Here is a 55,065-nt window from a genome sequence, read left to right on the forward strand (position 1 = left end):
GCCGCCAACGCCGACCGCAGCCCGTTCGTCGTGTCCTCCACGGCCGCGCACTCCGCCGGCGCCACGCCCAGCAGCTCCGCCGCCCGCAGGTACACGTCCGGCGCCGGCTTGCCCGCGCCGACCTGCTCGGACGACACCGCCGCGCCCACCGGCAGGCCCGTGACGTCCAGGAAGCCCTTGATCAGGATCACCGGCGACGAGCTGGCGATCGCCACCGGCCACTTCTTCGCCACCGCCCGCACGACGTCGACCGCGCCGTCGATCAGCGGCGGCTGCTCGGCGTACCGCGCGGCCATGCGCTTGACGACGATCGTCGCGATCTCGGGTGGCGTGAGCCGCGCGCCCAGCTCTTCGACCAGGTAGCGGGCCCATTCCGGGGTGCTCATCCCCTGCTGCGCGCGCGTCGCCTCCTCGCGCCAGGTGCCGCCGTTCTCGGCGACGACCGCGCGGCGGACCTCGTCCCAGATCCGCTCGGAGTCCACGAGTACGCCGTCGAGGTCGAAGATCACCGCGTCCATGCCCCGAGCGTAGCTTGTGAGCCGACTTACTTAGCTACCCTTACTAATATTTGTTAGCATGGCTAAGTGACTTCCCCGATCGCCGATCTCGCCCACCGGCTGCGGCCGCTGGTCTTCCGGCTGTACCACCAGGTGCGCCGCCAGACCCCGCAGCTGACGCTGACCCTCACCCAGGGGTCGGTGCTGAGCGAGCTGGTCAACGGCGGACCGCGGCGGATGAGCGCCCTGGCCGAGTTCGAGAAGGTTCCTGAAGGGCGACAAGCACGAGAAGCGTGATCCGATCAAGCTGCTCGACCCGCTTCGCGCGTTGAAGCACACCGGCCTGCTGCGCACTTCGGTCGCTTCGGCGCTTTACACCGCCGCGTTCTTCACGGTGCTGGCCTGGTCGCCGTTCGTCCTCGGCTGGAGCGCCATCGCCGTCGGCCTGATCTTCTGCGGCTGGGGCCTGTGCGTCGCCGTCGCGGGTGTGGCGTTGGCGCCTCGCCTGGCCGCAAAGCTCGGTGAGCGGCACGCCGCCGCGGCCGCCGTCTTCGGGTACGCCGTGCTGATGCTGGTGCTGGCCGTGCCCAGCAAGCCGGTGCTGGTCGTCGGGATCATCGTCTCGGGCCTCGTGTCCGGGCTGCTGAACACGCTGTTCACCGGCACCGCGATGTCCATCAGCGCCGCGCCGCGCCCGGTCGCCAGCGCGGGGTACAACTTCTGCCGCTGGCTCGGCGGTGCCGTCGCGGCGACGCTGGTCGGGCACGTGGCCGAGTGGTTCGGTTCGCCGCAGGCGCCGTTCGTGGCCGCCGCCGTGCTGTGCGTCGTCGCCGGTGGCCTGCTCTCGCTGCGGGGAGAAGAAGGCGGACGCGCACGCCGTGCCGCAGGAAGCCGCGCTCGTCGGCGAAGAGTTCTGACGGATACCGCGCAGCCGCGGCCGTCACTCGTCTCGGTGCGGAACAAGGCCCGGCCCGGCCGCATCGGCGAGCGCTGACGCGGCGGGTCCGCGCCGGCCGAGGTTCACCCTGAAGGGGACCGCTCTCGGCCGGTGCGGGCCCGAGCCCCGCGCCATAGTCGGTGGGTGATCTTCTCGGCGCGCGCGATGGCAGTGGCGATGGCGGTCTCGGGCGCGGCGGTGCCCGTCGCCGCGGCTTCCCCCGCGGACCCGCCTCCGGCCTGCGGCGGCGTCGCGGCGAACCCGAGCGTCGAACAGACGGCGGCGAACGGTGCGCCGGACGGTTACGTCTTCACCCCGGCCGCACCGGTGCCACCCGGGACGCCGGCCGCGAAGCAGCCGAAGCTGCTGACCGACCAGGCGTACGCCGTCGACGGCCGGCGGTCCGCGGTGATCCAGACGCCGGACGGCAAGGCGAGCACCGCCTACCAGACCGAGAAGTTCGTGCCGGGCGGCGTTTACACGCTCGGCGTGTCGACCGGCGCCGCGCTGCCGAGCGCGAACCCGGCCACCGGCCTGCGGTTCTACGACGCGTCCGGCGTCCAGGTGCTGGAGAACAAGCTCGTCGCCGACCACAACGCGAGCGACGGGCACCTGGCCAAGCAGGACTTCCCGGCGTCGACCGCGCCGGCCAAGGCGTCGGCGGTGAAGTTCTTCGCCACGACCAGCGCGGAACGGCTCCGCTGGGACTGCGTCGTCGTGCAGCTCGCGGCGTACTCGGTGAAGAAGGAAGTGCAGAACCCGGCGACCGGCGCGTGGGGCCCGTTCGCGACGGTCACGGCGGGCGAGACCGCGCACTACCGCGTCACCGTGACGAACGACGGCACGCAGGACCTGACCGGGATCACCGTCCAGGACCCGTGGTGCGCCACGCCGTTCGCGCCGTTCCCGCTCGCCGCGGCCGCGAACCGGCAGCTGACCTGCGACCACCCGAACCTGACGGTGGCCGACACCGGGCACGTCAACACGGCGAAGGTCACCGGCGTCCACTACCCCGGCGGCACGCTGGGCGACAAGACGTCGTCGGCGACGATCACCGTGGTCCCGCCGCCGGCGATCGCCAAGATCGGCGACTTCGCCTGGAACGACCGCAACCGCGACGGGCTGCAGGACCCGGGCGAGCCCGGCGTCGCGGGCGTGAAGGTGACGCTGAAGGACGGCGCGGGCGGCACGGTCGGCACCGCGACCACGGATGCGAACGGCAAGTACGGCTTCGAGAAGCTGAAGGACGGCACCTACCAGGTCTGCTTCGCCGTCCCGGCGGACTTCACAGTGACGCGCAAGGACGCCGGCAACGACGACCAGGACTCCGACGCGGACCCGGACGGCTGCACCGCGCCACGCACCTTGGGCGGCCCGACGCGCGAGGACTTCTCGGTGGACCTCGGCCTGGCCCCGCCGACGAACCGGATCGGCGACTTCGCCTGGACCGACACCGACGGCAACGGTCTCCAGGACGCGGGCGAGCCGGGGCTGGCCGGGGTGAAGGCGGTGCTGAAGGACGGCACGAGCGTCGTCACCGGTCCGGACGGCGCCTACGCCTTCACCGGCCTCGAGGACGGCACATACGAGGTGTGCTTCACGGCCGAGGGGCACACGCCGACGAAGAAGGACGCCGGTGACGACACTCGCGACTCGGACGTGGACCCCTCGGGCTGCGCCTCCCGGACGCTCGGTCCGGGCAACCGCGACGACCGCACGGTGGACGCCGGGTTCGTCGTTACGGTGGGGGCATGACGGATCTTCCCCTCGCCCTCGTGACCGGCGCCTCACGCGGAATCGGCGCGGCGGTCGCCCACCAGCTCGCCCCGACGCACCGCCTCCTCCTCGGCGGCCGCGACGCGGACGCGCTGGACGCACTGGCGAAGGAGCTGCCGGGCGCGACACCGTGGCCGGTGGACCTGACCGACCAGGCCTCCCTGGAACGGGCGGCCGCGGACATCGCTTCCCTGGACGTCCTGATCCACTCGGCCGGAGTGGCTCGCCTGGGCCGGGTCGAGGCCACGCCCGCCGACGCGTGGCGGGAGAACTTCGAGGTCAACACCGTGGCGGTGGTCGAGCTGACCCGCCTCCTGCTCCCGGCCCTGCGGGCGGCCCACGGCCACGTCGTGGTGATCAACTCGGGAGCGGGCCTGAACGCCCGCCCGGGCTGGTCCCCGTACGCGGCGAGCAAGTTCGCCGTCCGCGCCTTCGCCGACGCCCTGCGCGAGGAGGAACCGGACCTGCGCGTGACGTCGGTCTACCCGGGCCGCACGGACACGGAGATGCAGCAGAAGATCTTCAAGGGCGAAGGCCGCGAGTACGACACGTCACACCTGCTGAAGGCCGACTCGGTGGCCACGGCGGTGGTGACGGCGGTGTCGGCCACCCCGGACGCCCACGTGACCGAGGTCATCCTCCGCTCCCGCTGACCACGCGGCCCCCCGCCCTCCCAGGGGGGCTGCCCCGTGTCCAGTCTATCGGTGGTGGCCGACAGACCAGGCGTTTCGCGGCCTCACGCCCCGAGTTGTCCACATCCGCCAGGGGCTGTGGACAACCGCGCGTCAGGCCCGCGACGCGCGTGCGTCAGGCCCGCAGCCGGGCCGCGGTTTCGGCCACGCCGGCCTGAACCTTCGAGCGGTCCACCCGCAGCGACTCACCGTCGGCCACCACCTGCTCGCCCGCGACCCACACGTCCCGGACCCGGCGCGAGCCCGCCGCCCAGACGAGGTTCGACAGCAGCTGGACGTCCGGGACGTCCAAGCCGCACGCGAACGCCGGGTCGTCCAGGTCGATGTGGACCAAGTCGGCCCAGCGGCCCGGCTCCAGCGCGCCGATGTCGTCACGGCCCAACGCGGCAGCCCCGCCGCGGGTGGCCAGGAGGAACGCGTCCGCCGCCGTCAGTACCGTCGAGTCGCCCGTCGCGAGGCGGGCGAACATCGCCGAGAGCTGCAGTTCTTCCCACAGGTCGATGTCGTCGTTCGACGCCGGGCCGTCGGTGCCGAGGCCGACCGCGACGCCCGCCGCGCGCAGCTCGGCGATCCGCGCGATGCCTGAAGCCAGCTTCGCGTTGGAGCCCGGGCAATGCGCCATGCCCACCCCGGACGCGGCGAACAGCGCGATATCCGCGTCCGAGAGGTGGATCGCGTGCGCCGCCAGCACCCGGCCGTCCAGCATGCCGAGCTTGGCCAGGAACGCGGGCACCGAGCCGTGCGCTTCGCGAACCGCGAGATCCTCCGCAGCCGCCTCGGCGATGTGGATCTGGATCAGCGCGCCACGGGAAGCAGCCGACTCGGCCGTTGCGCGCAGGCCGTCCTCGGACAGCATGTACGCCGAGTGCGGGCCGTAGCCGAGCTCGACGCGGTCGCCCGGGCCGAAGCGCAGGCCGTCCGTGTCGATCCAGCGCTCGATCGCGTCCAGCTGGGCGCGCCAGTCGAGGCCCGGCAGCTCCATCACCGGCGGCGCGACCAGCACGCGGCCGCCCGTCGTGAGGACGGCGTCGACCAGCTGCTCGCCTTCGAAGTACATCTCGGCGCTGGTGGTGACGCCGTGGCGCAGCATCTCGACCGAGCCCAGCAGCATGCCGGTGCGGACGTCTTCGGGCCGCAGCTTCGCCTCGGCGGGCCAGATGATCTCGTTGAGCCACGGAAGCAGCGGCAGGTCGCCGCCCATGCCGCGCAGCAGCGTCATCGGGCTGTGCGCGTGCGTGTTGATCAAGCCGGGCAGCAGGATGCCGGTCAGGGTGGTGACCGGAGCGGCGGACTCGGGGGCGGTGGCCACCGGTCCGCAGTACGAAATTCGCCCATCGGTGTCGACATCGACGACCGCGTCGCGCAGGAGTGAACAGGACGGGTCGGCGGGGAGAACGACAGGAGCGTGGAAACGGCGTTGCATGTCGGGATACTACGCACCCGGAATTACGAGACGACTCCGCTCCGCCACGCCCAGGCCGCGATTTCGACGCGGTTCCGCGCGCCGATCTTGCCCTGCACCGACGCGAGGTGCGTCTTCACCGTCGAAAGCGACAGGTAGAGCTCCGTGCCGATCTCGGTGTTCGTCAGCCCGCGCGCGGCGGCCTTCACGACGTCCATCTCGCGTGCGGTCAACGGCTCGGAAGGCGGCTTGACCTGCGGTTTCGCCGGGCCGCTGCCGTCGAAGTGCTTGAGCAGCCGGACGGTGATCTGCGGCGACACCAGCGCGTCGCCGCGGTCGGCCGCGCGGACCGCTTCGATCAGCAGCGCCGGGCCGGCGTCCTTCAGCAGGAAGCCGGACGCGCCGTTGCGCAACGCCGTGTGCACGTACTCGTCGAGGTCGAAGGTGGTGACCACCACTACCTTCAGCGGGTCGGTGACGTCCGGGCCGGCCAGCTGCCGGGTGACTTCGAGGCCGTCGAGGCCGGGCATGCGGATGTCGAGCAGGCAGACGTCCGGGCGCAGTTCGCGGGCCTTCGAGACCGCCGAGACGCCGTCCGCGACGTCGGCGACGACCTCGATGTCGTCGTGGGAGTCCAGGATCATGCGGAACCCCATCCGCACCATCTCCTGGTCGTCGGCGATCAGTACCCGGATCACTCGTCCCCTTCCGCTTCTTCCATAGCCGCCAGCGGCAGCCAAGCTTCGACGCGCCAGCCGCCGTCCGGGCCGCGCCCGGCCGAGAGCCGGCCCTTCAGCAGCGCGACGCGTTCGCGCATGCCGACCAGACCGTAGCCGCCCGAGCCGCCGGCGGGCCGGTGCGTGCGCTCGCGCCCGTTGTCCGTCACCCGCAGGTGCAGTTCCGTGCCGTTCGCCTCGGCGAGCACGAACGCGTCGGTCGCGTCCGCGGCGTGCTTGCCGACGTTCGTCAGCGACTCCTGCACCAGCCGCAGCGCCGAGCGGCCGACCTCGTGCGGCAGGTCCGGCGGCAGGTCGAGGTGCATCGACGTCGGCACGCCGTGGTTGGCGCCTTCGACCAGCTTCCGCAGGTCGGCGCCGAGATCGGTGGTGGCCTGCTCGCTGAACTCGCTCGACCCGGCCGGGGCGTCCCCGCGCATCGAGCGGACCAGCCGCCGCATCGCCGCCAGCGCCTCGACGCCGGCGTTCTCGATCCGGCCCATCGCCTCGACGGCGATCTGCGGGTTCTTCTCGGCCATCATCCGCGCGGCCTGCGCCTGCACCACGATCCCGGTGACGTGGTGGGCGACGACGTCGTGCAGCTCGCGGGCCAGCGCCATCCGCTCGGCGGTCTGCGCCTCGGACACCGCCGACTGGACGACCGTGGTGCGCTCGGAGTCCCGCGATCGCAGCATCAGGCCGACGGCGATCGAGATGCCCAGCATCAGCGCCGCGGCGAAGGCCAGGATCGACAGCGTTTGCGGGTCGGTCTGCAGGTTGCCGGCGGGCTGGTTCGAGTTGACGATCGCCCCGAGCGCGACGACGGCCGACAGCACGGCCACCCGAGCCCACGAGGCGCTCAGGCCCCGGGCGCGGGTCAGGTTCACCACCACGCCCATCCCGGCGATGACCTGCACGAACGGCACCCCGCCGGGCATCGGGTAAGAACTGCGCAGCTGCAGCAACGGCGTGATGACCGCGGAGAGCAGCAGAACCCCGGCGAGGGCGAGGACCGCGTCCGCGGGCCGCCGCGGCGACAGCACCGCGATGACGGCCGCGACGAGCGAGCAGAACAGGATCGGGAAGCCGCGTGCGGTGCTGGAGTACGTGTAGCCGAACTCGAAGATGAGCGCGAACCCGAGCAGCCCGATCAGCGGCCACTGTCCCATCGCCAACTCGTTCACCCGGCGCAGCTTGCGCGTCCGCGGATCGGCCTTCGGGCCGCGGTCGCGGATCGCGATGGCGGGCACCACCGCCCCGGCGAGCAGCAGCACGCCGAACAGCAGGGCCTGGTAGAGCGCGCCGCCGTCCAGGTCGCCGACGCCCCGGTAGCGGCCGAAGACCGCGACCAGGCACCCGACGACCAGGGCGCTGACCACGCAGAACACCACGCCCGCCCGCGCCCGGCGAGTCACGTAGTAGAGCATCAGCTCCCCCGCCACGACCTCGGTGATCGTCACCTTCGGCAGCACGGACGAGTACGGCGGGATGTGGAACGCGTGGATGAAGAGCGTCGAGAACACCAGCACGGCGGCGCCGGTCGCACCGGCGACGGCGGCCCGCTTCTGAGCCCACAGTGCGCAGGCCACCATCGCGAAGATGCCGGGCAGCAGCCCGAAGTCGACGAAGCGCGAGCCGTGTTCGTCGAGTGCGGCCTGTGTTGTGTAGACGACGTCGAAGAGCAGCGCGGCGAACAGGACGGCGGCGGGCACACCGATGCGCCGCACCAGGGTCGTGGTGCGGGTGTAGAGCGTGTTCTGCGGAGGCGCGGCGGGCACAACGTGACGTTAGAGGATCCGCGGGCGTCCGCACCTTGGCCGAGTGGCTCGCGCTCCCTCGGCCGATCGGCCGATGCGGGCGGGCCCGTGACTGGCCGTCTGCCCGAAGTGGACATCCCTTGCTCTCGGCGAAGCTCAGCGGCATCAAGATCCGACCGACAGGGAGAACCTCGTGGACCCGAACACTCCACAGTGGACCGATGGCCCGGTGTTGTCCGGCCGTGGGCTCGTCAAGCGCTACGGCGCGCAGTACGCCCTGGCCGGCATCGACATCGACATCCAGTCGCGGGACGCCGTCGCCATCGTCGGGCCGTCCGGCTCGGGCAAGACGTCGCTGCTGCACGTGCTGGCCGGCATCCTCCGGGCCGACGACGGGCAGATCTTCCTGGCGGGGCAGCGGATCGACCACCTCGGCGAGAAGAAGCGCAGCGAGCTGCGCCGCACCGAGTTCGGTTTCGTCTTCCAGTCCGGGATGCTCGTCGCCGAGCTGTCGGCCGAGGAGAACGTCGCGCTGCCGTCGCTGCTGGCCGGCCTCGGCCGCAAGGAGGCCATCGAGGCCGGGCGCCAGTGGCTTTCGCGGCTCGGCCTGGCCGGCAAGGAGCGCCGCCGTCCTGGTGAGCTGTCCGGTGGCGAGGCCCAGCGCGTCGCCATCGCCCGGGCGCTCACCCACCGGCCGAAGGTGATCTTCGCCGACGAGCCGACCGGCGCCCTCGACACGCGCACCGGCCGCGACACGATGGACGCCCTGCTCGGCGCCGCCCACGAGACGGGCGCCGCGGTGATCGTCGTGACGCACGACCGTGAGCTGGCCGAGTCGATGCCGAAGACCGTCGCCATCCGGGACGGCCTGATCGCCACGAGGCTCGCGGCATGAACTCGCTGCAGATCGCCCTGCGGGTGCTGAAGGTCGACCGGCGGACCCGGACGTCGGCGATCCTCACCGCGGCCGGGGTGGCCGTCGCGACCGGGCTGGTGCTGCTGCTGGCGACGCTGCCGTTCGCCACGGTGCACCGCGAGCAACGCGCCCTCTGGCAGGGCGACCAGTTCTACAGCCGCAACAGCGACGGCCCGGCGAAGCTGGTGTACTCCGCCTCGAAGGACTACTTCGACGGCAAGCAGATCATCCGCGTCGACGTCGCGCCGGCGCCCGGCGCCACCGCGGCCGGGCTCGAGCTGCCGCCGGGGGTGCCGCAGTTGCCCGGCCCGGGCGAGACCGTCGTGTCGCCCGCGCTCGGGCGACTGCTGCAGAGCAACTCCGCCGCGCAGCTCGGTGACCGGTTCGGCAAGCCCGTCGGCGCGCTCGGCGAGGACGGCCTGCGGTTCCCTGAGCAGCTCGTCGCGCTCACCGGGCACACGGCGGACCAGATGCCGGAGACCTCTTCGCAGGTCGCCGGGTTCCCGAAGGGCGAAGCGCGTCCGGACGGCCTGCTGATGCTGCTCTCCTGGGTCGGCATCATCGTGCTGCTGGTGCCGAGCCTGGTGCTGGTCGCGTCGTCGGCGCGGCTGACCGCGGCCCGGCGCGAGCGGCGGCTGGCCGCGCTCCGGCTGGCCGGCGCGACGCCGGGGCAGGTCACGAACATGGTGGCCGCCGAGACGACGTTGTCCGCGGGCATCGGTGCGCTGCTCGGCCTGCTGCTCAGCCCGGCACTGCGCGGCCTCGCGTCGTTCGTGCCCTGGGCGGGCGGCACCTGGCAGGCGGCCGACTTCGCGCTGCCGGTCGGCCTGACGGTGTTCATCGTCGTGGCGATCCCGGTGCTCGTGGTGCTGGCCGGCGTCCTGGGCCTGCGGCGGGTGCTGAAGAACCCGCTGTTCGCCGCGGGCGGTCACACGAAGAAGCCGTTGCGCTGGTGGCGGCTGCTGGCGCTGCCCGCGGCCGGGCTGTTCTTCCTCTACGCGGTGTCGACTTCGGGTGATTCCGGCGGCATCGGCATGGTCATGGCGGGGCTGTTCCTGCTGGTCGGCTCAGCCGCGATCGTCGGGCCGTGGGTGACGTCGGCGGTGGGCGGCACGTTCGTCCGGATCTGGCGGCGGCCGTCGTCGCTGCTGGCCGGCCGTCGCCTGCGTGACGACCCGAAGAGCGCCTACCGCGCGTCCGCCGGGATCGTGCTCGCGGTGTTCGCCGGGTCGATGGCGCTGACGCTGCTGCCGACGTTCGAGTCGATGGCGGGCGGCGGCCGGTCCTTCCAGGACTCCGTGCTCTACGTCGACACCGACGGTCAGCACGCGAGCAAGATCGTCGAGCAGGCCAACGGCTCGCTGCAGAAGTACGGCCAGTCCGAGAGAGCCACCGCGGTCGGGCAGGTCTACCTGGTCCAGGGCGAGGGCTCGCACCGCACCGGCCACCGGGCGCTGGTGATGAGCTGCGCGGACGCGGTCAAGCTGACCCGCTTCGGGCTCACCGCGGAGAACTGCACGGGCGGTCCGGCCGTCTTCGGCGACTCGGCGCTCGACCTGGCGCAGTACAAGATCGCCGACAACTGGGACGGGGCGGCCGTGGCCGTCAAGTCGGGCACGCGGGCGGAAGCCGTCCACCTGCCGGACTCCGACCTGGCCGGCACGTCGATCATCGACCCGGCCGCGCTGCCGGACGGCCTGGCGCCGACGTACGTCACCGTGGTCGCGCCGACCACCGACGCCAACCGCGAGATCGTCCGCACGGCGCTGGCCGCGCCGGCCGCCGGCGAGGAGATCGGCAGCCGCGACCAGTACCTGTTCAACCAGCAGACCGAGCTCGGTGACCTGCGCCGGGTGACCGTGATCGGGCTGCTCGCGGCCGGTGTCCTGGCCGGGTGCAGTGCCGCGGTCGCGACCGCCGGCTCGGTGATGGACCGCCGCCGCACCTTCGGCGCGTTGATGGCCGCCGGCACGCCGGTGCGGGTGCTGTCGAGGGCGTTGCGGATGGAAGCCGCGCTGCCCGCGCTGGTCGCCACCATCGGCGCGGGAATCGTCGGGGTACTCGTCGGTGTTGGGCTCTACAGCATGGTCGATCCACGCGGAATCGTGCTGAGTCCGTGGCTCCTGGCGCCGGTGGTGCTGGGGGTCGGTGTGGCCCTGCTCGGCGCGTCGGTCTGCACGCCCGCCCTCAAGCGGGTCCAGGCCGAGCCGCTGGCCGAGGAATAAACGCTCGCCGCTGGAGTCGGGGGAGGGGCGAGCACCGGGGGTAGTGAGCTGAAGGGGACCTTTCTCCGCGGGGATCCGGGGAGAGGTCCCCTTCAGCGTTTCTGGCGCTTCTCGAAGATGAGGTCGTGCGAGACGCGGCCGTCGACGTCGGCGCGCTGCTCGAACTTGGTCACCGGCCGCCACTCCGGCCGCGGTGCCCAGCCGTCGTACCGGTTCTTCAACGCCGGCTCGGCGGAGCAGACCTCGAGCATCTGCTCGGCGTAGTTCTCCCAGTCGGTCGCCATGTGGAACGTCCCGCCGGGCGCGAGCCGCGACGCCACGAGCGCGGCGAACGACGGCGACACGATCCGCCGCTTGTGGTGCTTCTTCTTCGGCCACGGGTCCGGGAAGAACAGCCGGACGCCGTGCAGCGTCCCGGGCTCGACGTGCTCGGTGAGCAGCACGACGGCGTCACCGTGCAGCAGCCGCAGGTTCTCGACGCCCAGCTTTTCGGCGCGCAGCATCAGCTGGCCGAGGCCCGGGTCGTAGACCTCGACGGCGACGTAGTTCAGCTCCGGCGCCGCGGCGGCCAGCTGCGACGTCGTCTCGCCCATGCCGGAGCCGATCTCGACGAGCACCGGCGCCTCGCGGCCGAACCACGCGCCGAAGTCCAGCGTCCCGGCGGGCAGCTCGCCCACCGTGCGGCCGACATCCGGCCACAGCTCGTCCCACGCGCGTTGCTGCCCGACGGTCATCCGGCCACCGCGCTTGACGTAGCTGACGACGCTGCGCAGCCGTCGACTGTCCTCGTTCTCCACGCACTGAATGTAGCCGGGCGCGGAGCGCCTCCGTTGAGGGTGGTGGCGGGGGCATGGATGGACTAACCGGTGGTCACCGAGCGGCTTCGAACTCCCCGAGCCGGGACCGCAGGCCGGCCAGTCCGGCGACCGGGATCGGGTCCGGCGTCGGCCCGGTGTGCGCCGGGAGGACGTCGATCCAACCGCTGTGCCGATCGGTGTTCATCACCGTCGTGGGAATCGCGTGTCCCGATTTCCCGCGTTCGGACGGCATGAACTCCCAGTAGCCCGATTCGCCGTCCGCGGCCCAGGGGACGAATTCCCAGCCCGGCCGCCGGCCGAGCAGTTGCGCGATGCGGTCCTCGACGCGGAAACCCTGTTCCCGGGAATCGAGCTTGCCGTCCGCGACCGCGCGCAGCCACCACGGCGCGGGGATCGGTCCGGCCATCCCGGCCGACGCGCGGAACAGCCCGAGGACGCTGTCCTCGGGCGCGCGATGCACCCAAGCACGGCGAAGTTCCGCGGGCGTGCCCGCCGCCATGGCGTTCTGCGGGAGTTCGATGGCCCGCGACCATTCAAGATCCAACATGGGTTCGAGCCGCGGTGCGTCGTCTTCGACGCGGGCCCGGGGAATCGTGCTGCCCAATTCTTGACCGGTGTCCACCGCCAAGGATCACCTCCAGGGGAGCTCAGACGGGTCCGGTTCACTCACTTACGAATATTGCCTGGTCATAGCATTATGTCCGGCGCCTGTGAGAGAAGCCACAACGTTTTCATCTTCTCTTAACACAGTTTTGTGGAGTAGTAAGACGGCGATCACGCTCAGGCGTCACGCTTCGCCGTCACGACCACGCCGGCCACGAACAGGGCAACGCTGATGGCCGCGAAGTAACCGAGGTAGCCCCACGGGCTCAGCGGCGCGGCCGACAGCTGCAGCGGCCCGGCGGCGAAGCCACCCGCGCCGACGAACTCGTCCGCGGCGTGGAACGGCATCCACTGGTAGATGTGCTTGCCCGCGCCCGGGATGAAGACGACCAGGCCCTCCAGCAGCTGCGTCCACACGAGCACCGCGGCCAGCGCGAAAGCGACGTTGCGCAGCAGCAGCGCGACCCCGACGCCGGCCACCGCGGTGAACAGGAAGACCAGGCTCTGGCCGAGCACCGAGCGCCATTCCGCGCCCGAGTGCAGCGCGAGATCGGCGTCCGGCTGCACCAGCGTCCCGACGCCCCAGGCGCCGAAGCCGACGACCAGCCCGAGCACGGCGCCCACCGCGCCGATGATCGTCACCTTCGCCAGCAGCGCGGGCACCCGGCGCGGGACGGCCTGGAAGGTCAGCCGCATCGTGCCCCAGCCGAACTCCGACGCCGTCGCGAGCACGGCGAGCACGAGCAGCACGGTCCGGCCGTTGCCGCTCGCGAGCTGCGTGTTGCCGACGGTCGCCGGGATCTCCGGGCCGGCCAGCGCGAAGAACAGCGCGGTGAAGCCGAGCGGCGCGACGAAGGCGAGGGTCAGGCACCACCACGGCGCGCGGGTGCTGAAGAGCTTGATGCGCTCGGCGCGGAGCAGGTTCAAGGTCGTCACTTCGCGGCCTCCGGAGCGGCAGAGAACTCGACGGCCTCGCGGGTGAGATCGAGGTAGGACTGCTCGAGCGAGCCGGCGATCGGGCTCAGCTCGTGCAGCGTCGCGCCGGCGTCGAAGGCGAGCTGCCCGATCCGGTCACTGTCCACTCCGGACACCACGAAGGCGCCGTCGGCTTCGGTGAACTCCACCTGCCCGGTGAGCGCGGCGCGCAGCTCGTCGGCGTGCGGGGTGCGCACGCGCACGCCGTGGTGGCTCGTGCGGGCGACGAACTCGTCCATCGTGCCCTGGTAGATCAGCCGGCCCCGGCCGATGACAACCAGGTCCTGGGCGGTCTGCGCCATCTCCGGCAGCAGGTGGCTCGACACGAACACGGTCCGGCCCTCGGCGGCCAGCGAGTGCAGCAGCTGCCGGATCCAGGCCATGCCCTCGGGGTCGAGGCCGTTGACCGGCTCGTCGAACAGCAGCACGCGCGGGTCGCCGAGCAGCGCGGCGGCGATCCCCAGCCGCTGCAGCATGCCGAGCGAGTACCGCCCGGCCCGCGTCTTCCCGACGCTCGTCAGCCCGACCAGCGCCAGCACCTGGTCGACGCGCTTGTCGGGGATGCCGTTGGTCGCGGCCAGCCAGCGCAGGTGGTCTCGCCCGCCGCGGCCGGGGTGGCGCCAGCCGGCGTCCAGCATCGTGCCGACCGTCGCCAGCGGGTCCGTCAGTTCGCGGTACGGAACGCCGTCGATGAGCACGGTCCCGGCGTCCGGGGTGTCGAGGCCGACGATGAGCCGCATCGTCGTGGACTTGCCGGCGCCGTTGGGGCCCAGGAACCCGGTGACGCGGCCGGAGCGCGCGGTGAAGGTCAGCTGGTCCACGGCGGTCGTGTCGCCGTACGCCTTGGTCAGTGCCGTCGCTTCGATCATCCGCCCACCCGTCCCGTCGCGGTGAGCCTAGCGAGAAACGAAAAATCCGGGTCGCCCCCCGACAGCGCGACCCGGATTTCCCGTTTTCCCCTGTTTCCCCTCAGGCGTCCCGCTTCTTCGCCACCCCGAGGGCGATGAGCAGGAACACGATCGAAATCCCGGCGAAGTAGGCCAGCGCCCAGCCCGGGCTCAGCGGCGAATCCGACGGTGCCGGGCCGTTCCCGGCCGGCGTCGAGCCGACGAGGAACTTGTTGGCCACGTTGAACGGCATCCATTCGTGGATGTGGTTGCCGATCTTCGGGATCAGCTGCACCAGGCTCTCGACGGCCAGTGCGTAGATGAGCAGCAGGGCGATCGCGCCGGCGCTGTGCCGGATCATGATGCCGATGGCGACGGCGAGCACCGCGCTGAAGGCGAAGACCAGGCCGAGCCCGGCGACGTTCGCCCAGTCCTGGCCGGTGGTCAGCGCGAGGTTGTCGTTCGGGCGCATCAGCTTGGCGAGGCCCCACGCGCCGAACCCGGCGATCTCGCCGAGGATCAGCGCCATCAGCCCGACGACGACGGCCTTGGCGACCAGTGCCGGCGAGCGGTGCGGCACCGCCTGGAACGTGGTGCGGATGGTGTTGAAGCGGTATTCGGTGGTCACCGCGAGGGCGGCGAGCACCATGACGACGGCGATGCCGAACTGCGAGCCACCGAACTGGGTGGCCGAGACGGTCAGCGAGTCGCCGGCCTCGGTCGCGCCGGCCAGGATGGCGGCGAAACCGACGGACAGGACGAGGGTGATGAGCGCGCACCACCACGGCGAGCGGGTGGTGAACAGCTTGATGCGTTCGACCGCGAGCAGGTTCATGATCTTTGGTTTCCCCGTGGAGGTTTCGGTTACTTGGCGGACTCGAGCACTTGGTGCGCCTCGGCTTCGAGACCGGTGTGGTACTCGACGGAGTCGCCGGTGATCTGCATGAAGGCCTGCTCGAGCGAGCCGGTCTGCGGGCTCAGCTCGTGCAGCACGATCCGGTGCTCGGCGGCGATCTCGCCGATCTTGTCGCTGTCCATCCCGGACACGACGAGCGCCTTCTCGTCGCCGGTGACGCCGGCGCTCGCGCGCCGCAGGACGTCACGCAGCTCGGTCAGCTGCGGCGAGCGGACCTTGACCGTGTTCTCCGCGGCGCGGGAGACGAAGTCTTCGGTCGACGACTGCGAGATCAGCTGCCCGCGCCCGATCACCACGAGGTTGCTGGCGGTCAGCGCCATCTCCGAGAGCAGGTGGCTCGACACGAAGACCGTGCGGCCTTCCTCGGCCAGCCGGTGCATGAACTTCCGGATCCAGAGGATGCCCTCCGGGTCGAGGCCGTTCACCGGCTCGTCGAACAGCAGCACCTCGGGGTCGCCCAGCAGGGCGGCCGCGATGCCGAGCCGCTGCGACATACCGAGGGAGAACCCGCCGGCGCGCTTGCCCGCGACGTTGCTCAGCCCGACGGTGTCGAGCACCTCGTCGACGCGGGCGGCCGGGATCTTGTTGGACTTCGCCATCCACTGCAAGTGGGCGCGCGCCGAGCGGTTGGGGTGCACCCACTTCGCGTCGAGCAGCGCGCCGACGGTCCGCAGTGGCTGCTTGAGGTCGTGGTACTTCTTGCCCCCGATGGTGACCTGGCCGCCCGTGGGGTTGTCCAGGCCGAGGATCATGCGCATGGTGGTCGACTTGCCGGCCCCGTTGGGACCGAGGAAGCCGGTGACCTGCCCCGCGGCCACGGAGAACGACAGGTTGTTCACCGCCAGCGTCTTTCCGTACCGTTTGGTGAGGCCCGTTGCCTCGATCATGGCTTGCTCCTCTTCGCCCCTCGCTTACGACGTACCTATCGTCGCGGGTGAGGGCCTGTTCGCGCGTCACCCTGTAGACCGAACCGGGCCCCCTACCTGAGTAGTACCTTCCTGGCTTTTCGGCCGATGCGCGATCGGTGATGACCCTGACCCGACCCTGATGCGGACCCGGGTGACACCATTAATGAACTGTGGTTCAATAATGCCGTGGCCCGGCCGAGGAGCATCACCGACGAGCGACTGCTGGCCGCCGCGGAGACCGTGATCGGCCGGTGCGGACCGGGCTTCACCCTGGCCCAGGTGGCCGCCGAGGCCGGGGTCGCGGTCGGCACGGCCGGGCAGCGCTTCGGGTCGAAGGCCGGTCTGCTGCAGGCGCTGAGCCGGCGCGCGACGACCCGCGCGGTCGAGCAGATGCGGGCGTGCGCGGATTCCTGGGATGACCCGATCGTGGGACTACGCGAGGCGGCCGTGACGGTCTACGCGGTGCTCGGCGACGCCGAAGAGGCGGCCAACCACCTCGGCCAGCTCGGCGTGGACATCGGCGACCCGGTGCTGCGGGCGCTGCTGGGCGAGCACTACGCGGCGGTGGAGGCGGAGCTGGGCCGCCTCGTCCGCGCGGCGGCGGACGAGCTGCCGCACGCGCCGAGCGTGCCCCGCGCCGCGCGGGCGTTGCTGGCGGTGATCAACGGGGTGTCGCTGGACTGGTCGATCCGGCCGGTGGGGCGGCTGGCCGACCGGCTGGCCGAAGACGTCGACGCGGTGCTGACCGCGTGGCGGGGACGGGAGAAGACATGAGTTTGCTGGGCAAGGTCGCGGTGGTCACGGGGGCGACCCGGGGCTGCGGCCGCGCGATCGCGGTGGAGCTGGGCCGCGCGGGGGCGACGGTGTACGTCACCGGCCGGTCGACGCGCGAAACGGCGTCACCGTTGAAGCGCCCGGAGACGATCGAAGAGACGGCGGAACTGGTCGAGGCGGCGGGCGGCAAAGCCGTCCCGGTCCGCTGCGACTTCACGTCGGTGTCCGATGTGGACGCGTTGAAGGCGCGCATCGAGTCCGAAGTGGACGGAGTCGACATCCTGGTCGACGACGTCTGGGGCGGCGACATGTACTTCCACTTCGACGCGCCCTTCTGGGAGACGCCGCTGGAAGACGCGCTGAGCCTGACGCACAACGCGCTCGACACGCACCTCATCGCGCTGCACAAGCTGCTGCCGCTGGTCGTCGCCCGCCGCGGCTTGGTGCTGGAGGTGACCGACGGCGACAACGACGACTACGTCGGCGCGGGCTTGCCGTACTACCTGGCCAAGTGCGGCATCCGCGCGCTCGGCCGCGCGCTGGGCGTCGAGCTGAAGAAGAACGACTGCGTCGGCCTCGCCGTCACGCCGGGCTTCCTGCGCTCGGAGTCGATGCTGGACACCTTCGAAGTCACCGAAGCCACCTGGCGCGACGCGGTCGGCAAGCTCGCCCCGGTCGACTTCAAGATCTCCGAGACGCCGTACCTGCTGGCCCGCGGCGTAGCGGCCCTGGCCCAAGACGCCGACGTCGCCCGCTTCGCCGGCCAAACGCTGGCGTCCTGGACCCTGATGCACGAATACGGCTACACCGACATCGACGGCGACCGCCCGGACTTCGGCCGCTGGCTCACCGAAGTCCGCAACACAGGCAAAGACCCGGCAACGACCCCGCCGGACAACTACCGCTAACCCAACCCCGCCACTTTCGTCATGAAAGTGGCGCCTCCGGAGTCCTGAAGCGGCACTTTCCCTATGAAAGATGCGGGGTTGTGGAGGGATTTCGGGGGATGTGGACAAGGAGGTCGTAGTTGATCTTCGTCGGGGCCGGTTGTCGGCGGTGTGACGCAGGTTTGGTGGGTGTTCCAACGTCGCAGCAGAGACCTGATCGACTTCGCCGAGCCCTTCATCGGGAGCCACGCCGTGGCCGAAGACGCGTTGACGTTGTGCGACTTGAGGTCTCCGTCGTTCACCCGGTTGTTCCGGAACGTCTACGTCGCCTCGACGACTGAAGTTACGCACTCGATGCGGTGCCGGGCCGCCGCTCTGCTGGCGCCGGGTGGTGCCGTTCTGTCCGGCTGCTCGGCAGCGGCCGTCAGGGGCCTCGAACTGGTCGGTCCGCATGACCTGGTCGAATTCGTGGTGCCGGAAGACGTGGTGTTCGATCGGCAGGCCGGGTTGCACATCCGGCGGACCAGCCGGCTGATGATCGACAGTGAGCCGTGGGGTGGCATCCGGCTCGCCACGCCTCTGCGGCTCGCTTTGGACGCCCTCACGAACACCAAGCTTCATCGTTCGCTTCCCCGGACCGTCGGTTACCTCGATGCCTTCCTCAGCAGCGGGCTGCTGACCTTGGCCGAACTGCGCCGTTATCTCGGACCGCGCCGCGACAACGGGATGGTGCGAGCCAGGAAAGCGGTCGCGCTGGCGAATGCGCGTTCGGAGAGCGTTCCCGAGTCCGAGCTGCGGGTGTGGCTGACCGTCGCCGGGCTCAGACCCGAGGTCCAGGTCGACGTCGTAACGGCAACAGGCGACTTTCTCGGCCGCCTTGACCTGGCCTTCCCCAAGCGGAAGCTGGCTGTTGAGTACGACGGCCAATGGCATCTCGACGGCATCCAGCCACGCCTCGACGCGCAGCGTCGCACCGCGATCGAGGCCGAGGGATGGCGCTTCGTGATCGTCACCAAAGCCGACTTGTACGACGAGCCGAAGCGAGTGGTCACGACCATCCGAGCGGCACTTTCATAGGGAAAGATGCGTCCAGGGGGCCTTTGAGCGCATCTTTCCCTATGAAAGTGCAGCCTCCCTCAGGCAAGGCCGGGGCGGGCGAGGCCGGTTTCGTAGGCCAGCACCACCGCCTGCACCCGGTCGCGCAGGTCCAGCTTCGCCAGGATCCGGCCGACGTGCGTCTTCACTGTCGCCTCCGAGAGGAACAACGCCTCGGCGATCTCCAGGTTCGACATACCCTTGGCGATCAGCACGAGCACCTCGCGCTCGCGGTCGGTGAGCACGTCCAGCTCGGCCGTGTCGCGCATCGGCGTGCCGCCGGCGCCGACGAAGCGGTCCAGCAGCCGGCGCGTCACCGACGGTGAGACGACGGCGTCGCCCGAAGCCACCGCACGCAACGCCGAGACCAGGTGGTCGGGCTGGGTGTCCTTCAGCAGGAACCCGCTCGCCCCGCCCTGTAGCGCCGCGTAGACGTATTCGTCGAGGTCGAACGTCGTCATCACGAGCACCCGTGCGGTGCCGTCGGCGACGATCTTCTTCGTCGCCTCCACGCCGTCGAGCACCGGCATCCGGACGTCCATCAGCACGACGTCGGGGCGCAGCTGTTCGGCCAGCCGGATGGCCTGGGCGCCGTCGCCGGCCTCGCCGACGACGTCGATGTCCTCCTGCGCGCCCAGCACCATCCGGAACCCGACACGCATCAGTTCCTGGTCGTCGACGACCACCACACGGATCACTGCGCCAACCTAACCGGCAGCGCCGCGCGGACCTGCCACCCACCACCCGGTGCCGGGCCGACTTCGAGCGTCCCGCCGTAGACGTGGGCGCGTTCGCGCATGCCGATCAGCCCGTTGCCGCCCGGGACAGCCAGCCGTGGTGACGCGCGCCCGGCGGGCATCAGCTGGGGAAGCCGGCCGGCGCCGTCGTCCGAGACCAGGACTTCCACCAGGTCGCCGGTCCGGTGCAGCCGCACGGACGCGGTCGCGCCGCGCCCGGCGTGCTTGAGCGTGTTGGTCAGCGACTCCTGCACGATCCGGTACGCCGCGAGCGACACCCCGGCGGGCAGGTCGCCGAGCTCGTCGGACTCCAGCGTCACCGGCACGCCCGCCGCGCGCATCCGCTCGGCCAGGTCGGCGATGGCGTGCGCGTCCGGCTGCGGGACCCGCGGCTCGCCTTCGGCGCGGTCGTTGCGCAGGACGTCGAGCAGCGCGCGCAGCTCGCCGAGCGCGCCGCGGCCGGTCTCGGAAATCGTCTGCAGGGCTCGCTGGGCGAGCTCGGGGTTGCTGCGGATCGCGTACGAGGCGCCGTCGGCCTGCACCACCATCACGCTGACCGCGTGCGCGACGACGTCGTGCAGTTCGCGCGCGATGCGGCCGCGTTCCTCGGCCACCGCGATCCGGGTGGCCTGGTCGCGTTCGGTTTCGAGCAGGTGCAACCTCGCCTCCACTTCCACGTCGTAGGCGCGGCGCGCCCCGACGAACTCGCCGAGCGTCCAGCACAGCGCGATGCCGAACGCCAGGAACAGCACCGCGATGAGGATGTCCCCGGACTGCTCGATCAGCAGCTGGACGGCCGACGCGACCACGACCGCGCCGACGAACACCACGCCCTGGCGCCGTCCGGCGTAGACGACGACGGAGTAGATGCTCATCGCCAGCCCGGCCGCACTGCCGATGCCGAGCATCAGCGCCGCGTGCACGATGCTGATCACGAGCACGACGTACGCCGACCACAGCGGCGAGCGCCGCCGGAACACCAGCGGCGTCACCATCGCGATGATCACCGGGATCCCGACGTACCAGGGCGGCAGTTCGGGCACCTCGGCGAAGCCGTCGGCGACGAAGAGCATCAGGTCGAACAGGCCGAGCAGGACGGCCAGCACCGAGTCGCCCGCCATGGGGTGGGCACGCATCCAGAGACTCAGCCGTCGCACCAGGCAACACTAGGTCCCGGCCCGCGGATCCCGCGTCGGTCGCCGGTACCACCTTCGGTGCGACCCCAGGATGAGGCGCATGGGACGATTCCCGGGGGTTGTCCGTACGACGGGAGGGCTGGGGGCCGTGACGTCACCGGAGCAGGGCCGGCTCGCCGGTCCGCTGTCGATGTCCGTGGCCAACCTGTGCCACCGCCTGCAGTCGCAGGTGTCCGCGCGGACGTCGGCCGGGTTCGCCGAGGTGCTGCGCCGGCTCGGCGCGCCGCTGCAGGTGGCCGTCGCCGGGCGGATCAAGTCGGGCAAGTCGACGCTGGTCAACGCCCTGATCGGGCGCCGGGTCGCGCCGACCGACATCGGCGAGTGCACCCGGCTGGTGACCCGCTTCCAGTACGGCACGGTGGACCGCGTCGAGATCGTCTTCACCGACGGCCGCAAGCAGGTGCTCCCGTTCGCCTCGGACGGGATGATCCCGGCCGAGCTGGGCGTCGACATCACCAAGGTCTCGCACATCGAGGCCTACCTGACCAACGCCGTCCTGCAGGGCATGACGGTGATCGACACCCCCGGCCTCGGCTCGCTCGACGCCGCGTCGGTGTCACGCACCGAGCTGCTCCTCGGCGCCGCGAAGCACCGCAAAGACGACGAAGACGGCTCCGACGACCTCGACGACACCTCGCGCAACGCCGTCGCCGGCGCCGAGGCCGTCCTCTACGTCGTCACCCAGGGCGTCCGCGCCGACGACCAGCAGGCCCTCGCCGCGTTCACCGCGGCCACCGCGAGCCGCGAGGCCGGGCCGGTCAACGCCATCGCCGTGCTGAACAAGGCCGACACCATCGCCCCCGAGTCGGTCGAGGGCTCCGACGGCGACATCTGGAAGGCCGCGACGATCCTCTCGGAGAAGCAGGCCTCGACGCTCAAGCCGCGCGTCGCCGACGTGCTGCCGGTGATCGGGCTGATCGCGGAGTCCGCCGAGTCGGGCGGCTTCACCTCCGCCGACGCCGAGGCCCTGCGGGCGCTGGCCGACCTCGACGACGACGTCCTGCAGACCATGCTGATCTCGGCCGACATCTTCACCAGCTGGGAGTGCGACGTCCCGGCCGGCACCCGGCTGCGCCTGCTGGAGAAGCTCGATTTGTTCGGCGTCTCGCACGCCGTCGACGTCATCCGCAAGGAACCGGAGATCACGGCGGGTGCGCTGCGGCGGTCCCTGCTGGACGCGTCCGGCCTGGAAGCCGTGCGGCAGCGGCTGTCGATCGTGTTCGCCGCCCGCGCCGACGGGATCAAGGCGGCCGCGGCGCTCGCGTCGGTCACCGCGCTCGCGCACGCCTCCGGCGACCCGGCCGAGCGCCAGCGAGTACACGACGCCATCGAGGTGCTGCTCGCCAAGCCCGAGGCCCACCAGCTGCGGCTGCTCGAAGCGCTGACGCTGGTCGCCTCCGGCGCCGTCGACATGCCCGAAGACCTCTCCGAGGAGGTGCTGCGGGTGGGCAGCAACGCCGACATCGGCGCCCAGCTCGGCAAGCCGGGCGCGCCCCGGCCGGAGCTGGCCGCGCACGCGCTGGAGCGCGCGGGCTGGTGGCGGTCCTTCGCGTCGTTCGGCGCGACGCCCGCGCAGAGCCGCGTTGCGCACGTGGTGCACCGTGCATATTTCCTGATCTGGCAGCAGGTGCGCGAGCCACAGGCCTGACGCTTGTTTCACCTTGCCGACTTCTCCTGGGAAAGCGGCTTTCCCGCGTACTGTGGAAAACGTGCAGCTGGAGAACACGACATCCTGGCGAGCGGGGTGGAGCAGCGAGACGGAGATCGACGTCGCGCTGTACATCCGTGACGCCTTGGCGCTGTCCGTTTCCGAAGGACAGGTCCTGCCGCCGGTGGAGCCGCAAGTCCCGGTGCACGTCCCGCCGGAGATCGACCGCGCCGCCGTCCAGGAGCAGTGGGCGGACTGGTGGAACGACCTCCTCGCGTTCCTGCGCGGCCGGGTGGACCCGGACCCGCGCAGCCCGCGCAACCGCTACGGCAGGCCCGCGCTCGCCCACGATTCGGCGATGCGCCAGGCGATCGAGTACTTCGCCCCGGCCGCGTCCCGGCACTTCGCCAACGCGCGCGGCCCGGCGCTGCGCGGTGCGGGCGAGCCGTCGGGCACGACCCCGTGGGCACCCGGCTTCTACCGGCGCCAGATCGTCGCCGGCGAGCGGCTCGGTCAGCTCGTGCGGGAGGCCGAGGTGCGGCAGGGGCGGCGCGCGTACCCGTTCCGGCTGAACGTCATCGAGATCTCCGTGGCCGGCTCGATCTGCCTGCGCACGGCCGACGACCAGCTGCTGGTCTCGTCCCGGTTCGCCGAGGACGGCCCGGGGCTGGAGGCCAAGCTCCGCGAGGTCATCAACGAGCTGGTCTGACCCCCGGCTTTCATAAACCGAGCGCGCGGTCTGATAATGGACGGCATGGAGACGACCGTCGACGAGCCGTCGTGGCTGCGCACCGGGTCCTGGGTCGGCTGCCCGCTGGCCGGCGCCGCGCTGGGCGTCGGGGTGTGGGCCATCGCCGCGTGGGTCACCGGCCTGCCGGCCTTCCCGTTCCAGGGTGTGTTCAAGGTGCTCACGAAGCTGCCGCAGCCGTGGGCGACGCTCGCCGCCGTCGCCGGCGGCCTGGTGCTCGGGTTCGCGTTCGCGGTGATCTGGGCGCACGACCGGCTGGTCGTCACGGTGTCGCCGGCCCGCGTCACGCTGGTCCGCGGCGAGAAGACGCGGCGCATCGAAGCCGAGCTCGACGCCGTCTACCTCGACGGCAAGGAGCTCGTCCTGCACACCGTCGACGGCCGGGAGATCGCCCGCGAGAAGACCGACCTCGGCGGGCCCGAGCTGGCCAGGGCGTTCGCCGAACACGGCTACCCCTGGCTCGACGAACCGCCGGCCGAGCGATGAGGACGGTCGACCCCGCGAAGCACGCGGCCAAGCGCCGCGCGATCGTCGACGCCGCCGCCGGGTGCTTCGCCGAGAAGGGCCTGGAGCGGACGACGACCGCGGACATCTGCCGCGCCGCGGGCATCAGCTCCGGCAGCCTCTTCCACTACTTCCCCACCAAGCGCGCGGTATTCACCACGATCTTCGAGGAAGACGCGCGCGACACGGCCGAACGGCTCGCCGCGGCGGCCGAAGCCGCCGACCCGTGGACCGCGCTGCTCGACGTCGCGCTAGCGCTGGCCGCCGAGGTCGCGCACCCCGCCATCGCCCGGCTGGTGCTCGAGGCCGCCGCGCAGGCCGCGCGCGACGACGAGTTCGCCGCGCTGATCCGGCGCAACGAATGCGCGCTGGCCGACGGCCTCGCCGTCCTGATCGAGCGGGCCGTGGCCGCCGGGCTGATCGACCCCGGCGTCCCGCCGCACGCCGCGGCCGGCTGGGTCGCCGCCCTCGCCGACGCGCTGATCACGCGGGCGGCGTTCGACCCCGACGTCGACACGGCGGCCGAACTCGCGATCCTCCGGACGATCTTGATCCGGTTCCTCCGTCCGGTCTCGGCCGTTTCGCCCCCGGATGGCGTCTGAGTGCTCCAAACTGGTGGAATCTGCGGTGAGCCGGACGGGGTGGTGCGGGTGGCGTGGTTTCGGAAGGACGGCGTGGTGGATGCCGACGAGACGCCCACCGGCCAGATCCCGGCGCTGAGCATCGCGCAGATCATCGAAGAGGCCGACGCGGAGAAGGGAACCGACGGCGCGAAGCCGGCGTCGGACACCGATGTGCACCCCTTGCAGCCGGTCATCACTGCTCCGGTGTCCTCACCGGGGCTTCGCCCCGGGCCGGGGGCTCCGCCACCCGGAACCCCCGAAGCGTCTGTCGACCTTGAGCGAGCACTCACCGACCGCCAGGCCTTGATCCAGATGTGCTTGTACGCACTGGATCGCGCCCGCAGCGGCGGCGTCGTCGAACGGCTCGAAGAAGGGCTGGCCGCGATCGGCGTCCAGGCCCTGCGGCCCGACGGCGAGCGGTTCGACCCGGCCCGGCACGAAGCCGGCGGCGCGCTGCCGACCGAGGACCCGGCGCTGGACGGCGTCGTCGCGGAAACCGAGGTCACCGGCTTCGCCGACCACGACCGCCTGCTGCGCGCCCCGATCGTCATCGTCTACGCGAAGAAGACCCCGTGAGCGCACCCACCGCGCCGAGCCTGCCCGCGCAGGTCCAGGCGGCCCGTGACCAGCTGCTGACCGTCGTCCGCGACGCCGATCCCGACGCCGCCAGGTGGGTCGACGACATCCGGAGGGCGCGGCCGAAGAAGCCGGCCGTCGTGGTCGTCGGCGAGACGAACCGCGGCAAGAGCTCCCTGGTCAACGCCCTGCTCGCGCGACCGGGACTGTCCCCTGTGGACGCCGACGTCGCCACCGCCACCTACCTCGTGTTCGACCACGCGGAGACGTGGGGCGCGCAGGCCTGCTACCCCGGCCAGCTGGCACCGGTGCCGATCGACCTCGGCCAGCTGATCAACTGGGTGTCGGCCGCGCACGAGCTGCCGCCGGGCCAGATCCCGCCGCGCTACGTCGAGGTCACCGGCCCGGTGCCGCTGCTCGAACGGCTTTCGCTGGTCGACACCCCCGGCGTCGGCGGGCTCGACTCGATGCACGGCGAGCTGGCCAAGGAGGCCGCCGCGGGCGCGACGGCGCTGCTGTTCGTCGTCGACGCGTCGGCGCCGTTCACCTCGACCGAGCTGCAGTTCCTGCGCGACGTCGGCGAGCGCGTCGAAACCGTGGTGTTCGCGCTGACCAAGGTGGACATGTTCCGCGGCTGGCGCGAGGTGCTGGCGGCCGACCGGCAGCTGCTGGCCGAGCACGCGCCCCGCTTCGCCGACGCCGTGTTCCACCCGGTGTCACCGCGGATGTTCGAGACGGCCGCTAAGGCGCCCAACGAGCAGATGGCCGCGATGCTGCGGGAGAAGTCCGGCATCGCGAGCGTCCAGACGGCGTTGCAGGAACTGCTGGTCGGCCGCTCGGCGATGCTCGGCGAGGCCAACACGCTGCGCGCGCTGTCCAGCGCGCTCGCCGTGCTCAAGGCGAAGCTGCAGGCCGAAAGCCGGGCGCTGTCGGCGGGCGAGGCCGAGGCCGAGCAGCTGCGGGAACGCCGTGACCAGCTGCAGGCCGAACGCCGGACGTCGACCCGCGGCTGGCAGCTGAAGCTGCGGGGCGAGGTGCAGCGCACCCGCGTCGAGGTGCTGCACGAGAGCAGCCGCCAGATGCGGGACGCGCAGACCCACTTCCGGCAGCTGATCGACGCCGCGAAGCGCGACGAGCTGACCGCGTTGCCGCAGCAGGTCGACATCGCGCTGCAGACGACGTCGCAGCGGATCTCGATGCTGCTTTCCCAGCGGCTCAACCAGGTCACGAACGTCTCGCTGTCGGAGCTGTTCTCGCCGGAGGAGCTCGACGTCATCCGCGCGCAGTTCGCGCGCGCCGGCGGGCCGCCGGTCGTGCTGCGCCCGCCGGACAAGAAACCGCCGACGGCCGAGGACAAATTGCTCGTCTTCATGGGCATCTCGGGCGGCGTCGGCGCGGGCAAGGTGGCCGCGCTGCCGCTGGCCGGCGTCGCGATCCTCAACCCGGTGGTGCTGCCGGTGACGATCATCATCGGCCTCGGCGCGGGCTGGTGGATGGCCCGCACGCGCAAGCACGCGGCCGACAAGCAGCACATGAAGCAGTGGCTCGTCGAAGCCATCGCGGACGCCCGCTCGACGCTCGACCAGCTCGTCGCCGAGCAGCTCATCGAGGCCGAGCAGCAGCTGTCGATGGCCCTGGACGAGGCCCTCGGTCGGCGCATCGACGCGATCGAGGCCGAGCTGAAGGAAGTCGACAAGACGATCAAGATGGGCGCCCAGGAACGGGCGAAGAAGATCGCGATCGTCTCGAAGCGCCTGAAAGAGGTCAGCGACGGCCGTGACCGGGCGGAAGCGTTCCTGACCCGGATCCGGGCATTGCGGGACAAGCCGGCCTGAGCGCGCGTCCGGTTGTGGTGGGGAACCGAACCGGCCTACGGTGAGTCATACCCTCAGACAGCAGGTCGGAGAACGGCGTTACCCGGTTCGAAGGGGGAAGTCCCATGTGGGTCGACGAAAGTGGCGGCAACGACACCGACGCCAGTGGTGCCGAGGCGATGACCGTGCACGTCGACGGCCAGGAGTACCAGGCCGAGGTCAACTACGACGTGAACGACGACGGCGTCAACGACACCGCGATCGTCGAACACGACGACGGCACGGCCCAGGCCTTCATCGACACGAACCACGACGGCCAGGCCGACCAGTACGCCGTCCTCGACGAGACGGGACACGTCGTCGAGCAGGCCGTCTACGACGAGGCCAGCGGCGAGTGGATCCAGTCGGAGGGCGGGGGCCACGACGACTCCGACACCGGCACCGGCCACGAGGACAGCTCCGGCGGCCACATCCACGCGGACATGCCGGACGGTGAGGTCGACGCGGGGGTGGCAACCATCGACACCGACCACGACGGACACAACGACACCGCCGTCGTCGAGACGAAGAGCGGCGGCACCATCGCCTTCACCGACAAGGACGGCGACGGCGAAGCGGACATCGCGGTGCAGGTCGACGCCGACGGCACGTCCACGACGTTCGAGCACAGCGGCCCCGGCCAGTGGACCGAGGTCTCCAGTGGACTGCTGGATTCGGGCAGCGAACAGCAGATCGGCGACCCCGCGGGTGACGCCGAGTGGGGCGGCGCCGGCACGCAGACGCTCGAGGGTGTCGCGCACATCGACTCCGGCACCGGGCAGTGGATCTCGCCCAACTGAAACGTTACCCAGGTCACAGTTTGAAAGCCCGGCGCACCCGCGCCGGGCTTTTTTCATGTCGCAAATGAAAACAAGCAGGTCACAGAATCTTGTGGGGTGCGACCCCACGCCCGCCCGGGCGCTCCCGCCCCGGACCCAGGGAATGGGGCGTGTGTGAGGCCGCCCACCGCAAGATTTACTGCAAATGCACCGATCCGGTGACGTCTGAATCGATTCCCTTATCGTTCTTGTGAGAGAACGTACACGTCAGCTCTCGGTTACCTGCCGGTCATGCGGCTACTCTCGGGGAATCCCAAAAAACGCACGCCGGCTTCGCCAGCCGGTGTGCGAAGCCATTCGGTCGCCGGCAACGCAGCCCGCATCGGAACACAGCCGTTCCGAGCGGGCTCATTTGTCGTCGGAAGTCAGGAGCAGAGATGACCGCAGTCGCCATCCCCGGACTGGACACCGCGCCGACGACGCACACCGGCGTGCTGTCCTTCGTCCGGGAGGTCGCCGAACTGACCACCCCGGACCGCGTGGTGTGGGTCGACGGGTCTGACGAAGAAGCCGCCCGGATCAACCAGGAGCTCGTCGAAGCCGGCACGTTCGTGCAGCTCAAGTCGAAGCCGAACTCCTTCTGGGCCACCTCCGACCCCAACGACGTCGCCCGCGTCGAGGACCGGACCTTCATCTGTTCGGAGCGTCCCGAGGACGCCGGTCCCACCAACAACTGGACCGACCCGGCCGAGATGAAGGCCACCATGACCGAGCTCTTCCGGGGCTCGATGCGCGGCCGCACGATGTACGTCATCCCCTTCTGCATGGGTCCGCTCGCCGACGAGAATCCCAAGCTGGGTATCGAAATCACCGATTTCGCCTACGTTGTCGCCTCGATGCGCGTGATGACCCGCGCCGGTCGCGCCGCCCTCGACAAGTTCGTCGGGCCGGACGGCAGCGAGCGCGAATTCGTGCCCGCGCTGCACTCCGTCGGCGCGCCGCTCGAGCCCGGTCAGAAGGACGTTTCCTGGCCGTGCAACGAAACGAAGTACATTTCGCACTTCCCGGAGGAGCGCGCGATCTGGAGCTACGGCTCGGGTTACGGCGGCAACTCGCTGCTCGGCAAGAAGTGCTACTCGCTGCGCATCGCCTCGGTGATGGCGCGCGACGAGGGCTGGCTCGCCGAGCACATGCTGATCCTCAAGCTGATCTCGCCCGAGGACAAGGTCCACTACGTCGCGGCGGCCTTCCCCAGCGCCTGCGGCAAGACCAACCTCGCCATGCTGCAGCCGACCATCCCGGGCTGGCGCGCCGAGACCCTCGGTGACGACATCGCCTGGATGCGCTTCGGCGAAGACGGCCGGCTCTACGCGGTCAACCCCGAGTTCGGCTTCTTCGGCGTCGCGCCGGGCACCGACTGGCACACCAACCCGAACGCCATGCGCACCATCGAGCAGGGCAACACGGTCTTCACGAACGTCGCCCTGACCGACGACGGCGACATCTGGTGGGAGGGCATGGAGAACCAGCCCGAGCACGCCACCTCCTGGAAGGGCCAGGAGTGGACGCCGGAGTCGAGCGAGAAGGCCGCGCACCCGAACTCGCGCTACTGCACGCCGATGTCGCAGTGCCCGATCCTCGCCGACGAGTGGGACGACCCCAAGGGCGTGCCGATCTCGGCGATCCTGTTCGGCGGCCGCCGCAAGACCACGGTGCCGCTGGTCAACGAGGCCCGCGACTGGCAGCACGGCGTGTTCATGGGCGCCACCATGTCGTCGGAGACGACGGCCGCGGCCGCCGGCGCGGTCGGCAACGTGCGCCGCGACCCGATGGCGATGCTGCCGTTCCTCGGCTACCACGCCGCCGACTACTTCAAGCACTGGCTGACGCTGGGCAAGAACGCCGACGCGAACAAGCTGCCGAAGATCTTCTACGTCAACTGGTTCCGCCGCGGCGACGACGGCCGCTTCCTGTGGCCGGGCTTCGGCGAGAACTCGCGGATCCTGAAGTGGGTCGTCGACCGCGTCGAGGGCAAGGGCAACGCCGTCGAGACGCCGATCGGCTTCGTGCCGCGCGCCGAGGACCTCGACACCGAGGGCCTCACCGAGTCGCTCGAGGACATCCAGGCCGCTCTCGACGTCAAGCCCGAGGAGTGGCGCGCGGAGCTGCCGCTGATCGAGGAGTGGTTCGACAAGATCGGCGACACCGTGCCGACGTCGCTGCGTGACGAGCTCGACGCGCTGGCCCAGCGCCTCGCCTGAGTTTCGCATCGAGAAGGGGACGTCCCGTGTGGACGTCCCCTTCTCGATGTCTGCAGGTAAGTTCGCGCCATGAGACCGTTCCGCTTCGGGGTGGCGCTGGTGACGCCCGGCTCACGGGCCGAGTGGGTGGCGAAGTGCCGCCAGGCCGAGGACCTCGGTTACGACGTCGTCGGCGTGGTCGACCACCTCGGGCGGGTCGCGCCGGTGCCGGCGCTGCTGCTGGCGGCCGAAGCGACCGAGCGCGTCAAGCTGAACACCTACGTGCTCAACGCGAGCTTCCACAACCCCGTGCTGCTGGCCCGCGACCTCACCGGGCTCGACGAGTTCACCGGCGGCCGCCTCGAGATCGGGATCGGCGCGGGGTACGTCCGCGCGGAGTTCGAGGCCGCCGGGATCGAGTGGGGCACGCCCGGGCAGCGGTTCGCGCGGCTGAAGCGCGTGGTCGCCGAGATCGAGCGCGCGTACGCGGATCGCCCCCGGCCGCCGCTGCTGCTCGGCGGCCGCGGCGACCGGATGCTGGAGTTCGCCGCCGAGCACGCCGACACCATCGCCTTCACCGGCACCGCGCCCGGCGCGGCCGAGGGACGGCTGGCCCTGGCCGGTCCCGCCGCGGTCGCCGAGCGCGTCGACTTCGCGAAGCGGGCGCTCGGCGGTCGTGACACCGAGCTCAACCTGATGGTCCACTTCGTCCGGATCACCGACGACCGGCAGACGGCGCTCGAAGCGGCCCACCGGCTCGTGCCGCACCTCGGCGTGGACGAGCTGGGCGAGCTGCCCACTGTCCTCATCGGCTCGGCGGAAGCGGCGGCCGACCAGCTGCGGCGCACCCGCGAGACGCTCGGCATCAGCTACTTCACGGTGATCGAGGACGACCTGACCAGGCTGGCCCCGGTGATCGAAAAGCTCCGCTGAGTACCGTGTCCCTATGACTGGGGACTTCCGCTTCGGCGTGAACATGGTCGTGCCGGAAGGCCGCGCGGCGTGGGTCGGGAAGTGCCGCCAGGCCGAGGACTTCGGCTTCGACGTCGTGTCCGCGGCCGACCACCTCGGGATGGCGCCGCCGTTCCCGGCGCTCGTGCTCGCCGGCGAGGTCACTTCGCGCGTCAAGCTCAACACCTACGTGCTCAACACGCCCTTCTACAACCCGGTGCTGCTCGCCCGCGACGTCACGGGCACCGACCGGTTCACCGACGGCCGGCTCGAGCTGGGGCTCGGCGCGGGGTACGTCGAGAAGGAGTTCGAGGCCGCCGGGCTGCCGTTCCCGTCCGCCCGCGAGCGCGTCGACCACCTCGAACGCACGATCCTCGAGCTCAAGCGGTCCTACGCCGACCCGGAGCACCGGCCCGCGCCGGCGCGGCCGGAAGGACCGCCGCTGCTGCTCGGCGGCCGCGGCGACCGGATCCTGACGCTGGCCGCCGAGCACGCCGACATCATCGGCTTCACCGGCACGGCCAAGTCGCCGGACGGCGGCGCGCTGATCCCGGCGAGCGCCGAGGACATCGGGGAGCGCGTCGAGTTCGTCCGGTCGAAGCTCGGTGACCGGAGCGCGGAGTTCAACCTGCTCTGCCACTTCGTGAAGATCACCGAAGACCGCGCGGGCGCGCTCGAGGACCTCGCGAAGCTGACGCACGGCGTGCTGAGCGTCGACCAGCTCGCCGAGGTCCCGACCGCGCTGGTCGGCTCCCCCGCCGAGGTCGCCGAGCAGCTCCACGCGCACCGCGAGCGGTTCGGGCTGACCTACTTCACCGTCCTGGAGCACGACATGGCCCAGTTCGCCCCGGTACTCGAAGCGCTCCGATGATCGACGCGAAGGGGATCGGCGTCCGCGCCGGCGACATCTGGCTGTTCGACGACCTCGACTTCAGCGTCGACGCCGGGGAGGTCGCCGCGATCGTCGGGCCGAACGGTGTCGGCAAGTCGACGTTGATGCGCTGCTTCTACGGCATGCAGCGGCCGCAGCGGGGCCGCGTGCTGGTGGACGGCAAGCTGCCCGACGAGCGGGACGTCGAGTTCCGGCGGAAGGTTTCGGTGCTGTTCGACGACTCCGACTTCTTCGCCGAGCTGACCCCGTTGCAGCACCTCGACCTGCTTTCCGGCACGTTCGGCGCCGACCTCGGCGACCACCAGGACCTGCTGCGCGACGCCGGCCTCGGTGAACGCATGCACGTCACGTCCGGGCACTTCTCCGCCGGCCAGCGCCGGCGGTTGCTGCTGCTCGGCGTCACCGCGCGGCCGCACCGCGTCCTGCTGCTCGACGAGCCGGAGCGCGCGCTGGACACCGCGGGCAAGGAGTGGCTGGTCGAGGTGATCGCCCGGTCGACGGCGGCCGGCGCGGCGGTCGTGGTGGCCACCCACCACCCGCCGCTGCTGGAGGCCGCGGACAGCGTGCTCGAACTGTGGTGACCGTCGCGCCGCGGCGGATGAAGATCCCGGGCCGCAAGCGCTTCGGCGGGATCTTCAGCGGCGACACGGCGTCGTTCGTCTTCCTGTTCGGCTTCGGGTTCCTCTTCACGGCGTTCTTCCACGTCGACGGCTGGCGCCCGGCGGTCTACGGGGCGTCGCGAGTGGACTTCCCGGCCGTCCTCGGCCTGCTGACGCTGTGCTGCGCGGTCGGCTGGCGCGGCCTGCTGCGCCGCGGGTTCGCCTGGGTCGAGCCGGCCGAACTGACCTGGCTGGACTTCGCGCCGGTCGACCGCGGCCGCGTCGTCGCGCTGCGGCTGCTCGGCGCGTGGACCGGCGTCGTGGCGGTGACCGGCTACCTGGCCGCGCTGCTGCTCGCGGTCGGCGGTGGCGGGCTCGACGAGTGGCGCGCGGGGATCGCCGTCGTCGCGGCGACCGCCGTGCTCGCGTACGTGACGGCGCGGCGGACGGCGTTGTGGTTCGACGCGGCCGGCCCGCTGGTGCTGGCGGTGCTCGGGCTGGCGATCGCCGCGTTCCACCTCGGCGCCGCCACGGTGGAGCTCGTCGCGGCCGGCGTGGTCGTCGCGGCCCTGCCGCTGGCGTTCGGCGGCGAGCCGGTGACGCGCGCGGGCCGGTCGGCGCTGCTCGCCGGCTGGGAGGGCCGGGTGCTGCGCTCGGTCGCCGTCACCTTCCTCGACCCGATGATGCTGCTCCCGCCGTCGGCGCCGGTCGGGCGGATCCCCGTGCGCCGGCCGACGCCGCTGCGGCTGGCCGTGGCGGAAACCGTCGGCCGGACCAAGTACGCGGGCGCGGCCGTGCTGGTCGGGTTCGCGATCGTGGTCGCGCACATCGCACTGCCGACGCTGCCGGGCCCGGTCCTCGTCGGCCTCGGCGCGTACCTCGCGTTGACGCCGTTCAGCGCCGGGCTCGGCGAGCTGTGGCGCAACCCGGGGCGCCGTCGCTGGCTGGGCTCCCCGAACCGCGACCTGGTGCTGGCGAACGGCCTGGTGCTCGCCGGCGTCGGCCTCCTCTGGGCGGTGGTGTTGTACGGCGTCACGCTGGCAGCCGGGACGTCGTTCGCCGGGCCGGCGTGGCTCGCGGTGCCGCTGTCGGTGCTCTCGATCCTGCGCACGGTCACCCGCAAGGCCGTCGACTACGGCAACCCGGCGTTCGTGGACACCCCGATGGGCCCGATGCCCGCGAACCTCGTGCGCCAGCTCTTCCGCGGACTCGACCTGCAGGTTATCGGGATCGTGCTGCTTTCCGCGGCCATCTGACCTACCCTCGATGCGACGAATGGAGCAGTCATGGGTGGCGGACACGCGTCGGGGGTGGGGCGCCGGGCGACCAGCGAGTTCCCGCCGGGCTGGAACGACGAGCACATCATCTCGGTGGTGAAGGACGTCGCGAACGATCCGAGCGAGGCCCGGCGGCAGCAGCGGAACGGCCGTTGGCGGTGTGCCGGCGAGCGGTTCAACGTGCACATCGTCGTGCTGGTCGAGGAGAACGGGTACGTGCACACGGCCTACCCGGTGGCGGGCCCCGGCGTGATCCGCAACCCGGACGCGGCCCGCGACCCGGCGAACCCGACGGTCGCCGACCTCAAGGAGAACCGGATCAGCTTCTTCGCCGACAGCGTCCTCACGATGCTCGGCGACCGGCTCTCCCCCGAGGACTTCACGCACTACCGCACGCTGCTGTGGTCAGGCGAGTGGGAGGAGCTGGCGGACGTCCTGGCCGCGCACGCGGCGAAGGTCGACCTGAAGCTCTCGGCCGACGAGCTGTCGGACTTCGAGAAGCTGCTGAACAGCTACGACCTGCCGGTGGCGGGCTGCGCGTTCCTCAACGACCGCGACCACATCCTGACGCAGCTACGCCAAGGCTAGGCAACGCCCGAGGGCCAGCTGCTGCACCTAGCTGGCCTGCGAAAGCGGTGGTGACGCGGCCGGCGCGACGGTTGCGCGCAGCTCGTCCAGCGGCAGGCCGACGGCGTCCGCGATGGCCGTGACCGTGAAGAACGCCGGTGTCGGGATGCGGCCGGTCTCGATCTTGCGGAGCGTCTCGACCGAGATCCCGGCTTCCCTCGCGACGTCGACCGTGCTCCGGCCGGCCCGCGCCGTCCGCAGCGCCTGACCGAGGCGTTCGCCTCGCTCGCGCTCTTCCTCCGTCAGCGGTACTCGCACCATGAAACCAATTCTAATACCAGTAGTTATCCACTGCCTGTGGACAACTCTGTGCACAGGTGTGGAAAAGCCCCGCCGAACCGGAGTTCGGCGGGGCTTCCACAACACCTGGTGGCGTCAGGCGCCCGGAGGCACCGGAAGTGCCACACCGGGCAGGCTCTGGTCGTTCGGCACGACGCCGTCGACCAGGTAGGCCTCCACGACCTTGTCCACACCCGCGTTGCCGCCGGCGTAGATCCCGTGGTCACCCTCGCCGGTGATCGTCAGCATCCGCGAACCCGCGAACGCCTTGTGCGCGCGGCGCGCGCCCTCGATCGGCGTCGCCGGGTCGTGCTCCGACTCGACGATCAGCACCGGCGGGACACCCTTGCCGTCCAGCACGGGCAGCGGCGCCGGGGTCTTCTTCCAGAACAGGCACGGCTGGATGAACCAGCCGGCGCCCAGCAGCGGCTGCTGCTTGTCGATCAGCTTCTGCGAGTCCTTGATGGCACTGTTCGTCGTGCCGGTCCACGGACCCTCGTTGCAGGGGATGCTCCAGAAGCTGGCGTCGTACGAGTCGCCGTCGCTCGGCACCATCAGCGGCTGCGGGCCGAAGGTGGTGGTGCTCGTGTCGCCGGCCTTGACCTTCTGCGCGGCGGCGGCCTTGGCCTGCACCGACGCACCGCCCTGGGTCAGCGTGCGGACGCTGACCAGGTAGTCGGCCAGCGCCGGGAAGGCGCGCTTCGAGTAGATCTGCGACGCGATGAAGGCGTCCAGGCCGTTGGCCGACACGCTCGAACCGTCGGGCAGGGTGACCGCGCCCTGGGTCAGGGCGTAGCGGACCTGCTCGTAGGTCTGGCGGGCCGCCTCGCCGGTGGTGCCGAAGTGGTAGAGCTTGTCGTACTTCGCCACCCACGGGAGGAAGTCGGACCGGAAGCGGCGCTCGAAGCCGAGCGGCTGCCAGTCGAACGACTTCTGCCAGGTCGTCGTGAACTCCGTCGAGGAGTCGAGCACGAACCGGCCGGTGCGCGCGGGGTAGGCCTGGGCGTAGTGCGCGCCCATCCAGGTGCCCGCGGAGTAGCCGACCCAGTTGATCTTGTCGCGGCCGAGCAGCACGCGCAGCAGGTCGATGTCCTTGACCGTCTGGTCGGTGTTGATCAGCGGGCCGAGCTCGCCGGACTTCACCTGGCACGACTGCGCGGCGTACTTCGTCGCCTGCAGGATCAGGTTAAGGTTCGCGCGGTCGCGGTCACGCGGGTCCAGGTCCGAGCCGGTGCCGATGGCGCCGCCGCACGTGATGTTCGTGCTCTTGCCGGTGCCGCGCGGGTCGAACCCGACGATCTCCTGGTGCTCCCGCAGCTTCGGCTGGTTGCGCAGCCGCGCCGGGAAGTTCCGGCCGGGCGCGCCGGGGCCGCCGGGGTTGGTGACGACGCTGGCCGTCGCGTCGCCGGTCGCCTTCAGGCGGCTGACGGCGATGGTCAGGTCGATCTGGGCGTTCGCCTGGTACCAGTTGCGCGGCGTCTTGTAGGTCGCGCACTCCATATCCTCGGCGCCCGCGGGCGGGGCCGTCGGCAGCTCGGAGGGGACGGCGCACTTGTGCCAGTCCAGCTTCTGGTTCGCGTACTGCACCGGGATGTTCGTGGAGTTCCGCGGCAGCTTGGCCGCCGCGGCCTCCTGACCTGCGAACGCAGGCGTGAACCCGGCCAGCAGGGTGCCGGCGATCGCCGGGATCACCACCGCGTAGCGGAGTCGTGTCATACGGTTGCCCCTTTGGATTTTCTTCAAGTGGAGTCGCGCTATTGATATAGGGCGGGTAACGACGGAGCAACCGACGTTGGTCGGGGTGTTGGCCGGCAACGCGGTACGCGGCGATCAAATCGATATCGGACAGACGTGACGTCCCGTCAGCCAGGTTCTAAGGTCAGGCGGTCGGTTACGGGAGTGTTAGGTGAGGTCCGATGTCGACTGTGAAGCACGACGACGGGAAGGTGCGCGGGAAGCCCTTCAACCCGTGGTACCTGCTCTTGATCGTCCCGCTGCTGGTCCTGGTCACGCCACTGTTCAACATGGACGGTCCGCGGCTGTTCGGGATGCCGTTCTTCTACTGGTTCCAGTTCCTCTTCGTCGTGGTCGGCGTCCTCAGCACGTGGATCGTCTACCTGATGACGCGGGAGAAGCCGGCCGGTGACGCCCCGGACAAGCTGAGCGTCGACGACCTGGACGAGGGGGACGCTCGATGAGCAACCTGCAGTGGCCGGAACTGATCATCTTCACGGTCCTGTTCCTGCTGGTCACCGTGCTCGGGTTCCTGGCCGCGCGCTGGCAGCGTGGCGGCGGGCTGGACCACCTGGACGAATGGGGCCTCGGCGGCCGCAAGTTCGGCTCGTGGGTCACCTGGTTCCTGCTCGGCGGCGACCTCTACACGGCGTACACGTTCGTCGCGGTGCCCGCGCTGGTGTTCAGCGCCGGCGCGCTCGGCCTCTACGCGCTGCCGTACACGATCGTCGTCTACCCGATCGTCCTGCTCCCGGCCCTGCGGATGTGGTCGGTGTCGCGGGTCCGCGGCTACGTCACCCCGGCCGACTTCGTGCGCGGCCGCTTCGGCTCGCCGATCCTCGCGCTGCTGATCGCCATCACCGGCATCGTCGCGACCATGCCGTACATCGCGCTGCAGCTGGTCGGCCTCGAAGCCGTGCTGCGGACGATGGGCATCAACGGCTCCGGCATCGTCGGGCACCTGCCGCTGCTGATCGCCTTCATCATCCTGGCGGTCTACACCTACCAGTCCGGCCTGCGGGCGCCCGCGCTGATCGCGTTCGTCAAGGACATCCTGATCTACATCGTCATCCTCGTGGCGATCATCTACCTGCCCTCGAAGCTGGGCGGCTGGTCGCACATCTTCGACACGGCGGCGGCGAAGCTCGGCACGCCGAACCCGGCCACCGGCAAGCCGGCCGGGTCGATCCTGCTGAACGCGAACAACCAGCTGCAGTACGCGACGCTGGCCCTGGGTTCGGCGCTCGCGCTGTTCCTCTACCCGCACTCGCTGACCAGTGTGCTGGCCTCGCGCGGCCGCAGCGTCATCAAGAAGAACATGGTCGCGCTGCCGGCGTACTCGCTGGTGCTGGGTCTGCTGGCGCTGCTCGGGTACGTCGCGATCACGGCGGGCGTCAAGCCGCTGACGAACGCGGCGACCGGCAAGCCGGATGGCAACACGATCGTCCCGGTGCTGTTCGACAACCAGTTCTCGTCGTGGTTCGCCGGCATCGCGTTCGCCGCGATCGGCATCGGCGCGCTGGTGCCGGCCGCGATCATGTCGATCGCCGCGGCGAACCTGTGGACGCGCAACATCTACAAGGAGTACATCCGCAAGAACGCGACCCCGCAGGAAGAAGCGAAGCAGGCGAAGCTCGCTTCGCTGGTCGTGAAGCTGGGTGCGGTCGCGGTGATCATCCTGATCGACCCGCAGTTCTCGATCGACCTGCAGCTCATCGGCGGCGTGCTGATCCTGCAGACGCTGCCGGCGGTCGCGCTCGCGCTGTACACGCGCTGGTTCCACCGCTGGGGCCTGATCGCGGGCTGGGTCGTCGGCATCGGCTGGGGCCTGATCATGCTGTACGGCATCCCCAACCCGGCCAACGGCAAGCTCCACTTCGGCGGTTCGGCGCTGTCGCTCGGCAACCTGTCGATCTTCGGCTGGCACCCGTTCTCGGGTTCGCTGGTGCAGATCTACGTCGGCTTCGTCGCGTTGATCGCCAACCTGGTGGTCGCCGCGATCGTCACGGTGATCGCGCGGCAGATGAAGGTGTTCAACGGCACCGACGACACCAACCCCGCGGACTACCTGGCCGACGAGAACGACAAGAACCTGCGCCCGATCGGCGCGGCCCACTAAACGGTGCGTCTCAGGATCACCGTGCGGGAAACGAGGTAGAGCACCACGCCGTTGAGCAGGTGCCAGAGGAAGTGCGTGCCGGCCGGGACGTAGTCGCAGACGTCCCGGTCGAGCGTGCGCAAGCTCAGTGACAGCGCGAAAATCGCGCCCGGCACAGCGAAGTGCGTCCAGGAGGCGTCGCGCGAGTAGGCGAGAAGCGCGACGACGACGCCGAACGCGATGAGCGCGGAGAGGTAGAGCCCGCCCCCGAGCAGCGCCGTCACCACGGTGAGCACGAGGAACGCGGGTGCGGCGAGCCAAGCCAGGCGCCAGTTGTAGAAGACTCGCGCGAAGAGGACGACGTACACCAGCACGAACACGAGGATGCTCACCGAATCCGCGACGCCGGCCCAGCGCGTCGCGAGCAGGTGAAACGCCGTGCTGGCCGCGAAAACGAGTCCGATCAGCCCGGCCAGCAGCCGCCCGGCGCGGTCCCCCGCGGCCAGCCGCCACACGAGCACGGCGGCGAGGAGGAACGCGAGATTGCCGAGACTGTTGAAGGGTTCTCCCCAGAGCCCGGGCGCGACCCGTTCGCAGTACCCGTCGACGTAGTCCGTCACGGTGACACCCAACCATGACTAGCGTGGGGAGTATGAGCGACGCGGTGAGCCGGTTCCCGGTGACGGAACTCGAAGACCTGCCCGACGACCTGCGCGAGCGCGTCGGCGTGATCGCGGAGAAGTCCGGGTTCACGCCGAACATCTTCCGCGCGCTCGGCCACCGGCCGGCCGAGCTGCGGGCGTTCCTCGACTACCACGACGCACTGATGGAACGCTCCGACGGACTCAGCAAGGCCGAGCGCGAACTGGTCGTCGTCGCGACCTCGGGCGCCAACCACTGCACCTACTGCGTCGTCGCGCACGGCGCGATCCTGCGCATCCGCGCCAAGGACCCGGAGCTCGCCGACCGCGTGTCGAGCAACCCGTGGCAGGTGGAGCTGGACGAACGCGGCCGCGCGATCGTCGACCTGGCGCTCGCGCTGGCCCAGGACTCGGCGCTGTTCGGCGAGGGCGACCTCGAAGCCGCGCGCAACGCGGGGCTGACCGACGACGAGGCAGCCTAACCTCCCGTTGACGTCGGCGCGATCACGGCGTTGTTCGCGATGTCGAACCGGCTAGCGCACCTGACGGCGTTGCGGCCGAACCCGGAGTTCTACTTGCTCGGCCGCGTCCCGCGTTAGAACGCCAGGCGCCAGATCTCCTCGGTCAGCTTCGGACCCCAGCCGTCGAAGGCCGTTTCTTCGACGAGTTCGAACCCGGCCGCGCGGTAGAGCGCCCGGGCGGCGTCGAGAATGGACACCGTCGACAGCTCCATCGCGCGGTAGCCGTGGGCCCTGCCGAACTCGACGCACTCGGTCACCAGCCGCTTGCCCACGCCGCGACCCCGGGCCGACGGCTCCAGCAGCAGGAGCCGCAGCTTCGCGATGTCCGCGTCGGATCCGCGGGCACAGCCGATGCTGCCGACGCGCTCGCCGTCGAGCTCCGCGATCCAGAACGCCTGGCGCGCGTCGGCGTGGACGGTGAAGTCCGCGACGATGCGGGCGACCAGCCCCTCGAACCGGTTGTCGAAGCCGTACTCGCGGGCGTACAGCGCGCCGTGCCGCTGCACCACCCAGCCGAGGTCGCCCGGTCGTGGCGGGCGGAGGACGAGCGCCGGGTCGTGCGGGCGCTCGCCGACGACGTCGCCGATCGTGCGCATCGCGGCCAGCATGCGCTGCTGGTCTTCGTCGGCGAAGCGCCGGAGCAGGCCACCGATCTGTTCGGTGGACCGGCGGTTGAGCAGCGCGAAGGCGTCCCGGCCGGCGGCGGTCGGCCGGACGAGCTGGCGGCGGGCGTCCTCGTCGGACCGTTCGCGGGTGATCAGACCGCGGCCCTCGAGGCGGGCGAGCAGCCTGCTGGCGTACCCGGCGTCGAGGTCGAGGCGTTTCCGCAGGTCGGTGACGGCCAGCGGGTCGCGCTGGGTCAGCTCGAAGAGCACCCGGGCTTCGGGGAGGGAGTACTCGGCGTCGGCCGGGCCTTCGTCCAGCACGCCGATGACTCCGGTGTACAGCCGGTTGAAGGCGCGGACCGCGGCGACCCGTCCGGCCAGCTCAGTGTCGTTCATTGACCAACTCAACAAAGTCGTTGACGGAGTCAAAGATTACGCCATGAGGCGGCGCAGGCAAGAAGGTTTCGGGGAAATGGGAAACCCCGTGATGCTGCCAGGTCGGGGGTCCGCCAGCATCACGGGGTCGTAGGGGGTATCGACGCGGATTTGCGCGGCGTTACACCTTCACCAGTTTGTGGGCTAGGTCACTCGAATGGGCGACCGCCACTGGTGAGTTGGTCAGCGCATGTAGCCCGAGCGGGCCTGCGCGATCGCGATGAGTTCCTGACGAACCGTCGCGGTGGCAGCGGTGTCGATCGCCCGGTCCAGCGCCCGGCGAGTGCGAACCTCGGCGCGACGGGCTCGGAGCTTGGCGGCGATGTTGTTCATCGGTTTCTGCATCCCCTTCGGAGGGTCTCGGTGGCTTGTAGCTCTAGTATGCACCTTTTTTCACAAGGAATCCAACGAATGTCCGGTGATGTGGCGCACTCGCCGATGAATCATCGGCAAATTTGGGAAAAAGCCGAAGAGATCATGGTGTCGGCGGTCACGACGAGGCAACCCCTCTGTCGTTGTCTACGACTCTCTAGCGGTTCGCCAATACTTGGCTAGCGACGCTCATAGACCGCGATACGGCCAGGTCAGGAGCGTCGGGCGCGTCAGTCGCGGCTGAGCAGGTAGTGCCCGAAGTGCGGGACGGTGAAGGCGATCTGTCCCCGCTCGGCGGAGAACACGAGGCCCTTCTTCATCAAGCTGTCGCGCGCCGGCGACAGCGACGACGGCTTCCGCCCCAGGAAGACGGCGACGTCGGCGGTGCCGGCGGCCTCGTCGCGGCCCTGGGTCAGCTCGGCCATCGCGAGCAGGTACTCGCGCTCGGCCGGCGTCGCGCGCTCGTAGCGCGAGCCGAAGAACCCGACGGCCAGCTCGGACTCCGCCTCCGGCGCGGCGACCTGGACGTCCTTGAGCGTGATCGGGTCGGCCGGCGCCGCGTCCCAGGCCGCCTTGCCGTAGGCCTGGATGAAGTACGGGTAGCCGCCGGACGCGTCGAAGAGCGCGTCGAGCGCCTCCGGCTCGATGCTGGCGTCCTCGCGCTCGATCGGCGCCATCACGGCGAAGTCGGCGTCCGCGCGGTCGAGCCGGTCGATGCGCGCGTAGCGGAAGAGCCGCTCGGAGTACGACTTGGACGCCGAGAGCACGGCGGGCACGTGCGGCAGCCCGGCGCCGACGACGACGAGCGGCGCCCCGGACTGCGAGAGCTCGTGACAGGCGGCGCAGAGCGCGGAGACGTCGTCGGGCTGCAGGTCCTGGATCTCGTCGATGAGCAGCGCGACGCCGGTGCCGACGTCCGCGGCCAGCTCGGCGACGTCGGTGAACAGCTCCACGAGGTCGATCTCGATGTCCCCGGAGTCGGCCCGCCCCTGCGCGGCAGGCACGTCGATGCCCGGCTGCCACCGGTCACGCAGCTTCGCGTCGGCCTTGTTGGCCCGCAGCGCGAACGCCTTGAGCACTCCGAGCACCTCTTCGACCCGATCCGGCGCCCGATGCCGCACGGCGAGATCCCGGATGGCCCGGTGCAGCGCGGCGGAGAGCGGCCGCCGCAGTTCGGCGTCCGGCCGCGCCTCGATCTTCCCGGCACCCCACTTGTGCCGCACGGCCATCGCCCGCAGCTCACCGAGCAGCACGGTCTTCCCCACCCCGCGCAGCCCGGTCAGCACCAGACTGCGTTCAGGTCGCCCCCGCGCCACGCGCTCCAGCACCACTTCGAAGGCCTTGAGCTCACGCTCACGCCCGGCCAGCTCGGGAGGCCGTTGCCCGGCGCCCGGCGCGAAGGGGTTGCGGATGGGGTCCACTCTGCCAAGCTATCGACGTATCTAGCGCGAGCCCGATATTCGGCCATAGACAGCTAGCGCGTGTCGCCGGAGTTCGACCGGATGGCCGAACGATCAATCAGCAGCGCCGTCCATCTCGCTGCCTCGACCTACCGGCGGCCCCCACCCATCCCTGGGGGGCTGCCCCGCGTCCAGCGTATCGGCGCCCACCGACGAACCGGCTCCACCAGCGAGATTTCGGCTCAGTTGTCCACATCTCGCCCGGCCTGTGGACAACCACGGCCGGAAGCCGGGAGACAAAGCTTTGCTGTGGCACGGTGGTGTGGTGACCGAAGAGGACTTCGCAGTCGGCTCCGTGGTGACCGGCACCGTGTCGAACATCCCGCAGCCCGGCGCCATCGGGCTGTTCGTGGACTTGAGCCATGAGCCGCCGGGATTCGTCGACGTCTTGAGTCTGCCGAGTCGAGCGGCAGACTGGCCGCCCGTCGGCACGAAGATCGCCTTCGAGGTGCTCACCCGCAGTCCGGAACAGATCCGCTTGTGGCCGCTCGACCCGCGATTCCGATCAGGACCGTTCGACCCCCGTGTGCCCGATGACGAATGGCTGGCGCGCAAGGCGCGCTACCCGGTCGGTGCGATCCTCGCAGCAGAGGTCAGCGGAGCCTTCATTTTGGACCGCTCGTACTTCGTCCGGTACGAAGGCGGCTGGTCGTACCTCGAGGGGCGACCACCGGAAGTAGGCACCCGCGCCGAATACGAGGTGGTCAGCCACCTCGACGCGACCCGGCGCACCCTGCTCCGCCCAGTGGGTACATAGAGACGAACAGGTCTGCAGCCCTGCTCGTCTCTACCCCCAGCGCGCACTACGACGCAGCACTAGTCGCTCAGGTTCCGCTCCGCGTAGATCTTCATCGCGTCGCGGACGAACTCCGCCGTCGCGCCTTCGAACCCGTAGCGCGGGTCGTCCACGTACAGCTGCCCCAGACCCGCGAAATAGTCCGCGGACACCGACGAAACCGCCGGTCGGAGCCACGCGTGCAGCCGGCCCGTGATCGCTTGGACCTCGGCCGAGTCCGGGGAAAGCCCGGCCGCGCGGGCCGCGCCGAACGCCGTGGAGACGTCCGCCTGCTCCTGCTGGTGGGCCTTCTTCTCCGCGGCCGACAGGGAACTCCACCACCGGTCCCCCGTCGCGTACGCCGAAGCGCCCCAGCGCCGGGTGACTTCTTCCTGGTACTGCGTGTGGTCGAAGCCGTCGAACACTTCTTCTGCCATCAGTCGTTCACCTCCCTTCAGTTTCCGTAGCGTCGTGCGGACCGAGGCGATCTGCCGCCCGATCCGCCGCTGCTCCTGTTCGAGCAGGTCCAGGTGGGTCTCGAGCGCGGCCGCGCGGTCGCGTTGCCCGTCGAGGACCTCGGCGATGGCCGGGAGCCCGAGACCGAGATCGCGCAGCAGGAGGATCCGCTGCAGCCGCACGAGCGCCTGCTCGTCGTAGTAGCGGTAGCCGTTGCCGCCGATCCGGCTGGGCTCGAGCAGGCCGACCGCACCGTAGTGGCGCAGCGTCCGGCTCGTGGTCCCGGCCGAGCGGGCGATGTCCTGGATCGACCACTCCATGACGTCGACGATAGAAGTTGACGCAGCGTCAAGGTCAACCGCTAACGCTTTCTAGTGTTCTCTAGGAACGACACGATATTCGCCCAGACAACGCTAGGAGGGTTCGGCGCCGGGCCGAGCGGGCATTCCAGCTGTAGGTTTGACCAGGAAGAAGCCCGGACCAGGAAGGCAACGACCGTGATACTCCGTCGTGTGGCTCGCCCACTGATCGCTGCGACATTCGTGTACGGCGGGATCAACGTGCTCCGGAACACGCAGTCGCACGCGAAGACCGCCGAGCCGTTCCTCACGGATGCCTTCGACAAGCTCGAGGGCGTCATACCCGAGCAGGTGCCGCGCGACCCGGCCACGCTCGTCCGGATCGACGCCGCCGTGAAGATCGGCGCGGGCCTCGCGTTCGCGACGGGCAAGGCGCCGCGGCTGGCGTCCGCGCTGCTGCTCGGCAGCCTGGTCCCGACGACGCTGGCGGCGCACAGCTTCTGGACGTTCCAGGACCCGGCCGAGAAGAAGAAGCAGCAGATCCAGTTCCTGAAGAACGCCGGCCTGGCTGGCGGGCTGATGCTGGCCGTCGCCGACACCGCGGGCAAGCCGTCGGTCGGCTGGCGGGCGCGTCGCGCGGCGAAGGACGCCGGTCACGGCGTCGAGAAGCTGGGCCGCAAGGCCGAGAAGCGCGCGAAGAAGCTGGCGAAGAAGGCCGAGAAGGCTCTCCCCAACTGACGAACACGAAAAGGGGCCGTCCCAGCCGGGACGGCCCCTTTCGCGAGCCTTACTTCTCCAGGATGGCCGTGACGCCTTGGCCGCCCGCCGCGCAGATGGAGATCAGGCCGCGGCCGGACCCCTTCTCGTGCAGCAGCTTCGCCAGCGTCGCGACGATCCGGCCGCCGGTCGCGGCGAACGGGTGCCCGGCCGCCAGCGACGAGCCGTTGACGTTCAGCTTCGCCCGGTCGATCGAGCCCAGCGGCTCGTCCAGGTCCAGCTTCTCCTTGGCGAACGCCGGGTCCTCCCACGCCTTGAGCGTGGCCAGCACCTGCGACGCGAACGCCTCGTGGATCTCGTAGTAGTCGAAGTCCTGCAGCGAAAGCCCGGCCCGCGCGAGCATCCGCGGCACGGCGTACGCGGGCGCCATCAGCAGTCCATCCATGCCCCCGCCACCACCCTCAACGGAGGTGCTTCGCGCCGCTGGTCGACCTTTGTCGCCGTGCACGTAGTCGACGGCCGCGGTCTGCGAGAACGTCAGGTACGCCTGCACCGGCAGGTTGTGCGCCTTCGCCCACTCCTCGGTGCCCAGCAGCACGGTCGACGCGCCGTCGGTCAGCGGCGTCGAGTTGCCCGCGGTCATCGTGCCGCCCGCGCCGCCGAACGCCGGCTTGAGCTTGGCGAGCTTCTCCGCGGTCGAGTCGGCGCGCAGGTTCTGGTCGCGTGCCAGCTTGAGGAACGGCGTCACGAGGTCGTCGAAGAACCCGCGGTCGTAGGCGGCGGCGAGGTGCTGGTGGCTGGCGGCGGCCAGCTCGTCCTGCGCCTCGCGGGTGATCTCCCAGATCTTCGCGGTCAGCGCCGCGTGCTCGCCCATCGACAGCCCGGTGCGCGGCTCGGAGTTGCGCGGGATCGCCGGGACGATGTGCCCGGGGCGGATCTTCGCGACGAGCTTCAGCCGGTCGCCGAGCGTCTTCGCGGCGTTGAGCTGGATGAGGATCTGGCGCAGGTCCTCGTTCACGGCCAGGGGCGCGTCGCTGGTGGTGTCGACGCCGCCGGCGATGGCCGAGTCGATCTGGCCGAGCGCGATCTTGTTCGCGACGTTGACGATGGCCTGCAGGCCGGTGCCGCACGCCATCTGCACGTCGGACGCGGGGGTCGCGGGCGAGAGCTTGCTGCCGAGCACGCTTTCGCGGGCCAGGTTGAAGTCCTTCGAGTGCTTGAGCACGGCGCCGGCCGCGACCTCGCCGATCACCTCGTCCTGCAGGGAGAAGCGGCTGACCAGGCCGTCGAGCGCGGCGGTGAACATGTCCTGGTTCGACGCCTTCGCGTACGGGCCGTTCGACCGCGCGAAGGGGATCCGGTTGCCCCCGATGATCGCGACCTTGCGAACGGAAGGTGTTTTCCTCGGCGGCATGACGTCACCTCTCTGGTCGGCTCTCTCACACTGTAACCTACTCGCAAGTAGGTTAGACTGCGACGTGACGCAGACTGCACGGGAGGCATCTGATGGCTGACAGGTACCAGCAGTTCACGAAAACCCCGCTGGGGAAGTTCGTGGTGCCGAAGCTCGGCCTGCCCAGCCCCGCCACGCTGCGCCGGTACCAGCCCGGGCAGCCCGCCCTCGAGGGTCCCGCACTTCTCGGCGCCGCGCCCGGCGGACGGCTGGAGAAGAAGGTGCGCGACCAGCTCGCGGACGCGGGCATCGACGTCGTCACCAGTTCAGGTGACAGGCACGCGGCGCTGGTCTTCGACGCCACCGGCGTCACCGAGCCCGGCCGCCTGCGCGAGGTCTACGACTTCTTCCACCCGGTGATCCGCAGCGTCGGCCCGTCCGGCCGCGTCGTCATCCTGGGCACCCCACCGGAGCAGGTCGAGGGCCGCGAGCGCATCGCGCAGCGCGCTCTCGAAGGCTTCGTGCGCTCCGTCGGCAAGGAGCTGAAGCGCGGCGCGACCGCTCAGCTCGTGTACGTCGCCGAAGGCGCTGAAGACGCGACGGAGTCGACGCTGCGCTTCCTGCTGTCCGCGAAGTCGGCCTTCGTCGACGCCCAGGTCATCCGGATCGGCGCCGAAGGCAAGACGGCGACCGCGCCGGCCAGCTGGGAGAAGCCCCTCGCCGGCAAGGTCGCGCTGGTCACCGGCGCGTCCCGCGGCATCGGCGCGGCGATCGCCGACGTGCTGGCCCGCGACGGCGCGCACGTCGTCGCCCTCGACATCCCGGCCCAGGGCGCCGACCTGTCGAAGGTCGCCAACAAGATCGGCGGCTCGGCGCTGCAGCTCGACATCACTTCGCCGAGCGCGCCCGCGAAGCTCGCGGAGTACCTGAAGGAGCGTCACGGCGGTGTCGACGTCGTCGTGCACAACGCGGGCATCACGCGCGACAAGACGCTGGGCAACATGAGCGAGAGCGCGTGGGACTCGGTGATCGCGGTCAACCTCGCGTCGCAGCTCGCGGTGAACGACAAGCTGCTCGCCGACAAGATCCTGAACGAGAACGGCCGCGTCATCGGCGTCTCGTCGATCGCGGGCATCGCCGGCAACGTCGGCCAGACGAACTACGCGACGTCTAAGGCGGGCGTCATCGGCATGGTGAACGTCGGCGCGCCGCAGCTCGCGGAGTACGGCGGCACGATCAACGCCGTGGCGCCGGGTTTCATCGAGACGAAGATGACGGCGGCGGTCCCGCTGTTCATCCGCGAGGCCGGCCGCCGGTTGTCGAGCCTCGGCCAAGGCGGCCTGCCGGTGGACGTCGCCGAGACGATCGCCTGGTACGCGAACCCGGCGTCGGCCGCGGTGAACGGCAACGTGGTCCGCGTCTGCGGCCAGGCCCTGCTGGGGGCCTGACGTGGCGATCCGCGAACTCGACAGCACGCCGAGCCTGGCGACGCTGTACCCGAAGGCGCTGCTCGGCGGCGTCCTGCGCAAGCCGGCCGGCACGTCGCTGCCGGACACGGAGCTGGTGCGCACCGGCGTCGTCGTCGACCCGGCACACCTCGCGGCGTACAACACGGTGTGCGGCTTCCGGCTGAGCGACGAGCTGCCCTCGACGTACCCGCACATGCTGGCGTTCCCGCTGCAGATGGCGCTGATGACCGAGCAGGGCTTCCCGTTCCCGCTGCTCGGCATGGTCCACGTCGCGAACCGCATCACCCAGCACCGCGCGCTGCGGCTGGGCGAGCCGCTGACGGTGCGCGTCCGCGCGGAGAACTTGCGCCCGCACGAGAAGGGGCGTCAGTTCGACGTCATCAGCGAAGCCCAGGTCGGCGACGAGATGGTGTGGACGGACGTCAGCACGTACCTGCGCCGCAGCGGCTCCGCAGGTCCTTCTGGGCGCCGCGAGCAGCTCGCGCCCCCGACCCCGGACGCGATCTGGCGAGTCCCGGGCGACATCGGGAGGCGTTATGCGGAGGTCTCGGGCGACCGCAACCCGATCCACCTGCACCCGCTGACGGCGCGGCTGTTCGGCTTCCCGAAGGCGATCGCCCACGGCATGTGGACGAAGGCCCACGCGCTCGCGGCGTTCGAGGGGCGTCTGCCGGAGGCGTTCACGGTCGACGTCCGCTTCAAGCAGCCGGTGCTGCTGCCGGCCAAGGCGGGCTTCACGTCCTGGTCCACGCCGGAAGGCTGGGCGTTCGAGCTGTGGAGCAAGTCGAAGCCTCACCTGGACGGCACGATCACCTCACTCTGACGGCTTCCAGACCTCGCCCTCGATGAGGTCGTTGAAGCCGAGCCAGACGAGGTTCATCAGCCAGGACGCCAGGACGCCGTCCGAGATGTCGGGGTGGTCGAGGGCCCAGTCGGCCAGTGACTCGGCCGCCCCGACCAGGGCCGCGGACAGGCCTTCGCCGGAGAACTCGGCCTGCTCGCCGACGCCCTTGCGGGTGCCGGCGGACACGACGAGCGCCGCGACCAGCTGGATCGCGCGAGCCCGCATGTCGGTGATCTCCGCGGCGAACGCACCGCCGACCGTCATGGCCTGGCGGTGCAGCACCGTCCACGACTCGCGGTACTCCGCGACGAACCGGTAGAACGACCGCAGGCCGTGCCACAGCTGCATGTCCGGCGGCAGGTCGGGCTTCACGCCGGCCTGGATGGCCTCCAGCAGCCGCGTCGCCTCGCGGCGGATGCACGCGCCGAACAAGTCCTCCTTGGAGCCGAGGTAGGTGTAGATCATCGGCTTCGAGACGCCGGCGACGTCGGAGATCTCGTCCATCGACGCCGCGTGGTACCCGTGGCGCGAGAAGACCTGGACGGCGGCGTCCAGGATCTGGCGCTCGCGCACCGCACGGGGCAGCCGCCGAGCCCGTTCGGGCGGACGCTGATCATCCTCTGACACGCTGGACCTCCCTGTTACTGACCGGAGACGGTACCGGGCGTTGACCCGGTGGGGTGATTTCGGCACGCTTGCCCGCCTACCTACTGGCGGGTAGCCTTACGCTCGGGTAACTGGAGAGGGAGTGACCATGGCCGACAATGCCGGGATGACCAGCGCCGATCAGATCGTCGGCCTCCGCGGAGCGGCGTTGCTCGACACCCTGGAACGGCTCGACCCGCTCGGCCCCGAGGCGCACGCCCTCGACGTCAACACCCTCGCTGACGCGGTCAACCCGCGCGATCTCGGCAAGGACGACTTCCGCCGGCTCCTGAACGCCCTGCTGCGCCTGGCCGAGCGCGCCCCCGCGTTCGACCTGAGCAAGGTCGACCCGGCGCGCTTCGCGTCGCTGGTCGCCGCCGCATCGCGCGCCCAGCTCGAAAGCGTCGTCGCCGAGCGGCCGCTGCGCGAGCGCGTACTGGACGAGATCTTCGCCCGGATGGGCGCCCACATCCGCCCCGACCGCGCCCGCGACCTGCACGCGGTCGTCCACTGGCGCATGGCCGGCGGAACCGGCGACGGCGGCTACGACCGCTACGAGACGGTCATCTCCCACGGTTCGTGCACGGTCAGCCGCGAGATGCGCGAGCGCTCCCGGGTCACCATCACGATCGCCCCCGTGGACTTCTTCCGGCTCATCACCCACCAGGCGACACCCGCAGTGTTGTTCGTCACGGGAAAAATCAAAGTCAAAGGTGACCTCGCCTTTGCCGCCGGCCTGATCGGATTCTTCGATCTTCCGAAACCCGCCTGACCGGATACACTTTCGGCCGTGCCCCGAAATGCGGAAGACCGCCCTTGGCGATCCCGCCTGCGCGCTTCCCGCCGCCCGGTCCGCATCCGGGCGAGCCACGCGATCAACGGCTTCGCCGAGAAGCTGGTCATCGGCAACCTGTCCGCCGGCCAGTTCATCCAGGTCCTGGAAACCCTGCACATGCTGGGAAACGCGGGCGCAGGCATCGAGCTGAGTTCACTGTCGACAGACGTCCTGGTCGACGTCGTCCGCCGAGCATCCCGCGACCAGCTGAAGGCCATCGCCGACCACCCGGAACTCCGCTCGGTCTTCTTGGACGAGATATTCCGCAGAATGTCGGAACACTTTCTCCCGTCCCGCGCTCGTCACGTGGATTTCGTGGTTTCCTGGCGCTTTTCCGACGGCCAGGGCGAGGACGGCTACGACCGCTTCCAGACGGTGATCGAGGACGGAGTGTGCATTTCCAGCACGGACCTGTCCCGCAGCCCGGACACCACGATCACCCTCTCGGTGGACGACTTCATCCGCATGGCCACCGGCAACGCGGCGGTGGCAGCGATGTTCGTGACAGGCCGGGTGAAGGTGAAGGGCGAGTACGCCCCGGCGGTGCGGTTCTCAAGCTACTTCGACATCCCGCGGCCCACGGTGGACTAGCTGTCGCACGCGGGTGACACCAAACTGTCGGTGTCCCGCTTTAGAGTGGTCCTCATGAGTCTTGCCGATGTTGACCGGGAGCACGTCCTCAAAGCCATTGACGAGTTTGATGTCCTCGGTCGAGAGGCCTTCTTGAGCAAGTACGGCTTCAAGGAAGCTCGCCAGTACGTCGTCCACTATGAGGGCAGGGAGTACGACTCGAAGGCGCTGATCGGTGCCGCCCACGGCGTTGCTACTGGCAGGGCGCTTGCGGCAAAAGACTTCAGCGGCGGGGTCAGGACAGTGGGTGCCCGCCTAACTGACCTCGGATTCGATTTCCGCGACCTCGAGCTGATGCCTGATGCTGCTGACGGTTTCGGTGAGCTATCGGACTACCCGGAAGGCACCACGTTCAAGAACCGGGCGGAGGTGTCCGCGAGCAAGGTTCATCGTGCGCTACAAGCAGGCATCGTCGGGACGGGGAAGTCTGGAGCTGAGTCGATCGTCTCTTCCGGCGGCTACGAGGACGACGATGATCGAGGCGATGAACTGATCTACACCGGGCACGGCGGTCGAGACGGTCGTGGTCGACAAATCGAGAACCAGTCGTTCGCCGCCCCGGGCAACGCGGCCCTGCGAACGAGTTGGCTCACGGGCGACCCGGTTCGAGTCGTACGCGGCCCAGACCCGAAGTCGCCTCATGCACCTGACCAGGGATATCGCTACGACGGGCTGTTCCGAGTCGAAGATGCGGCGATCGTTCCAGGCCAAGGTGGATTCCAGATCTGCCGATTCCAGATGGTCAAGGTGAGTCGGGCCGCCGACGTGACTTTTGGTGTCGGGGACTACCTCCTGCCCGCGGCACCCCAGCACCCCACGGTGCCAGTGGGGAATGCGGCGCCAGGTCGCAAGCCGGTTACTGCACAGCGCATTGTTCGCTCGACCAAGGTCGTGGAGTACGTGAAGAAGATCCACGATCACACGTGTCAGATCTGCAGTACTCGCTTGTCCCTCGGCAGCGGCGAAGGATATTCAGAAGGTGCACACATTCAGGCGCTGGGCGGCCTTCACCGCGGTCCCGATGTGCTGCCCAATGTGCTCTGCTTGTGCGCCAACTGCCATGTCCAGTTCGATCGCGGTGCCATCGTCATCGGCGCGGACCGGACTGTGGTTCGTGACGGCAAGCCGGCAGGATCGTTGAACGAGCTCGACGTGCACAAAGTCGGTGATGAGTTTCTTGAGTACCACCGCAAGGCGCACTCGTGATCAGCCCTCGATGACGCGGCCTTCGATCACCGGGTGCGGCTTCTCCCCCGACGGCGACGACGATGGTGGCACCACCTCGCTGTCCACCACCATCACCGGCCCGCGGCGTTGGTTGGCGAACTTCACCGCGCGCTTCTCCATCCGCTTGAGCCACAGTCGACGGGCCACCGCGCGCGACGGCGGCAGCATCAGCAGCAGGCCCAGGACGTCGCTCACGAACCCCGGGATCAGGATCAACACCCCGCCGAGACCGACGAGCATGCCGTCGGTCAGTTCCTTCTCCGCCGACCGCCCCGCGCGGGATGTCTCGATGAACGCGCGCATCGCCTTGGCGCCTTCGCGGCGGGCCAGCCAGGAGCCGATGAAGGCGCCGGCCAGGAGGAGGCCCAGCGTGCCGAGCACGCCGACGGCCGAGCCGACCGCCCAGATCGCGGCGATCTCGGCGAAGACGTAGAGCAGGAACGCGACAGCCATACCGGGACAACGAACGAGCTGTCCGATTTGCTCCCGGGTCCTCCCGCCACCGGCTAGTCTCACCCATCGTGTCCGACTGGCTCCGCTGGCTGCTGATCACGATCGCGGTGCTGGGCGGGGTCGGGCTGGTGGTCGGCCGGCGCTGGTCGCTTCCGGTTCTGCCGCAGGTCAGGGGGCGGGGCGGGATCGCCGCCTCGGTGCTCGGGTGGCTGGTCATCGCGATCGTCGTCGCTGGTGGGACCGCCGGTGGGTTGCTGTGGTTCTTCGGCTGGCCGCACCTACCGACGGCCGCTGTCTTCGACGTCACCCAGTTGCTCGACCTGCTGAAGATCGCTCTCTCCGTGGTCGCCGGGTTCGGTGGGGTCGTGCTGCTCGCCGTCAACTACCGCAAGCAGCGGGTCACCGAGAACGAGCACGCTCTCGCCGTCGAGAAGGCCGAGCGCGAGACCGTCCAGGGCTTCAACGAACGCCTCGGCGCCGCCGCCGAGCAACTCGCCCACGCGAGTCCGGCGGTGCGCCTGACCGGGGTTTACGCACTCGCCGGCCTCGCTGACGACTGGGTCGACAAGCGCCAGGTCTGCGTCGACGTCCTCTGCGGCTACTTGCGGCTGCAGCCCCAGGTCATGACGCCGGGCGAGGCCGAGGTGCGGCAGGCGATCCTGCGGATCATCCGCCAGCGAACCGGGACTGGGCTCGTGCGACCGTTGAAGGGGGTTCGGTCGACTTCTACCGCTGCCAGGTGCAATGCGAACGCCTGGACTTCGTGCTGTTGAGCATCAGGAACGGCGAAGTCCGCTTTGAGAAGCTGGACTTCGCCGACACCGACGTGGACTTCGCCGATCTCGACGACGGATGGGGCAGCGAGAAGACCGGCTTTCCCCGCTTGGTCTTCGAGGGCGTGCGTTTCCTTCGCTGCCGGCTGAGGCTGGAGCAGATGAGCGACCGCGACCGCGAGCGGATGGTCTGGTTCCGGGATTGCGTGCTCGACACGGTCACGGTCTCGCTCGCCGACCTCCCCGGCGCCCGGCCATGGCTAAACCTCCGCGACGTCGAACTCCGCGGCGGCTCCGAAATCCCCGAACGGTACGTCCGGCACTCAGCGCAGCAGCGTCTCGATCATTGACCGCAACCCGGTCGCCAGGCGGTGTGATTGGCCCGTGCGCAGCAGGTAGAGCATCAGGTCGCTGTGCAGTGAACCCAGCAGCAGGTGGGCGGTCAAGTCCGCGTCCAGCTTCGGGGACGCCGAAGCGAGCAAGGCCGCCACGTGCGCGTGCCAGGACAGGTAGATCGGGCTGTTCAGGCGGTCCGTCGAGGCCTGTTCGAACGCCGCCATCACCGTGACGTTCTTCGTCGCCAGCTCGACCACCGCATCGAAGAACGCCGCCAGCCGGGACGCCGGTGGGGCGCCCGGGCCCAGTGGGGGTGGGCCCGATTCGAGAGCCGTGGACAACGCTCGGACCCGCTCTTCCACCACCGCGCGCATCAGGCCTTCGCGGTTGCCGAAGCGGTGGAACACCGTGCCCTTGCCGACGCCGGCCGCCTGTGCGACGCGGTCCATCGAGACGTGCTCCAAGCCTTGTGTGGCCAGGAGTTCCTCGGTCGCGCGCAGGATCGCGCGGCGGTTGCGGGCCGCGTCGGCGCGTTCCATGCGGACTCCTCCTCGACAAGTTGACTGGCGGTCCATATAGTAGGCGACCGTAAGTTGACCGATGGTCCAGTTGCTGGGGAGAAACAGCATGCGAGCAGTGGTGCAGCACGGCACGGGTGGTCCCGAAGTGCTGAAGGTCGAGGAACGATCTGAGCCCGCCCGCCGTGACGGCGAGGTGCTGATCCGCGTCGAGGCGATCTCGGTGCCGTTCTACGAAACCCAGCTGCGGGCCGGGATGCTGCCCGGTGGGGAGCCCGCGGTGTTCGGGCACGAAGCCGCTGGTGTCGTCGTCGAGGCTGACGATCCCGCGTTAAAAGGCAAACGCGTTGTCACCATGTCCTACGTCGGTGGTGCCTACGCCGAATTCGTCGCTTCGAGCAGGTACACCCTGGTTCCCGAGCAGGTCTCCGCGGAAAGCGCGGTCGCCGCCGCCGTGCCCGCGTCGGTGGCGCTCGTCCTGTTTCGCACGGCGAACGTCGGCGACGGCGAGACCGTGCTGGTCGAAGCCGCGTCCGGGTCGATCGGCGGTTACCTGACGCGGCTGGCGAAGGACGCTGGCGCGCGGGTCGTCGCGACCGCGGGTGCGGGGAAGCTCGTGAACGGTGCCGACGTCGTGCTCGACCACGACGATCCGGACTGGCGAACCCAGGTCCCCGAAGGGATCGACGTCGTCTTCGAGTCGATCGGCGGGCCGCGGGCGGCCGAGGTCCTGTCGAAGGTCGTGCCGCGCGGGCGGGTTCTCGCGTACGGCCTGCTCAGCGGCGAGTTCCCGGTGATCACGGTCGCCGACCTCATCCCGCGTGGGCTCACGCTGATCGGCTTCGGCGGGCCGGACGCCTACGGCAAGGACGCCGGTGCCGCCACCGGCGAAGCGCTGGGCCTCGTCGGTGACGGCACGCTGACGCCGGTGATCGACCGGACGTACGCGCTCGACGACGTCGTCGAGGCGCACGCCCGGGTCGAGAGCCGCGAAGGCGTCGGCAAGGTCCTTCTCGTGCCCTAGCTCGGAATCTCGTCCAGGTAGGCCTGCGCCTGGAGCGTGAACAGGTCCGCGTAGCCCGCCTTCGCCGCCATCAGCTGCTCGTGCGTGCCGTACTCGGCGACCTTTCCGTGCTCCAGCAACAGGATCCGCTCCGCCTGGCGCACGGTCGAGAACCGGTGCGAGATGTACAGCGTCGTGCGGCCCTCGGACAGTTCGCGCAGGCGCGCGAACAGGTCGTGCTCCGCCTGCGCGTCCAGGGCCGACGTCGGCTCGTCGAGGATCAGGATCGGCGCCTCCCGCTGGAACGCCCGGGCCAGCGCGATCTTCTGCCACTCGCCGCCGGACAGGCTGACGCCCTGGTCGAACCAGCGGCCGAGCGGGGTTTCGTAGCCGTTCGGCAGCCGCTCGATGCGCTCGTCGGCGCCGGCTCGGCGGGCCGAGTCCTCGATGTGGGGCCGGTCCTCGAGCCGGGTCTGGTCGCCGAGGCCGATGTTCTCCGCCGCCGTGCCCTGGTAG

The 55,065-nt window shown here is 70.2% G+C and carries 56 protein-coding genes and 3 pseudogenes (2 of these 59 running past the window's edge); 35 read left to right on the top strand and 24 right to left on the bottom strand.

Features of this window, described 5'->3' with window-relative positions; all coding sequences use genetic code 11:
- On the bottom strand, positions 1-518 hold the 5' portion of the coding sequence (locus tag ACLJQZ_RS08455) for an HAD family hydrolase (protein WP_410619479.1). Its footprint begins 121 nt before the window's first position; the window shows 518 of its 639 coding nt (coding positions 1-518); its start codon is at positions 516-518; its stop codon lies off the left edge, out of view.
- A gap of 66 nt (positions 519-584) precedes the next feature.
- Between ACLJQZ_RS08455 and ACLJQZ_RS08460 the strand changes: the two are divergent.
- The 4 genes and pseudogenes from ACLJQZ_RS08460 to ACLJQZ_RS08475 form a co-directional block, all read left to right on the top strand.
- Positions 585-764, top strand: a pseudogene (locus ACLJQZ_RS08460) (MarR family transcriptional regulator); the annotation flags it as partial.
- A pseudogene (locus tag ACLJQZ_RS08465) lies at positions 763-1,414 on the top strand (MFS transporter); the annotation flags it as partial. The pseudogenes ACLJQZ_RS08460 and ACLJQZ_RS08465, both read left to right, overlap by 2 nt.
- Before the next feature lie 164 nt (positions 1,415-1,578).
- Positions 1,579-3,189: an SdrD B-like domain-containing protein gene (locus ACLJQZ_RS08470; protein WP_410619480.1), complete on the top strand. Its 1,611-nt coding sequence runs from the start codon at positions 1,579-1,581 to the stop codon at positions 3,187-3,189.
- Positions 3,186-3,863 carry an SDR family oxidoreductase gene (locus tag ACLJQZ_RS08475; protein WP_410619481.1) on the top strand — a complete coding sequence of 226 codons (678 nt, stop codon included), beginning with the start codon at positions 3,186-3,188 and terminating at the stop codon, positions 3,861-3,863. The genes ACLJQZ_RS08470 and ACLJQZ_RS08475 overlap by 4 nt, the downstream gene beginning before the upstream one ends.
- Before the next feature lie 154 nt (positions 3,864-4,017).
- On the opposite strand, the gene ACLJQZ_RS08480 is transcribed toward ACLJQZ_RS08475, so the two are convergent.
- Genes ACLJQZ_RS08480 through ACLJQZ_RS08490 form a run of 3 tightly spaced genes read right to left on the bottom strand, consistent with a single transcriptional unit; the run spans position 4,018 to position 7,798 of the window.
- Complete coding sequence (locus ACLJQZ_RS08480; RefSeq protein WP_410619482.1) at positions 4,018-5,325, bottom strand: amidohydrolase family protein; 1,308 nt, start codon at positions 5,323-5,325, stop codon at positions 4,018-4,020.
- Positions 5,326-5,348: 23 nt separating this feature from the next.
- On the bottom strand, positions 5,349-6,002 hold the full coding sequence (locus ACLJQZ_RS08485; protein ID WP_410619483.1) for a response regulator transcription factor: 654 nt from the start codon (positions 6,000-6,002) through the stop codon (positions 5,349-5,351).
- Positions 5,999-7,798 carry a sensor histidine kinase gene (locus tag ACLJQZ_RS08490; RefSeq protein WP_410619484.1) on the bottom strand — a complete coding sequence of 600 codons (1,800 nt, stop codon included), beginning with the start codon at positions 7,796-7,798 and terminating at the stop codon, positions 5,999-6,001. The genes ACLJQZ_RS08485 and ACLJQZ_RS08490 overlap by 4 nt, the downstream gene beginning before the upstream one ends.
- A gap of 172 nt (positions 7,799-7,970) precedes the next feature.
- Between ACLJQZ_RS08490 and ACLJQZ_RS08495 the strand changes: the two genes are divergently transcribed.
- Together ACLJQZ_RS08495 and ACLJQZ_RS08500 are read left to right on the top strand one after the other, a co-directional pair.
- Positions 7,971-8,672: an ABC transporter ATP-binding protein gene (locus ACLJQZ_RS08495; RefSeq protein ID WP_410619485.1), complete on the top strand. Its 702-nt coding sequence runs from the start codon at positions 7,971-7,973 to the stop codon at positions 8,670-8,672.
- The gene (locus ACLJQZ_RS08500) at positions 8,669-10,918 is read left to right on the top strand and encodes an FtsX-like permease family protein (RefSeq protein ID WP_410619486.1); all 2,250 of its coding nucleotides are present in this window, start codon (positions 8,669-8,671) and stop codon (positions 10,916-10,918) included. The genes ACLJQZ_RS08495 and ACLJQZ_RS08500 overlap by 4 nt, the downstream gene beginning before the upstream one ends.
- Positions 10,919-11,010: 92 nt before the next feature.
- On the opposite strand, the gene trmB is transcribed toward ACLJQZ_RS08500, so the two are convergent.
- The 6 genes from trmB to ACLJQZ_RS08530 all read right to left on the bottom strand — a co-directional run bounded on the left by trmB (position 11,011) and on the right by ACLJQZ_RS08530 (position 16,004).
- Positions 11,011-11,691: a tRNA (guanosine(46)-N7)-methyltransferase TrmB gene (trmB, locus tag ACLJQZ_RS08505; protein ID WP_410619565.1), complete on the bottom strand. Its 681-nt coding sequence runs from the start codon at positions 11,689-11,691 to the stop codon at positions 11,011-11,013.
- Between the two features lie 97 nt (positions 11,692-11,788).
- Positions 11,789-12,340, bottom strand: a complete 552-nt coding sequence (locus ACLJQZ_RS08510; protein ID WP_410619566.1) for a hypothetical protein — start codon at positions 12,338-12,340, stop codon at positions 11,789-11,791.
- A 176-nt stretch (positions 12,341-12,516) separates the two neighbouring features.
- Complete coding sequence (locus ACLJQZ_RS08515) at positions 12,517-13,275, bottom strand: hypothetical protein (protein WP_410619487.1); 759 nt, start codon at positions 13,273-13,275, stop codon at positions 12,517-12,519.
- Complete coding sequence (locus ACLJQZ_RS08520) at positions 13,272-14,183, bottom strand: ABC transporter ATP-binding protein (protein ID WP_410619488.1); 912 nt, start codon at positions 14,181-14,183, stop codon at positions 13,272-13,274. Before ACLJQZ_RS08520 ends, ACLJQZ_RS08515 begins: the two co-directional genes overlap by 4 nt.
- Before the next feature lie 100 nt (positions 14,184-14,283).
- A complete protein-coding gene (locus tag ACLJQZ_RS08525; RefSeq protein ID WP_410619489.1) occupies positions 14,284-15,036 on the bottom strand; it encodes an ABC transporter permease in 753 nt (250 codons plus the stop codon).
- Positions 15,037-15,065: 29 nt separating this feature from the next.
- Positions 15,066-16,004 (bottom strand): ABC transporter ATP-binding protein, encoded by a 939-nt coding sequence (locus ACLJQZ_RS08530; RefSeq protein WP_410619490.1) that lies wholly within the window; start codon positions 16,002-16,004, stop codon positions 15,066-15,068.
- Between the two features lie 207 nt (positions 16,005-16,211).
- On the opposite strand from ACLJQZ_RS08530, the gene ACLJQZ_RS08535 reads away from it, so the two are divergent.
- From ACLJQZ_RS08535 to ACLJQZ_RS08545, 3 genes are all read left to right on the top strand, one after another.
- Positions 16,212-16,799 (top strand): TetR/AcrR family transcriptional regulator, encoded by a 588-nt coding sequence (locus ACLJQZ_RS08535; protein ID WP_410619491.1) that lies wholly within the window; start codon positions 16,212-16,214, stop codon positions 16,797-16,799.
- The gene (locus ACLJQZ_RS08540) at positions 16,796-17,707 is read left to right on the top strand and encodes an SDR family NAD(P)-dependent oxidoreductase (protein ID WP_410619492.1); all 912 of its coding nucleotides are present in this window, start codon (positions 16,796-16,798) and stop codon (positions 17,705-17,707) included. The genes ACLJQZ_RS08535 and ACLJQZ_RS08540 overlap by 4 nt, the downstream gene beginning before the upstream one ends.
- Positions 17,708-17,875: 168 nt before the next feature.
- Positions 17,876-18,763, top strand: a complete 888-nt coding sequence (locus tag ACLJQZ_RS08545; protein ID WP_410619493.1) for an endonuclease domain-containing protein — start codon at positions 17,876-17,878, stop codon at positions 18,761-18,763.
- A 59-nt stretch (positions 18,764-18,822) separates the two neighbouring features.
- Here the strand turns inward: ACLJQZ_RS08545 and ACLJQZ_RS08550 are convergent, their stop codons facing one another.
- Positions 18,823-19,479 carry a response regulator gene (locus ACLJQZ_RS08550; RefSeq protein WP_247059510.1) on the bottom strand — a complete coding sequence of 219 codons (657 nt, stop codon included), beginning with the start codon at positions 19,477-19,479 and terminating at the stop codon, positions 18,823-18,825.
- A complete protein-coding gene (locus ACLJQZ_RS08555; protein ID WP_410619567.1) occupies positions 19,476-20,639 on the bottom strand; it encodes a sensor histidine kinase in 1,164 nt (387 codons plus the stop codon). Before ACLJQZ_RS08555 ends, ACLJQZ_RS08550 begins: the two co-directional genes overlap by 4 nt.
- A 115-nt stretch (positions 20,640-20,754) precedes the next feature.
- On the opposite strand from ACLJQZ_RS08555, the gene ACLJQZ_RS08560 reads away from it, so the two are divergent.
- From ACLJQZ_RS08560 to ACLJQZ_RS08620, 13 genes are all read left to right on the top strand, one after another.
- Positions 20,755-22,362: a dynamin family protein gene (locus tag ACLJQZ_RS08560; protein WP_410619494.1), complete on the top strand. Its 1,608-nt coding sequence runs from the start codon at positions 20,755-20,757 to the stop codon at positions 22,360-22,362.
- A 61-nt stretch (positions 22,363-22,423) separates the two neighbouring features.
- Positions 22,424-23,071, top strand: coding sequence for a hypothetical protein (locus ACLJQZ_RS08565; RefSeq protein WP_326945347.1), 648 nt, complete (start codon positions 22,424-22,426; stop codon positions 23,069-23,071).
- Positions 23,072-23,116: 45 nt separating this feature from the next.
- On the top strand, positions 23,117-23,596 hold the full coding sequence (locus ACLJQZ_RS08570; protein ID WP_326945346.1) for a hypothetical protein: 480 nt from the start codon (positions 23,117-23,119) through the stop codon (positions 23,594-23,596).
- Complete coding sequence (locus ACLJQZ_RS08575) at positions 23,593-24,216, top strand: TetR/AcrR family transcriptional regulator (protein ID WP_410619495.1); 624 nt, start codon at positions 23,593-23,595, stop codon at positions 24,214-24,216. The genes ACLJQZ_RS08570 and ACLJQZ_RS08575 overlap by 4 nt, the downstream gene beginning before the upstream one ends.
- A gap of 48 nt (positions 24,217-24,264) precedes the next feature.
- The gene (locus tag ACLJQZ_RS08580) at positions 24,265-24,813 is read left to right on the top strand and encodes a nucleotide exchange factor GrpE (RefSeq protein WP_410619496.1); all 549 of its coding nucleotides are present in this window, start codon (positions 24,265-24,267) and stop codon (positions 24,811-24,813) included.
- Entirely contained in the window at positions 24,810-26,648 is a 1,839-nt protein-coding gene (locus tag ACLJQZ_RS08585) for a dynamin family protein (protein WP_410619497.1), read from the top strand. The genes ACLJQZ_RS08580 and ACLJQZ_RS08585 overlap by 4 nt, the downstream gene beginning before the upstream one ends.
- A gap of 104 nt (positions 26,649-26,752) precedes the next feature.
- Entirely contained in the window at positions 26,753-27,466 is a 714-nt protein-coding gene (locus ACLJQZ_RS08590) for a hypothetical protein (protein WP_410619498.1), read from the top strand.
- Between the two features lie 416 nt (positions 27,467-27,882).
- Entirely contained in the window at positions 27,883-29,706 is a 1,824-nt protein-coding gene (locus ACLJQZ_RS08595) for a phosphoenolpyruvate carboxykinase (GTP) (protein ID WP_410619499.1), read from the top strand.
- 69 nt (positions 29,707-29,775) lie between these two features.
- A complete protein-coding gene (locus ACLJQZ_RS08600) occupies positions 29,776-30,618 on the top strand; it encodes a TIGR03621 family F420-dependent LLM class oxidoreductase (RefSeq protein ID WP_410619500.1) in 843 nt (280 codons plus the stop codon).
- A 13-nt stretch (positions 30,619-30,631) separates the two neighbouring features.
- Positions 30,632-31,507: a TIGR03621 family F420-dependent LLM class oxidoreductase gene (locus ACLJQZ_RS08605; protein ID WP_410619501.1), complete on the top strand. Its 876-nt coding sequence runs from the start codon at positions 30,632-30,634 to the stop codon at positions 31,505-31,507.
- A complete protein-coding gene (locus ACLJQZ_RS08610; protein ID WP_247059500.1) occupies positions 31,504-32,109 on the top strand; it encodes an ATP-binding cassette domain-containing protein in 606 nt (201 codons plus the stop codon). The genes ACLJQZ_RS08605 and ACLJQZ_RS08610 overlap by 4 nt, the downstream gene beginning before the upstream one ends.
- On the top strand, positions 32,103-33,383 hold the full coding sequence (locus tag ACLJQZ_RS08615; RefSeq protein WP_410619502.1) for a hypothetical protein: 1,281 nt from the start codon (positions 32,103-32,105) through the stop codon (positions 33,381-33,383). Before ACLJQZ_RS08610 ends, ACLJQZ_RS08615 begins: the two co-directional genes overlap by 7 nt.
- Positions 33,384-33,413: 30 nt before the next feature.
- Positions 33,414-33,992 carry an EndoU domain-containing protein gene (locus ACLJQZ_RS08620; RefSeq protein WP_410619503.1) on the top strand — a complete coding sequence of 193 codons (579 nt, stop codon included), beginning with the start codon at positions 33,414-33,416 and terminating at the stop codon, positions 33,990-33,992.
- Positions 33,993-34,019: 27 nt separating this feature from the next.
- Here ACLJQZ_RS08620 and ACLJQZ_RS08625 read toward each other — a convergent pair whose 3' ends face one another.
- Complete coding sequence (locus ACLJQZ_RS08625; protein ID WP_410619504.1) at positions 34,020-34,292, bottom strand: helix-turn-helix domain-containing protein; 273 nt, start codon at positions 34,290-34,292, stop codon at positions 34,020-34,022.
- A 114-nt stretch (positions 34,293-34,406) separates the two neighbouring features.
- Positions 34,407-36,026 carry an alpha/beta hydrolase gene (locus tag ACLJQZ_RS08630; protein ID WP_328645470.1) on the bottom strand — a complete coding sequence of 540 codons (1,620 nt, stop codon included), beginning with the start codon at positions 36,024-36,026 and terminating at the stop codon, positions 34,407-34,409.
- 200 nt (positions 36,027-36,226) lie between these two features.
- Between ACLJQZ_RS08630 and ACLJQZ_RS08635 the strand changes: the two genes are divergently transcribed.
- Together ACLJQZ_RS08635 and mctP are read left to right on the top strand one after the other, a co-directional pair.
- Positions 36,227-36,508 carry a DUF3311 domain-containing protein gene (locus tag ACLJQZ_RS08635; RefSeq protein WP_326945334.1) on the top strand — a complete coding sequence of 94 codons (282 nt, stop codon included), beginning with the start codon at positions 36,227-36,229 and terminating at the stop codon, positions 36,506-36,508.
- A complete protein-coding gene (gene mctP, locus ACLJQZ_RS08640; RefSeq protein WP_410619505.1) occupies positions 36,505-38,163 on the top strand; it encodes a monocarboxylate uptake permease MctP in 1,659 nt (552 codons plus the stop codon). Before ACLJQZ_RS08635 ends, mctP begins: the two co-directional genes overlap by 4 nt.
- Here the strand turns inward: mctP and ACLJQZ_RS08645 are convergent.
- The gene (locus ACLJQZ_RS08645; RefSeq protein ID WP_410619506.1) at positions 38,160-38,762 is read right to left on the bottom strand and encodes a hypothetical protein; all 603 of its coding nucleotides are present in this window, start codon (positions 38,760-38,762) and stop codon (positions 38,160-38,162) included. The genes mctP and ACLJQZ_RS08645 overlap by 4 nt on opposite strands.
- A 32-nt stretch (positions 38,763-38,794) precedes the next feature.
- On the opposite strand from ACLJQZ_RS08645, the pseudogene ACLJQZ_RS08650 reads away from it, so the two are divergent.
- Positions 38,795-39,382 (top strand): annotated as a pseudogene (locus ACLJQZ_RS08650) (peroxidase-related enzyme).
- On the opposite strand, the gene ACLJQZ_RS08655 reads toward ACLJQZ_RS08650, so the two are convergent.
- From ACLJQZ_RS08655 to ACLJQZ_RS08665, 3 genes are all read right to left on the bottom strand, one after another.
- Positions 39,379-40,305, bottom strand: coding sequence for a GNAT family N-acetyltransferase (locus ACLJQZ_RS08655; protein ID WP_410619507.1), 927 nt, complete (start codon positions 40,303-40,305; stop codon positions 39,379-39,381). The pseudogene ACLJQZ_RS08650 and the gene ACLJQZ_RS08655 overlap by 4 nt on opposite strands.
- Positions 40,306-40,527: 222 nt before the next feature.
- Complete coding sequence (locus ACLJQZ_RS08660) at positions 40,528-40,677, bottom strand: hypothetical protein (RefSeq protein ID WP_247059489.1); 150 nt, start codon at positions 40,675-40,677, stop codon at positions 40,528-40,530.
- Positions 40,678-40,946: 269 nt separating this feature from the next.
- Positions 40,947-42,137, bottom strand: coding sequence for an ATP-binding protein (locus ACLJQZ_RS08665; RefSeq protein WP_247059488.1), 1,191 nt, complete (start codon positions 42,135-42,137; stop codon positions 40,947-40,949).
- Between the two features lie 304 nt (positions 42,138-42,441).
- Between ACLJQZ_RS08665 and ACLJQZ_RS08670 the strand changes: the two genes are divergently transcribed.
- Positions 42,442-42,933, top strand: coding sequence for a hypothetical protein (locus ACLJQZ_RS08670; protein ID WP_410619508.1), 492 nt, complete (start codon positions 42,442-42,444; stop codon positions 42,931-42,933).
- A 59-nt stretch (positions 42,934-42,992) separates the two neighbouring features.
- Here ACLJQZ_RS08670 and ACLJQZ_RS08675 read toward each other — a convergent pair whose 3' ends face one another.
- Positions 42,993-43,727, bottom strand: a complete 735-nt coding sequence (locus ACLJQZ_RS08675; RefSeq protein ID WP_410619509.1) for a MerR family transcriptional regulator — start codon at positions 43,725-43,727, stop codon at positions 42,993-42,995.
- Positions 43,728-43,904: 177 nt separating this feature from the next.
- Between ACLJQZ_RS08675 and ACLJQZ_RS08680 the strand changes: the two genes are divergently transcribed.
- Positions 43,905-44,444, top strand: a complete 540-nt coding sequence (locus ACLJQZ_RS08680; RefSeq protein ID WP_328446932.1) for a DoxX family protein — start codon at positions 43,905-43,907, stop codon at positions 44,442-44,444.
- A 49-nt stretch (positions 44,445-44,493) separates the two neighbouring features.
- Here ACLJQZ_RS08680 and ACLJQZ_RS08685 read toward each other — a convergent pair whose 3' ends face one another.
- Positions 44,494-45,837 (bottom strand): acetyl-CoA C-acetyltransferase, encoded by a 1,344-nt coding sequence (locus ACLJQZ_RS08685; protein ID WP_410619510.1) that lies wholly within the window; start codon positions 45,835-45,837, stop codon positions 44,494-44,496.
- Between the two features lie 92 nt (positions 45,838-45,929).
- Between ACLJQZ_RS08685 and ACLJQZ_RS08690 the strand changes: the two genes are divergently transcribed.
- Both ACLJQZ_RS08690 and ACLJQZ_RS08695 read left to right on the top strand, forming a co-directional pair.
- Entirely contained in the window at positions 45,930-47,264 is a 1,335-nt protein-coding gene (locus tag ACLJQZ_RS08690) for a 3-oxoacyl-ACP reductase (protein ID WP_410619511.1), read from the top strand.
- A 1-nt stretch (position 47,265) separates the two neighbouring features.
- Complete coding sequence (locus ACLJQZ_RS08695) at positions 47,266-48,108, top strand: MaoC family dehydratase (RefSeq protein WP_410619512.1); 843 nt, start codon at positions 47,266-47,268, stop codon at positions 48,106-48,108.
- On the opposite strand, the gene ACLJQZ_RS08700 is transcribed toward ACLJQZ_RS08695, so the two are convergent.
- The gene (locus ACLJQZ_RS08700; RefSeq protein ID WP_328446940.1) at positions 48,100-48,756 is read right to left on the bottom strand and encodes a TetR/AcrR family transcriptional regulator; all 657 of its coding nucleotides are present in this window, start codon (positions 48,754-48,756) and stop codon (positions 48,100-48,102) included. The two genes, ACLJQZ_RS08695 and ACLJQZ_RS08700, sit on opposite strands and share 9 nt — an antisense overlap.
- 127 nt (positions 48,757-48,883) lie before the next feature.
- On the opposite strand from ACLJQZ_RS08700, the gene ACLJQZ_RS08705 reads away from it, so the two are divergent.
- From ACLJQZ_RS08705 to ACLJQZ_RS08715, 3 genes are all read left to right on the top strand, one after another.
- Positions 48,884-49,546, top strand: coding sequence for an SCP2 sterol-binding domain-containing protein (locus ACLJQZ_RS08705; protein WP_410619513.1), 663 nt, complete (start codon positions 48,884-48,886; stop codon positions 49,544-49,546).
- 102 nt (positions 49,547-49,648) lie between these two features.
- A complete protein-coding gene (locus ACLJQZ_RS08710; protein WP_410619568.1) occupies positions 49,649-50,200 on the top strand; it encodes an SCP2 sterol-binding domain-containing protein in 552 nt (183 codons plus the stop codon).
- A 54-nt stretch (positions 50,201-50,254) separates the two neighbouring features.
- Positions 50,255-51,445, top strand: coding sequence for a YDG/SRA domain-containing protein (locus tag ACLJQZ_RS08715; protein WP_410619514.1), 1,191 nt, complete (start codon positions 50,255-50,257; stop codon positions 51,443-51,445).
- Here ACLJQZ_RS08715 and ACLJQZ_RS08720 read toward each other — a convergent pair whose 3' ends face one another.
- A complete protein-coding gene (locus ACLJQZ_RS08720; RefSeq protein ID WP_410619515.1) occupies positions 51,446-51,919 on the bottom strand; it encodes an FxsA family protein in 474 nt (157 codons plus the stop codon).
- 68 nt (positions 51,920-51,987) lie between these two features.
- Between ACLJQZ_RS08720 and ACLJQZ_RS08725 the strand changes: the two genes are divergently transcribed.
- A complete protein-coding gene (locus tag ACLJQZ_RS08725; RefSeq protein ID WP_410619516.1) occupies positions 51,988-52,692 on the top strand; it encodes a hypothetical protein in 705 nt (234 codons plus the stop codon).
- Positions 52,689-53,042 carry a hypothetical protein gene (locus ACLJQZ_RS08730; protein WP_410619517.1) on the top strand — a complete coding sequence of 118 codons (354 nt, stop codon included), beginning with the start codon at positions 52,689-52,691 and terminating at the stop codon, positions 53,040-53,042. The genes ACLJQZ_RS08725 and ACLJQZ_RS08730 overlap by 4 nt, the downstream gene beginning before the upstream one ends.
- On the opposite strand, the gene ACLJQZ_RS08735 is transcribed toward ACLJQZ_RS08730, so the two are convergent.
- Complete coding sequence (locus tag ACLJQZ_RS08735) at positions 53,016-53,567, bottom strand: TetR/AcrR family transcriptional regulator (RefSeq protein WP_410619518.1); 552 nt, start codon at positions 53,565-53,567, stop codon at positions 53,016-53,018. The two genes, ACLJQZ_RS08730 and ACLJQZ_RS08735, sit on opposite strands and share 27 nt — an antisense overlap.
- A gap of 88 nt (positions 53,568-53,655) precedes the next feature.
- On the opposite strand from ACLJQZ_RS08735, the gene ACLJQZ_RS08740 reads away from it, so the two are divergent.
- Positions 53,656-54,570: a quinone oxidoreductase family protein gene (locus ACLJQZ_RS08740; RefSeq protein ID WP_410619519.1), complete on the top strand. Its 915-nt coding sequence runs from the start codon at positions 53,656-53,658 to the stop codon at positions 54,568-54,570.
- Here ACLJQZ_RS08740 and ACLJQZ_RS08745 read toward each other — a convergent pair.
- Positions 54,567-55,065, bottom strand: the 3' portion of a protein-coding gene (locus ACLJQZ_RS08745; RefSeq protein ID WP_326945311.1) for an ABC transporter ATP-binding protein. 1,448 nt of this gene lie beyond the right edge of the window; only the last 499 of its 1,947 coding nucleotides appear in the window; its start codon lies off the right edge, out of view; its stop codon occupies positions 54,567-54,569. The two genes, ACLJQZ_RS08740 and ACLJQZ_RS08745, sit on opposite strands and share 4 nt — an antisense overlap.

This window comes from Amycolatopsis sp. cmx-8-4, assembly GCF_046548675.1.
Lineage (GTDB): Bacteria > Actinomycetota > Actinomycetes > Mycobacteriales > Pseudonocardiaceae > Amycolatopsis.

What these genes read in the sequence shown, in the direction of transcription:
- ACLJQZ_RS08705 (WP_410619513.1), top strand. Translation starts at nt 48,884, where the DNA reads ATGGCCGACAATGCCGGGATGACCAGCGCCGATCAGATCGTCGGCCTC.
- ACLJQZ_RS08575 (WP_410619495.1), top strand. Translation starts at nt 23,593, where the DNA reads ATGAGGACGGTCGACCCCGCGAAGCACGCGGCCAAGCGCCGCGCGATC.
- ACLJQZ_RS08525 (WP_410619489.1), bottom strand. Translation starts at nt 15,036, where the DNA reads ATGAACCTGCTCGCGGTCGAACGCATCAAGCTGTTCACCACCCGCTCG.
- ACLJQZ_RS08625 (WP_410619504.1), bottom strand. Translation starts at nt 34,292, where the DNA reads ATGGTGCGAGTACCGCTGACGGAGGAAGAGCGCGAGCGAGGCGAACGC.
- ACLJQZ_RS08475 (WP_410619481.1), top strand. Translation starts at nt 3,186, where the DNA reads ATGACGGATCTTCCCCTCGCCCTCGTGACCGGCGCCTCACGCGGAATC.
- ACLJQZ_RS08620 (WP_410619503.1), top strand. Translation starts at nt 33,414, where the DNA reads ATGGGTGGCGGACACGCGTCGGGGGTGGGGCGCCGGGCGACCAGCGAG.
- mctP (WP_410619505.1), top strand. Translation starts at nt 36,505, where the DNA reads ATGAGCAACCTGCAGTGGCCGGAACTGATCATCTTCACGGTCCTGTTC.
- ACLJQZ_RS08635 (WP_326945334.1), top strand. Translation starts at nt 36,227, where the DNA reads ATGTCGACTGTGAAGCACGACGACGGGAAGGTGCGCGGGAAGCCCTTC.
- ACLJQZ_RS08740 (WP_410619519.1), top strand. Translation starts at nt 53,656, where the DNA reads ATGCGAGCAGTGGTGCAGCACGGCACGGGTGGTCCCGAAGTGCTGAAG.
- ACLJQZ_RS08600 (WP_410619500.1), top strand. Translation starts at nt 29,776, where the DNA reads ATGAGACCGTTCCGCTTCGGGGTGGCGCTGGTGACGCCCGGCTCACGG.
- ACLJQZ_RS08480 (WP_410619482.1), bottom strand. Translation starts at nt 5,325, where the DNA reads ATGCAACGCCGTTTCCACGCTCCTGTCGTTCTCCCCGCCGACCCGTCC.
- ACLJQZ_RS08715 (WP_410619514.1), top strand. Translation starts at nt 50,255, where the DNA reads ATGAGTCTTGCCGATGTTGACCGGGAGCACGTCCTCAAAGCCATTGAC.
- ACLJQZ_RS08675 (WP_410619509.1), bottom strand. Translation starts at nt 43,727, where the DNA reads ATGGAGTGGTCGATCCAGGACATCGCCCGCTCGGCCGGGACCACGAGC.
- ACLJQZ_RS08555 (WP_410619567.1), bottom strand. Translation starts at nt 20,639, where the DNA reads ATGGCGGGCGACTCGGTGCTGGCCGTCCTGCTCGGCCTGTTCGACCTG.
- ACLJQZ_RS08520 (WP_410619488.1), bottom strand. Translation starts at nt 14,183, where the DNA reads ATGATCGAAGCGACGGCACTGACCAAGGCGTACGGCGACACGACCGCC.
- ACLJQZ_RS08655 (WP_410619507.1), bottom strand. Translation starts at nt 40,305, where the DNA reads ATGAACGACACTGAGCTGGCCGGACGGGTCGCCGCGGTCCGCGCCTTC.
- ACLJQZ_RS08630 (WP_328645470.1), bottom strand. Translation starts at nt 36,026, where the DNA reads ATGACACGACTCCGCTACGCGGTGGTGATCCCGGCGATCGCCGGCACC.
- ACLJQZ_RS08530 (WP_410619490.1), bottom strand. Translation starts at nt 16,004, where the DNA reads ATGATCGAGGCAACGGGCCTCACCAAACGGTACGGAAAGACGCTGGCG.
- ACLJQZ_RS08610 (WP_247059500.1), top strand. Translation starts at nt 31,504, where the DNA reads ATGATCGACGCGAAGGGGATCGGCGTCCGCGCCGGCGACATCTGGCTG.
- ACLJQZ_RS08605 (WP_410619501.1), top strand. Translation starts at nt 30,632, where the DNA reads ATGACTGGGGACTTCCGCTTCGGCGTGAACATGGTCGTGCCGGAAGGC.
- ACLJQZ_RS08685 (WP_410619510.1), bottom strand. Translation starts at nt 45,837, where the DNA reads ATGCCGCCGAGGAAAACACCTTCCGTTCGCAAGGTCGCGATCATCGGG.
- ACLJQZ_RS08540 (WP_410619492.1), top strand. Translation starts at nt 16,796, where the DNA reads ATGAGTTTGCTGGGCAAGGTCGCGGTGGTCACGGGGGCGACCCGGGGC.
- ACLJQZ_RS08595 (WP_410619499.1), top strand. Translation starts at nt 27,883, where the DNA reads ATGACCGCAGTCGCCATCCCCGGACTGGACACCGCGCCGACGACGCAC.
- ACLJQZ_RS08590 (WP_410619498.1), top strand. Translation starts at nt 26,753, where the DNA reads ATGTGGGTCGACGAAAGTGGCGGCAACGACACCGACGCCAGTGGTGCC.
- ACLJQZ_RS08500 (WP_410619486.1), top strand. Translation starts at nt 8,669, where the DNA reads ATGAACTCGCTGCAGATCGCCCTGCGGGTGCTGAAGGTCGACCGGCGG.
- ACLJQZ_RS08735 (WP_410619518.1), bottom strand. Translation starts at nt 53,567, where the DNA reads ATGGAACGCGCCGACGCGGCCCGCAACCGCCGCGCGATCCTGCGCGCG.
- ACLJQZ_RS08660 (WP_247059489.1), bottom strand. Translation starts at nt 40,677, where the DNA reads ATGAACAACATCGCCGCCAAGCTCCGAGCCCGTCGCGCCGAGGTTCGC.
- ACLJQZ_RS08570 (WP_326945346.1), top strand. Translation starts at nt 23,117, where the DNA reads ATGGAGACGACCGTCGACGAGCCGTCGTGGCTGCGCACCGGGTCCTGG.
- ACLJQZ_RS08720 (WP_410619515.1), bottom strand. Translation starts at nt 51,919, where the DNA reads ATGGCTGTCGCGTTCCTGCTCTACGTCTTCGCCGAGATCGCCGCGATC.
- ACLJQZ_RS08560 (WP_410619494.1), top strand. Translation starts at nt 20,755, where the DNA reads ATGGGACGATTCCCGGGGGTTGTCCGTACGACGGGAGGGCTGGGGGCC.
- ACLJQZ_RS08690 (WP_410619511.1), top strand. Translation starts at nt 45,930, where the DNA reads ATGGCTGACAGGTACCAGCAGTTCACGAAAACCCCGCTGGGGAAGTTC.